Source organism: Bacillus sp. Medicinal_06, assembly GCF_056711665.1.
Window position 1 is genome coordinate 1 of record NZ_JBWYHD010000006.1, and the last position, 56,673, is coordinate 56,673.

At 37.1% G+C, this 56,673-nt stretch carries 63 protein-coding genes, 1 rRNA gene and 2 pseudogenes (1 of these 66 only partly in view); 33 read left to right on the forward strand and 33 right to left on the reverse strand.

The window, feature by feature from the left end; all coding sequences use genetic code 11:
• Positions 1–413: ribosomal RNA gene (locus AC1M36_RS15530) — 16S ribosomal RNA — on the reverse strand; the annotation flags it as partial.
• A gap of 445 nt (positions 414–858) precedes the next feature.
• On the opposite strand from AC1M36_RS15530, the gene AC1M36_RS15535 reads away from it, so the two are divergent.
• Entirely contained in the window at positions 859–1,539 is a 681-nt protein-coding gene (locus tag AC1M36_RS15535; protein ID WP_336453492.1) for an MgtC/SapB family protein, read from the forward strand.
• Positions 1,540–1,621: 82 nt separating this feature from the next.
• Entirely contained in the window at positions 1,622–2,635 is a 1,014-nt protein-coding gene (locus AC1M36_RS15540) for an ion channel (RefSeq protein WP_431612908.1), read from the forward strand.
• Here the strand turns inward: AC1M36_RS15540 and AC1M36_RS15545 are convergent.
• Positions 2,625–3,035, reverse strand: coding sequence for a YugN-like family protein (locus tag AC1M36_RS15545; protein ID WP_336453490.1), 411 nt, complete (start codon positions 3,033–3,035; stop codon positions 2,625–2,627). The genes AC1M36_RS15540 and AC1M36_RS15545 overlap by 11 nt on opposite strands.
• A gap of 444 nt (positions 3,036–3,479) precedes the next feature.
• Positions 3,480–4,832 (reverse strand): glucose-6-phosphate isomerase, encoded by a 1,353-nt coding sequence (locus tag AC1M36_RS15550; protein WP_336453489.1) that lies wholly within the window; start codon positions 4,830–4,832, stop codon positions 3,480–3,482.
• A gap of 346 nt (positions 4,833–5,178) precedes the next feature.
• Between AC1M36_RS15550 and AC1M36_RS15555 the strand changes: the two genes are divergently transcribed.
• Positions 5,179–5,412, forward strand: a complete 234-nt coding sequence (locus AC1M36_RS15555) for a DUF378 domain-containing protein (RefSeq protein ID WP_336453488.1) — start codon at positions 5,179–5,181, stop codon at positions 5,410–5,412.
• Between the two features lie 115 nt (positions 5,413–5,527).
• Here AC1M36_RS15555 and yugI read toward each other — a convergent pair whose 3' ends face one another.
• From yugI to AC1M36_RS15570, 3 genes are all read right to left on the reverse strand, one after another.
• The gene (gene yugI / locus AC1M36_RS15560) at positions 5,528–5,872 is read right to left on the reverse strand and encodes a S1 domain-containing post-transcriptional regulator GSP13 (RefSeq protein ID WP_174103759.1); all 345 of its coding nucleotides are present in this window, start codon (positions 5,870–5,872) and stop codon (positions 5,528–5,530) included.
• Between the two features lie 306 nt (positions 5,873–6,178).
• A complete protein-coding gene (locus AC1M36_RS15565; protein ID WP_336453487.1) occupies positions 6,179–7,369 on the reverse strand; it encodes an aminotransferase in 1,191 nt (396 codons plus the stop codon).
• A complete protein-coding gene (locus AC1M36_RS15570) occupies positions 7,366–7,863 on the reverse strand; it encodes an Lrp/AsnC family transcriptional regulator (RefSeq protein WP_336453486.1) in 498 nt (165 codons plus the stop codon). The genes AC1M36_RS15565 and AC1M36_RS15570 overlap by 4 nt, the downstream gene beginning before the upstream one ends.
• A gap of 113 nt (positions 7,864–7,976) precedes the next feature.
• Here AC1M36_RS15570 and AC1M36_RS15575 point away from each other — a divergent pair, with 113 nt between their 5' ends.
• Both AC1M36_RS15575 and AC1M36_RS15580 read left to right on the forward strand, forming a co-directional pair.
• A complete protein-coding gene (locus tag AC1M36_RS15575; RefSeq protein WP_336453485.1) occupies positions 7,977–8,939 on the forward strand; it encodes a 2-hydroxyacid dehydrogenase in 963 nt (320 codons plus the stop codon).
• Between the two features lie 191 nt (positions 8,940–9,130).
• Positions 9,131–9,970, forward strand: coding sequence for an alpha/beta fold hydrolase (locus AC1M36_RS15580; protein ID WP_336453484.1), 840 nt, complete (start codon positions 9,131–9,133; stop codon positions 9,968–9,970).
• A gap of 66 nt (positions 9,971–10,036) precedes the next feature.
• On the opposite strand, the gene AC1M36_RS15585 is transcribed toward AC1M36_RS15580, so the two are convergent.
• Positions 10,037–10,288, reverse strand: coding sequence for a DUF1871 family protein (locus AC1M36_RS15585; RefSeq protein ID WP_336453483.1), 252 nt, complete (start codon positions 10,286–10,288; stop codon positions 10,037–10,039).
• A gap of 105 nt (positions 10,289–10,393) precedes the next feature.
• Between AC1M36_RS15585 and AC1M36_RS15590 the strand changes: the two genes are divergently transcribed.
• Entirely contained in the window at positions 10,394–11,545 is a 1,152-nt protein-coding gene (locus AC1M36_RS15590; protein ID WP_336453482.1) for a MalY/PatB family protein, read from the forward strand.
• 34 nt (positions 11,546–11,579) lie between these two features.
• On the opposite strand, the gene AC1M36_RS15595 is transcribed toward AC1M36_RS15590, so the two are convergent.
• Together AC1M36_RS15595 and AC1M36_RS15600 are read right to left on the reverse strand one after the other, a co-directional pair.
• Complete coding sequence (locus AC1M36_RS15595) at positions 11,580–12,122, reverse strand: superoxide dismutase family protein (RefSeq protein ID WP_336453481.1); 543 nt, start codon at positions 12,120–12,122, stop codon at positions 11,580–11,582.
• A 69-nt stretch (positions 12,123–12,191) separates the two neighbouring features.
• Positions 12,192–12,368, reverse strand: coding sequence for a hypothetical protein (locus AC1M36_RS15600; RefSeq protein ID WP_174103747.1), 177 nt, complete (start codon positions 12,366–12,368; stop codon positions 12,192–12,194).
• Positions 12,369–12,609: 241 nt separating this feature from the next.
• Here AC1M36_RS15600 and kapB point away from each other — a divergent pair, with 241 nt between their 5' ends.
• Complete coding sequence (kapB, locus tag AC1M36_RS15605; protein ID WP_336453480.1) at positions 12,610–12,993, forward strand: kinase-associated lipoprotein KapB; 384 nt, start codon at positions 12,610–12,612, stop codon at positions 12,991–12,993.
• 39 nt (positions 12,994–13,032) lie between these two features.
• Here kapB and kapD read toward each other — a convergent pair whose 3' ends face one another.
• On the reverse strand, positions 13,033–13,656 hold the full coding sequence (kapD, locus tag AC1M36_RS15610; protein ID WP_336453479.1) for a 3'-5' exonuclease KapD: 624 nt from the start codon (positions 13,654–13,656) through the stop codon (positions 13,033–13,035).
• A gap of 268 nt (positions 13,657–13,924) precedes the next feature.
• Here kapD and AC1M36_RS15615 point away from each other — a divergent pair, with 268 nt between their 5' ends.
• Positions 13,925–15,250 (forward strand): ArsB/NhaD family transporter, encoded by a 1,326-nt coding sequence (locus AC1M36_RS15615; protein WP_336453478.1) that lies wholly within the window; start codon positions 13,925–13,927, stop codon positions 15,248–15,250.
• Between the two features lie 196 nt (positions 15,251–15,446).
• Here the strand turns inward: AC1M36_RS15615 and AC1M36_RS15620 are convergent, their stop codons facing one another.
• Positions 15,447–15,908, reverse strand: coding sequence for a hypothetical protein (locus AC1M36_RS15620; RefSeq protein ID WP_336453477.1), 462 nt, complete (start codon positions 15,906–15,908; stop codon positions 15,447–15,449).
• A 98-nt stretch (positions 15,909–16,006) separates the two neighbouring features.
• Between AC1M36_RS15620 and AC1M36_RS15625 the strand changes: the two are divergent.
• From AC1M36_RS15625 to AC1M36_RS15635, 3 genes and pseudogenes are all read left to right on the forward strand, one after another.
• Positions 16,007–16,731: pseudogene (locus AC1M36_RS15625) on the forward strand (DNA alkylation repair protein).
• Positions 16,732–16,991: 260 nt separating this feature from the next.
• A complete protein-coding gene (locus AC1M36_RS15630) occupies positions 16,992–17,123 on the forward strand; it encodes a hypothetical protein (protein ID WP_431612909.1) in 132 nt (43 codons plus the stop codon).
• A gap of 214 nt (positions 17,124–17,337) precedes the next feature.
• Positions 17,338–18,714: a glycine--tRNA ligase gene (locus AC1M36_RS15635; protein WP_336453476.1), complete on the forward strand. Its 1,377-nt coding sequence runs from the start codon at positions 17,338–17,340 to the stop codon at positions 18,712–18,714.
• Positions 18,715–19,002: 288 nt separating this feature from the next.
• Here the strand turns inward: AC1M36_RS15635 and AC1M36_RS15640 are convergent, their stop codons facing one another.
• Positions 19,003–19,386 (reverse strand): hotdog fold thioesterase, encoded by a 384-nt coding sequence (locus AC1M36_RS15640; protein ID WP_098491833.1) that lies wholly within the window; start codon positions 19,384–19,386, stop codon positions 19,003–19,005.
• Positions 19,387–19,479: 93 nt separating this feature from the next.
• On the opposite strand from AC1M36_RS15640, the gene AC1M36_RS15645 reads away from it, so the two are divergent.
• Together AC1M36_RS15645 and AC1M36_RS15650 are read left to right on the forward strand one after the other, a co-directional pair.
• Positions 19,480–20,223 carry a DUF3298 and DUF4163 domain-containing protein gene (locus tag AC1M36_RS15645; protein WP_336453475.1) on the forward strand — a complete coding sequence of 248 codons (744 nt, stop codon included), beginning with the start codon at positions 19,480–19,482 and terminating at the stop codon, positions 20,221–20,223.
• Positions 20,224–20,273: 50 nt separating this feature from the next.
• Positions 20,274–20,864 carry a biotin transporter BioY gene (locus AC1M36_RS15650; protein ID WP_336453474.1) on the forward strand — a complete coding sequence of 197 codons (591 nt, stop codon included), beginning with the start codon at positions 20,274–20,276 and terminating at the stop codon, positions 20,862–20,864.
• Between the two features lie 47 nt (positions 20,865–20,911).
• Here AC1M36_RS15650 and galU read toward each other — a convergent pair whose 3' ends face one another.
• Both galU and AC1M36_RS15660 read right to left on the reverse strand, forming a co-directional pair.
• A complete protein-coding gene (galU, locus tag AC1M36_RS15655) occupies positions 20,912–21,799 on the reverse strand; it encodes a UTP--glucose-1-phosphate uridylyltransferase GalU (RefSeq protein ID WP_336453473.1) in 888 nt (295 codons plus the stop codon).
• Positions 21,800–22,077: 278 nt separating this feature from the next.
• Positions 22,078–23,802, reverse strand: coding sequence for a phospho-sugar mutase (locus AC1M36_RS15660; RefSeq protein ID WP_336453472.1), 1,725 nt, complete (start codon positions 23,800–23,802; stop codon positions 22,078–22,080).
• A gap of 143 nt (positions 23,803–23,945) precedes the next feature.
• Here AC1M36_RS15660 and cdaS point away from each other — a divergent pair, with 143 nt between their 5' ends.
• Complete coding sequence (gene cdaS / locus AC1M36_RS15665) at positions 23,946–24,551, forward strand: sporulation-specific diadenylate cyclase CdaS (protein ID WP_336453471.1); 606 nt, start codon at positions 23,946–23,948, stop codon at positions 24,549–24,551.
• Positions 24,552–24,589: 38 nt separating this feature from the next.
• On the opposite strand, the gene AC1M36_RS15670 is transcribed toward cdaS, so the two are convergent.
• The 4 genes from AC1M36_RS15670 to AC1M36_RS15685 all read right to left on the reverse strand — a co-directional run bounded on the left by AC1M36_RS15670 (position 24,590) and on the right by AC1M36_RS15685 (position 28,229).
• The gene (locus AC1M36_RS15670; protein ID WP_336453470.1) at positions 24,590–26,074 is read right to left on the reverse strand and encodes a leucyl aminopeptidase; all 1,485 of its coding nucleotides are present in this window, start codon (positions 26,072–26,074) and stop codon (positions 24,590–24,592) included.
• 399 nt (positions 26,075–26,473) lie between these two features.
• Entirely contained in the window at positions 26,474–27,100 is a 627-nt protein-coding gene (locus AC1M36_RS15675) for a 3D domain-containing protein (protein WP_336453469.1), read from the reverse strand.
• An 84-nt stretch (positions 27,101–27,184) separates the two neighbouring features.
• A complete protein-coding gene (locus tag AC1M36_RS15680; protein ID WP_336453468.1) occupies positions 27,185–27,502 on the reverse strand; it encodes a YuiB family protein in 318 nt (105 codons plus the stop codon).
• A 217-nt stretch (positions 27,503–27,719) separates the two neighbouring features.
• Positions 27,720–28,229, reverse strand: a complete 510-nt coding sequence (locus AC1M36_RS15685; RefSeq protein ID WP_336453467.1) for an NUDIX hydrolase — start codon at positions 28,227–28,229, stop codon at positions 27,720–27,722.
• Between the two features lie 253 nt (positions 28,230–28,482).
• On the opposite strand from AC1M36_RS15685, the gene AC1M36_RS15690 reads away from it, so the two are divergent.
• Positions 28,483–28,917: a DUF5391 family protein gene (locus AC1M36_RS15690; RefSeq protein ID WP_336453466.1), complete on the forward strand. Its 435-nt coding sequence runs from the start codon at positions 28,483–28,485 to the stop codon at positions 28,915–28,917.
• 257 nt (positions 28,918–29,174) lie between these two features.
• On the opposite strand, the gene AC1M36_RS15695 is transcribed toward AC1M36_RS15690, so the two are convergent.
• On the reverse strand, positions 29,175–30,383 hold the full coding sequence (locus tag AC1M36_RS15695; protein ID WP_336453465.1) for an NAD(P)/FAD-dependent oxidoreductase: 1,209 nt from the start codon (positions 30,381–30,383) through the stop codon (positions 29,175–29,177).
• 466 nt (positions 30,384–30,849) lie between these two features.
• Between AC1M36_RS15695 and AC1M36_RS15700 the strand changes: the two genes are divergently transcribed.
• The 5 genes from AC1M36_RS15700 (at position 30,850) to AC1M36_RS15720 (ending at position 35,017) form a co-directional block, all read left to right on the forward strand.
• Entirely contained in the window at positions 30,850–31,839 is a 990-nt protein-coding gene (locus AC1M36_RS15700) for an NAD(P)/FAD-dependent oxidoreductase (protein WP_336453464.1), read from the forward strand.
• A 305-nt stretch (positions 31,840–32,144) separates the two neighbouring features.
• The gene (locus tag AC1M36_RS15705; RefSeq protein ID WP_336453502.1) at positions 32,145–32,393 is read left to right on the forward strand and encodes a hypothetical protein; all 249 of its coding nucleotides are present in this window, start codon (positions 32,145–32,147) and stop codon (positions 32,391–32,393) included.
• Positions 32,394–32,496: 103 nt separating this feature from the next.
• Positions 32,497–32,973 (forward strand): GyrI-like domain-containing protein, encoded by a 477-nt coding sequence (locus AC1M36_RS15710; protein ID WP_336453463.1) that lies wholly within the window; start codon positions 32,497–32,499, stop codon positions 32,971–32,973.
• Between the two features lie 251 nt (positions 32,974–33,224).
• A complete protein-coding gene (locus AC1M36_RS15715; protein WP_098492748.1) occupies positions 33,225–33,542 on the forward strand; it encodes a magnetosome magnetite crystal formation protein family in 318 nt (105 codons plus the stop codon).
• Positions 33,543–33,769: 227 nt separating this feature from the next.
• The gene (locus AC1M36_RS15720) at positions 33,770–35,017 is read left to right on the forward strand and encodes an MFS transporter (RefSeq protein ID WP_336453462.1); all 1,248 of its coding nucleotides are present in this window, start codon (positions 33,770–33,772) and stop codon (positions 35,015–35,017) included.
• A 17-nt stretch (positions 35,018–35,034) separates the two neighbouring features.
• Here the strand turns inward: AC1M36_RS15720 and AC1M36_RS15725 are convergent.
• Positions 35,035–35,915 (reverse strand): annotated as a pseudogene (locus AC1M36_RS15725) (helix-turn-helix domain-containing protein).
• A gap of 137 nt (positions 35,916–36,052) precedes the next feature.
• Entirely contained in the window at positions 36,053–36,961 is a 909-nt protein-coding gene (locus tag AC1M36_RS15730) for a PspC-like choline-binding domain-containing protein (RefSeq protein ID WP_420792371.1), read from the reverse strand.
• A gap of 221 nt (positions 36,962–37,182) precedes the next feature.
• On the opposite strand from AC1M36_RS15730, the gene AC1M36_RS15735 reads away from it, so the two are divergent.
• Complete coding sequence (locus tag AC1M36_RS15735) at positions 37,183–37,635, forward strand: 2-thiouracil desulfurase family protein (protein WP_336453461.1); 453 nt, start codon at positions 37,183–37,185, stop codon at positions 37,633–37,635.
• Between the two features lie 33 nt (positions 37,636–37,668).
• On the opposite strand, the gene AC1M36_RS15740 is transcribed toward AC1M36_RS15735, so the two are convergent.
• The 5 genes from AC1M36_RS15740 to AC1M36_RS15760 all read right to left on the reverse strand — a co-directional run bounded on the left by AC1M36_RS15740 (position 37,669) and on the right by AC1M36_RS15760 (position 41,257).
• Positions 37,669–38,022, reverse strand: coding sequence for a YxeA family protein (locus tag AC1M36_RS15740; RefSeq protein WP_336453460.1), 354 nt, complete (start codon positions 38,020–38,022; stop codon positions 37,669–37,671).
• A 143-nt stretch (positions 38,023–38,165) separates the two neighbouring features.
• The gene (locus AC1M36_RS15745; RefSeq protein ID WP_098492694.1) at positions 38,166–38,519 is read right to left on the reverse strand and encodes a HesB/IscA family protein; all 354 of its coding nucleotides are present in this window, start codon (positions 38,517–38,519) and stop codon (positions 38,166–38,168) included.
• Between the two features lie 47 nt (positions 38,520–38,566).
• The gene (dapF, locus tag AC1M36_RS15750) at positions 38,567–39,427 is read right to left on the reverse strand and encodes a diaminopimelate epimerase (RefSeq protein ID WP_479846029.1); all 861 of its coding nucleotides are present in this window, start codon (positions 39,425–39,427) and stop codon (positions 38,567–38,569) included.
• Between the two features lie 257 nt (positions 39,428–39,684).
• Entirely contained in the window at positions 39,685–40,911 is a 1,227-nt protein-coding gene (locus tag AC1M36_RS15755; protein ID WP_336453458.1) for a NupC/NupG family nucleoside CNT transporter, read from the reverse strand.
• A gap of 106 nt (positions 40,912–41,017) precedes the next feature.
• The gene (locus AC1M36_RS15760) at positions 41,018–41,257 is read right to left on the reverse strand and encodes a YuzB family protein (protein WP_017150175.1); all 240 of its coding nucleotides are present in this window, start codon (positions 41,255–41,257) and stop codon (positions 41,018–41,020) included.
• A gap of 484 nt (positions 41,258–41,741) precedes the next feature.
• Here AC1M36_RS15760 and AC1M36_RS15765 point away from each other — a divergent pair, with 484 nt between their 5' ends.
• The 4 genes from AC1M36_RS15765 (at position 41,742) to AC1M36_RS15780 (ending at position 44,571) form a co-directional block, all read left to right on the forward strand.
• Complete coding sequence (locus AC1M36_RS15765) at positions 41,742–42,812, forward strand: NAD(P)/FAD-dependent oxidoreductase (RefSeq protein ID WP_336453457.1); 1,071 nt, start codon at positions 41,742–41,744, stop codon at positions 42,810–42,812.
• An 88-nt stretch (positions 42,813–42,900) separates the two neighbouring features.
• A complete protein-coding gene (locus AC1M36_RS15770; protein ID WP_336453456.1) occupies positions 42,901–43,560 on the forward strand; it encodes an ABC transporter ATP-binding protein in 660 nt (219 codons plus the stop codon).
• Complete coding sequence (locus AC1M36_RS15775) at positions 43,544–44,332, forward strand: ABC transporter permease (protein WP_336453500.1); 789 nt, start codon at positions 43,544–43,546, stop codon at positions 44,330–44,332. The genes AC1M36_RS15770 and AC1M36_RS15775 overlap by 17 nt, the downstream gene beginning before the upstream one ends.
• An 80-nt stretch (positions 44,333–44,412) precedes the next feature.
• On the forward strand, positions 44,413–44,571 hold the full coding sequence (locus AC1M36_RS15780) for a YqbF domain-containing protein (protein ID WP_336453455.1): 159 nt from the start codon (positions 44,413–44,415) through the stop codon (positions 44,569–44,571).
• 350 nt (positions 44,572–44,921) lie between these two features.
• Here AC1M36_RS15780 and AC1M36_RS15785 read toward each other — a convergent pair whose 3' ends face one another.
• Together AC1M36_RS15785 and AC1M36_RS15790 are read right to left on the reverse strand one after the other, a co-directional pair.
• Positions 44,922–45,722, reverse strand: coding sequence for a nucleotidyltransferase domain-containing protein (locus tag AC1M36_RS15785; protein ID WP_336453454.1), 801 nt, complete (start codon positions 45,720–45,722; stop codon positions 44,922–44,924).
• 90 nt (positions 45,723–45,812) lie between these two features.
• Positions 45,813–46,121, reverse strand: a complete 309-nt coding sequence (locus tag AC1M36_RS15790; protein WP_336453453.1) for a YuzD family protein — start codon at positions 46,119–46,121, stop codon at positions 45,813–45,815.
• A 208-nt stretch (positions 46,122–46,329) separates the two neighbouring features.
• On the opposite strand from AC1M36_RS15790, the gene AC1M36_RS15795 reads away from it, so the two are divergent.
• On the forward strand, positions 46,330–46,566 hold the full coding sequence (locus AC1M36_RS15795) for a NifU family protein (protein WP_000431179.1): 237 nt from the start codon (positions 46,330–46,332) through the stop codon (positions 46,564–46,566).
• 212 nt (positions 46,567–46,778) lie between these two features.
• Here AC1M36_RS15795 and yutH read toward each other — a convergent pair whose 3' ends face one another.
• The gene (yutH, locus tag AC1M36_RS15800; RefSeq protein ID WP_336453452.1) at positions 46,779–47,780 is read right to left on the reverse strand and encodes a spore coat putative kinase YutH; all 1,002 of its coding nucleotides are present in this window, start codon (positions 47,778–47,780) and stop codon (positions 46,779–46,781) included.
• 119 nt (positions 47,781–47,899) lie between these two features.
• On the opposite strand from yutH, the gene AC1M36_RS15805 reads away from it, so the two are divergent.
• A complete protein-coding gene (locus tag AC1M36_RS15805; protein ID WP_336453451.1) occupies positions 47,900–48,391 on the forward strand; it encodes a phosphatidylglycerophosphatase A family protein in 492 nt (163 codons plus the stop codon).
• Positions 48,392–48,464: 73 nt separating this feature from the next.
• Here the strand turns inward: AC1M36_RS15805 and AC1M36_RS15810 are convergent, their stop codons facing one another.
• Complete coding sequence (locus tag AC1M36_RS15810; RefSeq protein WP_336453450.1) at positions 48,465–48,938, reverse strand: GNAT family N-acetyltransferase; 474 nt, start codon at positions 48,936–48,938, stop codon at positions 48,465–48,467.
• A 163-nt stretch (positions 48,939–49,101) separates the two neighbouring features.
• Here AC1M36_RS15810 and AC1M36_RS15815 point away from each other — a divergent pair, with 163 nt between their 5' ends.
• The 6 genes from AC1M36_RS15815 (at position 49,102) to AC1M36_RS15840 (ending at position 54,997) form a co-directional block, all read left to right on the forward strand.
• Positions 49,102–50,316: an HpcH/HpaI aldolase/citrate lyase family protein gene (locus tag AC1M36_RS15815; protein WP_336453449.1), complete on the forward strand. Its 1,215-nt coding sequence runs from the start codon at positions 49,102–49,104 to the stop codon at positions 50,314–50,316.
• Positions 50,243–51,631 (forward strand): phosphoribosyltransferase family protein, encoded by a 1,389-nt coding sequence (locus AC1M36_RS15820; protein WP_336453448.1) that lies wholly within the window; start codon positions 50,243–50,245, stop codon positions 51,629–51,631. Before AC1M36_RS15815 ends, AC1M36_RS15820 begins: the two co-directional genes overlap by 74 nt.
• Entirely contained in the window at positions 51,628–52,746 is a 1,119-nt protein-coding gene (locus tag AC1M36_RS15825) for a cysteine protease StiP family protein (protein WP_336453447.1), read from the forward strand. Before AC1M36_RS15820 ends, AC1M36_RS15825 begins: the two co-directional genes overlap by 4 nt.
• The gene (locus AC1M36_RS15830; protein WP_336453446.1) at positions 52,743–53,555 is read left to right on the forward strand and encodes an HAD family hydrolase; all 813 of its coding nucleotides are present in this window, start codon (positions 52,743–52,745) and stop codon (positions 53,553–53,555) included. Before AC1M36_RS15825 ends, AC1M36_RS15830 begins: the two co-directional genes overlap by 4 nt.
• Before the next feature lie 22 nt (positions 53,556–53,577).
• Positions 53,578–54,249 carry a vWA domain-containing protein gene (locus AC1M36_RS15835; protein ID WP_336453445.1) on the forward strand — a complete coding sequence of 224 codons (672 nt, stop codon included), beginning with the start codon at positions 53,578–53,580 and terminating at the stop codon, positions 54,247–54,249.
• Between the two features lie 166 nt (positions 54,250–54,415).
• Positions 54,416–54,997, forward strand: coding sequence for an NAD(P)H-dependent oxidoreductase (locus AC1M36_RS15840; protein WP_336453444.1), 582 nt, complete (start codon positions 54,416–54,418; stop codon positions 54,995–54,997).
• Between the two features lie 35 nt (positions 54,998–55,032).
• Here the strand turns inward: AC1M36_RS15840 and AC1M36_RS15845 are convergent, their stop codons facing one another.
• The 3 genes from AC1M36_RS15845 to AC1M36_RS15855 all read right to left on the reverse strand — a co-directional run.
• Positions 55,033–55,563, reverse strand: coding sequence for an iron ABC transporter substrate-binding protein (locus AC1M36_RS15845; RefSeq protein ID WP_336453443.1), 531 nt, complete (start codon positions 55,561–55,563; stop codon positions 55,033–55,035).
• A 148-nt stretch (positions 55,564–55,711) separates the two neighbouring features.
• Positions 55,712–56,476 carry a TIGR01457 family HAD-type hydrolase gene (locus AC1M36_RS15850; protein WP_336453442.1) on the reverse strand — a complete coding sequence of 255 codons (765 nt, stop codon included), beginning with the start codon at positions 56,474–56,476 and terminating at the stop codon, positions 55,712–55,714.
• A 99-nt stretch (positions 56,477–56,575) separates the two neighbouring features.
• A protein-coding gene (locus tag AC1M36_RS15855) for a helix-turn-helix transcriptional regulator (protein ID WP_336453441.1) crosses the window boundary here: on the reverse strand, positions 56,576–56,673 show its final stretch. Its footprint extends 535 nt past the window's final position; the window shows 98 of its 633 coding nt (coding positions 536–633); its start codon lies off the right edge, out of view; it ends in the stop codon at positions 56,576–56,578.

A 56,673-nucleotide genomic window follows, 5' to 3' on the forward strand; every position in this document is an offset into this window, starting at 1 on the left:
ACGCGGCGTTGCTCCGTCAGACTTTCGTCCATTGCGGAAGATTCCCTACTGCTGCCTCCCGTAGGAGTCTGGGCCGTGTCTCAGTCCCAGTGTGGCCGATCACCCTCTCAGGTCGGCTACGCATCGTCGCCTTGGTGAGCCGTTACCTCACCAACTAGCTAATGCGACGCGGGTCCATCCATAAGTGACAGCCGAAGCCGCCTTTCAATTTCGCACCATGAGGCGCAAAATGTTATCCGGTATTAGCCCCGGTTTCCCGGAGTTATCCCAGTCTTATGGGCAGGTTACCCACGTGTTACTCACCCGTCCGCCGCTAACTTCATAAGAGCAAGCTCTTAATCGGTTCGCTCGACTTGCATGTATTAGGCACGCCGCCAGCGTTCATCCTGAGCCAGGATCAAACTCTCCAATAAAGTTTGTCTAGCATCTAAAATAAAAATTGACGTTTCACGTTGTTTGTTTCGTTCAGTTTTCAAAGAACTCGTTTGTCGCTCATTTGCGACTTCCTTATGTTAACATCTTCGTTTTTCGATGTCAACTAAGTTTTTTAATTTCTTTTTTTCGCTTTCTGCCGTTTCGCATCAGCGACGGTTATTAATATAGCATGTAGAAAAATGAAATGCAATACTCTTTTTAAACTTTTTTATAAAAATAGCCAAGTTTCTTTATTAACCTCATATACTTAAATAAAATAGCCATTTTCACCCTATCCAATTACTACATATATTCTAAAAGCTAACACCTCATTTGGCAGGAAATCATAACCCCGTTGTTAAAAAGCTTAAGTTATAAATGCATATTGTACTCATTTATTATCGCTACATTGCATTGAACAAACTTATAAGGAGGAATATACATATGGACTATACCGATTTACTAATCAAGCTAGGTCTCTCTGCCATTTTAGGATTCGCTATTGGTTTAGAACGTGAGTTAAAGAGAAAACCACTCGGTTTAAAAACTTGCTTAGTCATTTCCATTATTAGTTGCCTCCTTACCATTGTTTCTATTAAATCAGCTTATACTTTACCTCATACAGACCATATAAACATGGATCCACTTCGCCTTGCAGCTCAAATAGTTTCAGGCATCGGCTTTTTAGGTGCTGGCGTTATTTTACGAAGAGGTAATGACAGTATTGCAGGATTAACTACCGCTGCTATGATTTGGGGCGCTTCGGGTATTGGAATTGCTGTTGGGGCTGATTTTTATCTTGAAGCAATTTTCGGCATGTGTTTCCTTATGATTAGTGTCGAACTTATACCATTAACAATGAAATTTTTAGGTCCTAGGTCATTCAGACAGCGAGATATTACCGTCAAACTAGTCGTACGCAATATGGATAACATCCCTATTGTTATTGAAGAAATACAAGAAATGGACATAAAAGTAAAGAACATAAAACTCAAAACACTAGAAAATGGCTCCCACTTTCTACACCTTAAATTATCTGTTGATCAAAAAAAGCATACAGCTGATGTTTATTATACCTTGCAGCATTTCGAAAGCGTTCAGCAAACAGAAGTTGAAAGTATGTAACACTTTCTATATAACGTTAAACGACTCTCTAAAATAGAGAGTTTTTCTTTTTTTCAAAATGGTAACAATGTAGCTATACAAAATGAGGAGGAATATAAATTTGAATTCACGTACCAATATAATAGATGTATTTCGAGACTCCATTATTTTTCGTTTAGTTACCTTCATTATCGTACTTATTACTGTGTTTGGTTTTCTAATATACAAATTAGAACCGAAGTATTTTTCTACATGGTTTGATGGTATATGGTGGGCGATTGTCACCACATTTACTATCGGTTACGGTGATTACGTCCCGCACACACCTGTAGGAAAACTCATCGGCATGCTCCTTATTTTACTAGGAACAGGATTTTGCTCCTATTATATGGTGCTATTCGCTACTGAAATGATCAGTAAACAGTATATGAAAATTAAAGGAGAAGAAGCGGCTTCTTGTCATGGCCATATGATTATTGTGGGGTGGAATGAACGCGCCAAACATGTAGTAAGTCAAATGCATATTTTACAACCAACCCTTGATATCGTGCTCATCGATGAAACACTTTCTTTGCTTCCAAGGCCGTTTCACCATCTGACCTTTATTAAGGGGTGTCCACATCACGATCAAACTTTGTTAAAAGCAAATATCAAGACTGCCCATACCATTTTAATAACAGCAGATAAAGAAAAAAACGAAAGCTTAGCTGATACACAATCGATTTTAAATATTTTAACTGCGAAAGGATTAAATCCAACTATCCATTGCATTGCCGAACTACTTACTTCTGATCAAATTCAAAATGCAACAAGAGCTGGAGCAACAGAAATTATTGAAGGGAATAAGTTAACAAGCTATGTCTTTACTGCGTCCCTTTTATTCCCTTCCATTTCAGGTGTATTATTTACACTTTATAATGAAATCTCAGAAAGCAAATTACAACTAATGCCCGTTCCTGCATCCTATATTGGAAAAACTTTCGAAGTTTGCAGTAACCTGCTTTTAAAACAAGATACTTTACTATTAGGTATACAGCGTGATGAACAATATCACATCAATCCTGTTCATTCTTTTATTACTATTGAAAGTGACGTCTTTATCGTAATTAAGCATTGATAAGATGCTGCTCTAGCTCTTTTACCAATACCTTTCCAATATCAACATATTTTCGTTTTATATCGCCATCTGCATCTTTCGGTTCTGCAAATTGATCTAATCCACTTGTCCCAGCTGCAAGCGTATTTACTTGATCATCAAGTTCGTCTTGATATACATGTGAAAGAAGATACGGTGTTTCAAGACGAACTATTACCCCTGGTACATCAAGTTCTCCTTCCACTGCTGTAAATGGTACTCGTAAAAACTGATAACCATCTTCCTCATCTATTTTATAATCGAAGCATCCTTTGTCATAATCCCAATTGCCACCGATGCTATACCCAAGTGGTTTCAACGTTTCCTCTAGCTTAAAAAGAGCATATGTATGACCTTCTAAATTTGATTGAATCGGAATCAATCTATTCATCCTTTCTAGACTTTTTCCTTAGCATGCCCGTTCCGATATGAATATATCGGCGGAACTAACATATATATCATATCGATTTACCAACAACATCTGACACTTCGCCTTCCACATTTAGACCATAAAAAAACTGTTGGGGGATCTTCCCAACAGTTTTTTTTGCTACATCGGTTCTGAGCAAGCCGCTTCCGCTTTTCTTCTGTCCAGCTTCAATGGCTAGAATGGTCGGTGGCTTCGCTTCTTCCGCCGAGGCAAACTACGCCTCTATGTCTGAAGCTCCATCCCCCTCCCATTCTGAGCAAGCCGCTTCCGCTTTCCTTCTGTCCAGCTACGCCTCCTAGTCCCTTCCGTCTAAGAACCTTCCGCACGAGAAAGTAAAAACACTTTCTGTACGGAAGGTTCTTAGCCATCGGGCCTAAACAGTCGGCTTCGCTTTTCTTATTTCAAACGTTCTTCTAATTCTGCTTTTAGTTCTTCGAATCCTGGTTTACCAAGTAGAGCAAACATGTTTTTCTTGTATGCTTCTACACCTGGTTGGTCAAATGGATTTACGCCTAGTAAGTAGCCGCTCATCGCACATGCTTTTTCGAAGAAGTATACAAGGTAACCGAATGTGTACTCATTTAATTCTGGAATGTTTACGATTAAGTTTGGTACTCCGCCATCGCTATGTGCAAGTAATGTACCTTCGTATGCTTTTGTGTTAACGAAGTCTACTGTTTCACCAGCAAGGTAGTTTAAACCATCTAAATCGTTCTCATCTAATTCGATTTTTAGTTCATGTGTAGCTTTTCCTACTTTAAGAACTGTTTCAAATAAGTCACGACGTCCTTCTTGAATATATTGACCTAATGAATGCAGGTCAGTTGAAAAGTTTGCTGAAGATGGGAAAATACCTTTTTGATCTTTTCCTTCACTTTCGCCAAATAACTGTTTCCACCACTCAGCAAAGTATTGAAGTGCTGGCTCATAGTTAACAAGCATTTCGATTGTTTTTCCTTTGTTATATAGAGCATTACGTACAACTGCATATTGGTAAGCTGGGTTTTCTTCAAGCTCTGATTTTGCAAAGTCATCATGTCCAGCAGCTGCACCTTGCATCATTTCTTCAATATTTAAACCGCTCACTGCAATTGGTAATAAACCAACTGGTGTTAATACAGAGAAACGACCGCCAACATCATCTGGAATTACGAATGTTTCGTATCCTTCTTCGTCAGCTAATGTTTTTAAAGCACCACGCGCTTTATCAGTTGTTGCATAAATACGTTTACGTGCTTCTTCTTTACCATATTTCTCTTCTAATAATTTACGGAACAGGCGGAATGCAATTGCAGGTTCTGTTGTTGTACCTGATTTTGAAATAACGTTAATGGAGAAATCTTTACCTTCTAATACATCCATTAAATCTTTCATGTAAGTGGAGCTAATGTTTTGTCCAACAAATAGCACTTGTGGAGTTTTGCGTTGTTCTTTAGAAAGCGTATTATAGAAAGAATGGTTTAACATTTCGATTGCTGCACGTGCTCCTAAGTAAGAACCACCAATACCTACAACAAGTAAAATGTCAGAGTCATTTTTAATTTTCTCTGCACTCTTTTGAATGCGAGCAAATTCTTCTTTGTCATATTGAAGCGGAAGCTCTACCCATCCAAGGAAATCGTTCCCAGCCCCAGTTTTTTCATGGATTGCATGATGTGATACTTTTACTGCATCACGTAAATACGTTAGTTCGTGTTCACTGATGAACGATAACGCTTTAGAATAATCGAACGTTACATGTGTGCTCATCTTTTTCCCTCCAATTATGTATATGTATTTCTGTATTCACTTTAGCGAAACTGAAGTTGTAAATCAAGCAATTGGAGAATTGTAAACGTCACCAATATATATTTTTTTTTAAAAGTTCATTTTTTGCATAAAAATTCGCACTTTTCGGTATAGATGTATATACATCCTATAATGGATATTTTTTATGTATAAAAACTACACAAGACAACCATTCTATAAAAGAGTTAAGTTGTATAAGGCGCACTTCCATTTTCGGATTTCGCTTTATATCCACCAAGGTGGATTCTTACTACTCACATGCACTAAAAGCTTGCTTATGCTTCAAATTTAAGGAGGACTATTCAAGATGAGTACTTTACAACGTATTGCATTAGTATTCACTGTAATTGGTGCCGTCAACTGGGGACTGATTGGATTCTTTCAATTTGATTTAGTAGCAGCTATCTTTGGCGGACAAAATTCAGCACTTGCACGAATCATTTACGGTATCGTTGGTATTTCCGGGCTTATCAACCTTGGTTTATTATTTAAACCATCTGAAAATCTTGGAACACACCCGGAAACACGTGAAGTTCGATAATAAACAAGTATACTTCGCGTTCCTTATCCGACATACGAATATGATTGCATGCAATCATATTTGCTAATATATATCATAACCAAGTAAAAGAGGATCGCTGTTTAGCGATCCTCTTTTACTTGGTTAACTGTGATTCTTCAATCCACTCTGTTAACTTTTCGCGAAGCGTATTAAACCCTTTATCAGATGGCTTTGGTACGATGATTCTTCCTTGCTTGCGCTTTGCTGCTTTTAACGATAAACTCATTTTTCTGTGTTCTTCATCAATTGAAAGTACCTTTACTTCTACCGTATCTCCGACCTTTAAAAAGTCATGAATATCTTTCACATATCCATTTGTAATTTCAGATATATGCACAAGCCCTTGCGTTTCTTGATCCAGCGCTACAAATGCACCGTAATCTTGAATTCCAGTTACTTTCCCTTTTACAACCACTCCTGTTGTGTATTGTTCTGACATATGAAACACTCCCATACGTTTACCATTTTCTCTGCTCTTTGCAGATTGCAGTAAAAGTACCCACCTCAAAATTCAGACAAATATAGCTACGCGAAGTGAGTAACTGCTCATAAATACGCGATTGGTGAAAGCATACTCTCAAGCAAACAAAATATATCACTCAAGAAAAACTTCACTCTATATTAGTAAATTATACCACCAGCTCCTCTTTCATTCAAAATCCATGAAAAAGTTTCCTTTAGTACGTATAATTTTCAAATATTGGGATAGAATACTAACACATGGCTTTCTAGTATTCCCCCCCTTTTATGGACAAAACGTATTCTGTTTTGTCCTTTTTTTATTTTCAACAAATCGTTGCATGCGCTTCATCGCTTCCATTAACTGCTCAAGCGAAGTTGCGTAGGAACAACGAATAAATCCTTCACCGCTCTCACCAAATACACTTCCAGGTACAACTGCTACTTTTTCTTCTAACAATAATTGTTCTGCAAATTCTGCTGAGGATAACCCTGTTGAAGAAATCGAGGGAAACACATAAAAAGCTCCTCCTGGCACATGGCATGTTAAGCCCATTTCGTTAAACGATGTCGTCATAAAATTACGACGTTTTTTATAACTGTCTCTCATTCGAATGACTTCATCATTCCCAAAGCGAAGCGCTTCCAATGCTGCAAACTGTGACATCGTCGGTGCGCACATCATTGAATATTGATGAATTTTCAGCATTAATTCTGAGAAATGTACAGGAGCCGCAATCATTCCAAGGCGCCATCCCGTCATCGCAAATCCTTTTGAAAATCCTGAAATTAAAATTGTATGGTCACGCATATTTTGAATGCTTGCAAAACTCGTATAGGCCTCGTCATATACAAGCTCTGCATAAATCTCATCCGATAATACAATGAGATTATACTTTTCCACGATTGTCGCTAACTTTTCTAATTCATCTCTGTTTAAAAGTGCTCCCGTTGGATTATTTGGAGAGCAAAGTAAAATAGCTTTTGTTTTTGTTGTAATAGCTGCTTCTATTTGCTCCGGCTGTACTTTAAATGCCGATTCTAAAGAAGTTGCTACTGGAACAGGCACTCCCCCAGCTAATGTAACCAGTGGTGCATATGATACAAAGCTCGGTTCGATGATGATCACTTCATCGCCTGGATTTACAATGGCGCGCATCGCAACATCTAATGCTTGGCTCGCTCCAACCGTAACAATAATTTCTTCATTTGGGTCATACGAAACATAAAATTGCTTTTGAAGATACTTTGCTATTTCTTGACGCAACTCCAATAATCCTGCATTTGCAGTATATGCTGTATATCCTTCCTCTAACGAACGAATACATGCTTGCCTTACATGCCATGGTGTAACAAAATCCGGCTCTCCCACTCCAAGTGAAATAACACCTTTCATACCTGCCGCTAAGTCAAAAAACTTACGGATACCGGATGGTTGTAAAGATTCTGCTGCTCTTGATAGTTCAAACTGCTTCATGGTGCCACCACAATTCGTTTATCATCATCCGTTTTGTCATAAATAAGTCCCTCATGTTTATATTTTTTCAAAATAAAATGAGTTGTTGTTGAAACAACCGATTCAATCGTTGCTAATTTTTCCGAAACAAACGTTGCTACTTCAGCCATACTTTTCCCTTCTAGCGTAATAGAAAGATCATATGTCCCTGACATTAAATAAACCGATTTCACTTCTGAATAACGGTAAATTTGCTCAGCAACTGCATCGAATCCAACTCCATGCTTCGGTGTAACTTTTACATCAATCATCACAGTTAAACCGCTATGTTCTTTTACTTTTGTCCAATCAATATGTGTAACATAATCCACAATGATTTTTTCTCTTTCTAATTTCTCAATCATTTCTTTTACTACTTCTGCTTCTATATTTAACATTTTCGCTAATGTTTTTACGGATAAACGACTATTTTTTTCAAGACAAGCTAACAATTCTAATTCTTTTTCAGTCACCATATTCCTCATCCTTCCTTTTATTTGTTTTTAAATTATACAGATATCCTTTTATGTTTGAAAAGAAGATTTTTTTAGAGAATTATGTAAAAATAAAAAAGAAAGGGGCTGAAACCGTGAAGCCAAAAGTATATATTGCTGATCGCGTTCCAAAATTTGTAGAAACATATATCTCTGAGCATTGTGAATATGAAAAATGGGATAGTAGCGAGAAGATACCTCGTGAAGTTTTATTAGAAAAAGTAAAAGATAAACATGGCTTACTTAACTTTGGTGCAAAAATTGACGAAGAGTTGTTACAAGCAGCTCCTTACTTAAAAGTTGTAAGTAACATTTCTGTTGGCTATGATAATTTTGATTTAGAAGCGATGAAGCGTAAAAATGTAATTGGAACAAATACTCCATATGTATTAGATGACACTGTTGCCGATCTTGTTTTCGCTCTTATGTTATCAGCAGGACGCCGCGTATGCGAACTTGATTCTTATGTGAAACAAGGGAAATGGGACGATGAAATTAAAAAAGAACATTTCGGGTTAGACATCCACCATAGTACAATCGGGATTATTGGAATGGGGCGAATTGGAGAGGCTGTTGCAAAACGAGCAAAATTCGGATTCGATATGAACATTCTTTATTATAACCGTCGCCGTAAAGAAGAGGCTGAACAAAAATTTGATGCCACATATTGTGATTTAAACACGCTATTAGCGCAATCAGATTTTATTGTCCTTCTAACTCCATTAACAGAAGAAACATATCATCTCATTGGAGAAAAGGAATTTTCATTAATGAAAGAAACAGCAATTTTCATTAATGCTTCCCGCGGGAAAACAGTCGATGAGGCTGCATTAATTGAGGCCTTGCAGCAAAAGAAAATCTTTGCAGCAGGTATCGATACATTTACACAAGAACCAATTGAAAAAGATAATCCACTCTTATCTTTAACAAACGTTGTTACTTTGCCCCATATTGGATCTGCGACATTAAAAACAAGACACGAGATGGCAATGACAGCTGCAAAAAATCTAGTGGCTGGGTTAGAAGGGAATACGCCGCCTAATATTGTGCGTGGATAAAGTGAAACTTTAATCGGTCGGGGGTCTTCATCTTCCCACCGATTATTAGCCTTTACCAATTGAACTTTTGAGGAATAAAACTAAATTATAAAAAAGGCAAGATGGATCATCCTCCATCTTGCCTTTTTTTGTTAACATAAATCTTTTTCTACTAGGAGATGATATGAAAAAAAACAATGGAGTGAAAGAAAATGAAACATGAGATAGAGCATCCTTACTTCACTTTTTCCACTCGCGGTACTACTGTTCATTACGAGTTATATGAACACCAAAGTAAAGAGGAAAAACCAACTTTTGTACTCGTTCACGGTTTTCTATCGTCCTCATTTAGTTACCGGCGGCTCATCCCATTGCTTGTCAAAGAAGGAACCGTTGTCGCACTTGATTTACCACCGTTTGGAAAAAGTGATAAATCAAATCAATTTACATATTCCTATCGTAATTTAGCAACTGTAATTATTGATTTAATGGAACATTTAGCATTACAAAACATCGTGCTAGTTGGACATTCAATGGGCGGACAAATCTCACTCTACGTCAATCGCCTACGTCCCGATTTAATTACAAAAACAATCTTACTATGTAGCTCAAGCTATTTAACAAGGGCAAAGTTTCCGCTCATCTACTCTTCCTATTTACCATTCTTTCATTTATACGTAAAAAATTGGATTATAAGAAGGGGCATTGTTCATAATTTAATGAATGTCGTCCATGATCACTCTTTAATTGATGATGAAATGATGGAAGGTTATGCTGCTCCCTTTTACGATAACCGTATTTTTCCTGCTTTAACGCGAATGATTAGAGATCGGGAAGGGGATTTATCGTCAGCAGAATTACGAAAAATCGAAACACCAACTTTACTCATTTGGGGCGAAAAAGACCGTGTGGTTCCTGTTCATGTCGGGCACCGATTACACGGTGACTTACCAAACTCTAAATTTATTTCATATAAAAATACAGGACACTTACTACCAGAAGAAAAACCAGAACATGTATATGAAGAGATCATGGCATTTTCAGCACAGTAATATTCATATATCGATTGCCACGTACAACATGCATTCCTAAAAAAGGCTGTCGAAACACCCGACAGCCTACAATGAACAGCTTCCACCTTCTTTTAGTACAAGTAATTCCTCTGCTAACTTCTCGCATTTTTCGATAGCTGGTACTTCTTCAAACGACATGAAATAAATGTGTTGTATTTTTTTCGCAATATATTTCGGATCATCAAACGCGCTTACCACGTACACAACATCACTTGCTTCTGTTTCATAAAATTCTGGTCCCATTTGAAAGGGATCCCAGTTCTTCACCATTTCCACCATCTTTTCATATACACCCATCTACTTCCCGCCTTTTCCACTTTTTAAATCTTTTCTTTATCGTATCATATCAGCTATGCTAGAAGAAGTAAGGAACTTTCACAAAACCATGAAGGGAGCAAAAATATGCAGCAATTTCATAAAACTGTAAATCGTCGTGGGACCCATAGTGTGAAGTGGGATACATACGAGAATGAAGAACTATTACATGCATGGATTGCCGATATGGATTTTCCGATTCCAGAGCCAATTCAAATTGCACTACAAAAACGTCTTGAACATCCTATTTTCGGCTATACAATACCGCCAGAAGAGATTACCAATACAATTTGTCACTGGACAAAAAGCCAATACAATTGGGAAATAAAAAAAGAGTGGATTGTATTTAGTCCAGGTATCGTTCCGGCTCTTAGTACAAGTGTGCAAGCTTTAACAAATGAAAATGATTCTGTGCTTGTACAACCACCTATCTATCCGCCATTCTTTGATATGGTCATAAAAAATCAGCGTCATCTATGTGAAAACCCGTTACATTTGCAAAATGGTTTCTACACAATGGACTTTGAACATTTAGAAACACAGTTTAAGCAAGGTGTAAAACTCATGCTTCTTTGCAGTCCGCATAATCCTATTGGACGCGTCTGGACAAAGGCTGAACTTACACAACTTGGAGATTTATGTGAACGATACAATGTAACCGTTGTCACGGATGAAATCCATGCCGACATTATTTTCTCAGGTCATACCCACACACCATTCGCTTCTTTATCTAAATCATTAGCGGCGCGTACCATTACTTGTATGGCACCAAGTAAAACATTTAATATTGCGGGGTTACAAGCATCCATCGTTATTATTCCAGATCAAAGGATTCGGGATGCTTTTACATCTGTGCAATACCGCCAAGGTTTTCATGGACTAAATATATTTGCTTATGTGGCAATGCAAAGTGCCTATACAGAGTGTAACGAATGGTTAACAGACATCCGTTTATATATGGAAGAAAATGCTCAGTTTGCTCGTGAATTTATTGAAACGCATATCCCTGCACTTTTTGTCATTCAGTCAGAAGGCACTTTTTTACTATGGGTTGATTGCTCTTGCCTTGGACTCTCTCAAGAAGAACGCACAAAGCAACTTGAAGAAAAGGGCAAAATTATTGTGGAACCAGGTGAAAAATATGGAACAGGTGGAAGGCAGCACATTCGTATTAATATCGGTTGTCCAAGAAAGCAACTTGAAGAAATACTGCGCAGACTGAAGTATACATTTTCATAATCAACTAAAGAAGCTACCTTTTCGAAGATAGCTTCTACTTTTTCTTGGCGGCTGCTGCCTTTTCTACAATGACACCACAAGCAATTCGATTCCCTGCATTTCCAGCAGGCTGCGACATTCCATCATCAGGCTTTTCCGTAATAATGATAGATGCACCATCTTTTCGATGAAGCGTTGTTTTTCCTTCTTCAAGTGATACATTCGGCGCCTCAATTTCCGCTTCAATCGTGCCTTTATCATCTGCAATTACATTCGGCAAATCACCATTCTCTGCACCTTTTGGATTCATAAGTCCGTGTTTCTTTTTCTCATCTAAATTAAAATGATTACCAGCTGATACAAAATGAGGTGCTTTACACTCCCCCATTTCATGAATATGTAATCCATGAGCTCCCGGTTTGAATCCTTCTGCCTTAATAGATATTTTCACACCACTTGTTTCTTGTTTCACTTTCGCTGTACCTACTTTATCACCAGAGGCGTTATGTAATTTCACCTCGATTTCTTTTGGGTTTCCTTTATCGCAACCTGTCATAAGAAACAGCAAACAACACCCAAATAAAAGCTGTTTTTTCATCACAATTCCCTCCAAAATACATTCTGCCCTTAGATTGTCCGAGCATAGAGGGAAACATACCACACGAAATTACTGTTTCTTCTCAGCTAATAACTTCTTTTCTACCTTCTGTAAACGTTCAGCTTCTCTCTTTGATACGCGAATAAACATGCGCCATGTTGCAATTGCACCGATGATAAATAAAACACAAACAATCCCGGGAATAATGTATTCCGTTTTATCTTCTGGAAAATATAATGGCATCATAAAAAAATCACTCCTTTATTTTTTCTATAGCCTGACTATATTCAATAAATCCCACGTCAAAATACATCTATACCTGTGAATTCATCGATGCATATGATGCATACCTTCATCACTTTAACTCATCAGAATTTTCTGTCACATTTCAAATTATAACATTTCTTACACACAAATTCATTCCCCACCAAATGATTTCTTTGACTCTCCCTTGCTCTTTCCTTACTATAAAATTGAGGTGAAAAATATGAGCGAAACATTCCAAATTGGTGATATCGTTACTGGCATTTACAAAACAGGAAAATATATCGGCGAAATTACAAACAGCCGTCCTGGGAGCTACGTTGTCAAAGTATTAGCTGTTTTAAAGCACCCTACGCAAGGCGATTTACATAATGTGAAACAAGCCGATGTACCATTTTTCCATGAACGACGCGCTTTAGCTTTTCGCGAACAAACCAATATTCCGCAACCAATGGTGAGAAAATATGAAGGGGATATCCCTGATTATAAAGAATCTCTGAAGGCGGCATTAGAAGCACAAATGAATATATTTTCGGAAGATGATTCTCCTTTTGCACAGCGTAGTTTGCAAACACTCCAGCAATTAAAACAAGATTACAAACTGTAAAAACAAAACGACCAAATTACACAGTTTGTAATTTGGTCGCTATTGTGTACTCACTTTCTTTAACACTTTCGAAAAGTCGATAAGCTCCCCTAAAGTCGGTGGAGATGGCTTTACTAAATATTCTTTGTCCTTTTCGACCAGCTTAAAAATATTATAAGTCGTCATCGCATCATCAAGCGCACAATGATGCTTTCCTGTTCCTACTTTCCCGTATGCCTCAATCGCTTTCCATAATCCAGTTTGATTCCGTTCTCCAAAGAAACGTTTATACTCGAGAGATAAATCTCGGCATTGTCCTGAAAAAGGGAACGCTACACCTACAGCCTCACAATTATGCTTCAGTACTTTCATATCCATATTGCCCCACGTGACAATCGTTGTTTGACAACGCTTTTCATATTGGACAAGCTTTTCGACAAGTTCCAAAAAAGAAATCCCTCCGTCTACCGCTTCCTGTTTAATCCCTAGAAATTTTTTGCACCGCTCTGTTAAACATGAAAAAGTTTCCGGCCTTACATAAGATGAATACGTATCTTCCACTACACAATCCACAACTGATACGAGTCCTACCTCAATAATCTCCGGAAAAAATCCCTTTGGCTTTTTCCTATTTTGTGGCATCGTGAACTCGAAATCTAAAAATAAAAATTGTTTTTCATCCATACGATCCCTTCCTTATCATTTCGTCTACTTTCTCCTCCTACACGAACATTCTCGAATGCTAATCATTCAGATTGGATGTATCTTATGTATATGTCAAATAACCGCAAATATTTTCAAAAAGGAGAAAAATTCATTTCCATAGAAAATATGACAAAACAAACCCTTTCATTTACATCCGACATTTTTCTACTTTATAATGGCTTTAAGTGTGTTTCTTCCAAAAATTTATGACACACTAAGAAAAGTTACCCGAAAGGAGATGGAATTTTTGCACGAAACAACGCAAGAAATCGCAAACTGGCAATATTACTTTGCAATCGCAGTCTTTCTAATTACATATGCCATTATCATTTCAGAAAAAATTAACCGTGCTGTTATCGCACTTCTTGGTGCAGCACTTATGGTAATAGTAGGTGTTGTTGATTTACACAATGCTTTTACAAAACATATCGAGTGGGGAACAATTACGCTACTGATCGGTATGATGATTTTAGTTAACATCACGAGTAAATCGGGCGTGTTCCAATATGTCGCGATTAAAGCTGCTAAACAAGCACAAGGAAATCCAATTAAAATTTTAATTTCTCTTTCTTTACTTACCGCACTTGGTTCCGCATTTCTAGATAACGTAACAACTGTACTTCTTGTTGTTCCTGTTACTTTATCTATTACGCGCATTTTACAAGTAAATCCTGTTCCATATTTACTTTCTGAGATTATTTTCTCAAATATTGGGGGAACAGCAACATTAATTGGTGACCCACCAAACATCATGATTGGTTCTGCGAATAAGCACTTAGATTTTAATGCTTTCTTATTCAACTTAGCACCAATCGTACTTATCATTATCGCTGTGACAGCAACAATGATTTATTTTATGTACCGCAAGCAGCTCATCGCTGATCCTGTACAAGTTAAAAAATTAATGAGCTTAGATGAAAAACAATACATTAAAGACCCTGTATTAATGAAAAAATCTTTAACAGTACTTGTTCTTACAATTATCGGCTTCATGACTCATTCTATTTTCCACATTGATGCAGCGGTAATCGCATTAACAGGCGCTACTGTACTTATGCTAATCGGTGTAAAAGAACATGAAATCGAAGAAGTATTTGCTCACGTAGAGTGGATTACCATTTTCTTCTTTGCTGGTCTATTCGTACTCGTTGGTGGACTCATTGATATTGGACTCATTAAAATGCTAGCTCAAAAAGTAATTAATTTAACAGGCGGAGATATTTCTTATGCATCTATCCTGATTTTATGGGTATCTGGTATTGCATCAGCAACGATCGATAACATTCCATTCGTTGCAACAATGATCCCTCTTATTAACGATATGGCAGTCGGTCTTGGTCTATCACCTTCTGATGCACAAATCGATGTACTATGGTGGTCATTAGCATTAGGAGCTTGTCTAGGTGGAAACGGAACATTAATCGGTGCTTCCGCTAACGTAATCGTAGCAGGAATCGCAAGCCGTGAAGGACATAAATTTAGCTACATGGAATTCTTAAAATTCGGTTTCCCGATTATGATCGTTTCATTAATTATTTCTCACATTTATATTTATCTGCGTTATTTAATGTAGAAATAAAAAGCGGCAGTGGCTCGCAAACAAAGAAGGGCTATCGTTGCAACGATAGCCTTTCTTTTTCATATATCGGTGATTTTTTCAATATATCGACCGTTTCTTCACATATATCAGCGATTTTTTCAATATATCAACCATTCGACACAACATATCGACTGTTCGACAATGTTCAACAGAACACCTTAATTAAATCCTAATATTTCGTTGGCTCATTTCGAATTAAAAACAAATGAATCGGAAGAAAAATAGAACATGTTATCACATGAATAATCGTAAATAATACCGAGTTCGTACCATACCGGTCCAAAATGGCATATACCAAATAAATTGACAGAACAAGCGAGACTCCTGTTGCTAGCACACTTATAATCGGAACAAAATTTAAAATAAAACATAGAACATATATCCCAAATACTTTCCACCCTGCCTCTTCTTTCAAAAATCCAGGCAACTTCTCCCTTGCCAAATCCCCCCATACTTTACTATTTAAAAAAGGAATAAAAGCAAGAACACCATCATTAGCACCATCATCTTTCGCCATCGTATAAAGTGCAAATGCCGTTAATATATACGCAAGGATACCCCAAATTACAATAATTAAAATAAAAGTAAAACTAAGCGCTAAAAAACCAGCAAATATACCTTGATCTTCCATCGCTCCCTCTCCCTTCTACTCTCATCATATTTTTTATATCCATTTCCAATCACTTCTTTATATAATATGAATAAGAAGCCTGAAAGGAGAACGATTTTATGCATCCATTTGTAAAAGCCTTACAGCAACATTTCATTGCACATCAAAACCCTGAAAAAGCAGAACCAATGGCTCGATATATGAAAAACCATTTTCCATTTCTCGGTATTCAAACACCGGAAAGAAGAAAGCTATTACGTGAAGTCATACAAGTACATACACTTCCAGACAGAGAGGAATTTCAAATCGTCATTCATGAACTTTGGTCTTTACCAGAACGCGAATTTCAAGCCGCCGCTCTCGATTTATTACAGAAATATAAAAAACATCTCGATAAAACTCACATCCCCTTTTTAGAAGAGCTCATTATAACAAAGTCATGGTGGGATTCCGTTGATGGTATCGTCCCTACATTCTCAGGAGACATCTTCCTGAAATATCCAGATGCCATTCCTACCTATATTCCGAAATGGATCGCTTCAGAAAATATATGGTTACAGCGTGCTGCAATCCTATTTCAACTCAAATATAAACAGCAAATGGATGAAGCACTTCTCTTCTCGGTTATCGGACAGCTTAAGTCTTCAAAAGAATTTTTCATTCAAAAAGCAATCGGTTGGGTACTTCGTGAATATGCGAAAACGAGCCCAAATGTTGTATGGGAATACGTCCAAAACAATGAACTCGCTCCTTTAAGCAAACGTGAAGCGATTAAGCATATTCGTGCAAAAATGAGTGTCCCTTCAGAATAAAGAGTAGTAAAATAGGCGAGACTCTATCATAAATACAATCGTTCTTCTATTGTGATTTAAAAAAGAACATGATAGAATATGGTCATTATTATTAAATATAGTAGCGATGACGGACTTATAAGTACTTGCACAAAAAGCGATTCAGGGACAGTGAAAGCCTGAAAAAGCAAGGAAACGGCAGTCTCGAGCAATACGTGATAAAGTGGATGCGTGTTTACACACATCAACTAGGGTGGAACCGCGGGTATATACAAGCTCGTCCCTAGGCATAAATGCCTAGAGACGAGCTTTTTTGTATTTAAAAGCGGAAGCGGCTTGCTCAGAATGTGAGGGGGATGGAGCTTCTGACATAGAGGCGCTCTTTGCCTCGGCGGAAGAAGCGAAGCCACCGAACATTCTAGCCGCTGGAGCTGGATACCCTTAAAAGCGGAGGTGGCTCGTTCAGCTCTGACTGGCTAAGGTTCTTTCACACAGAAAGTGCTTTTTACTTTCTCGTGTGAAAGGTTCTTAGACACGAAGAGCTTGCCACCGGAGCTGGATACCCCTAAAAACGGAAGCGGCTTGCTCAAGAAAGCGCCTGCTCAACAAGTACACTCTGTCATCGCCAATACGTTAACTTTTAAAAGGAGGATTTTAATATGTATTCAATGGAACAAGTTGTAAACTTAGCAAAGCATCGTGGTTTTGTTTTCCCTGGTTCTGAAATTTATGGTGGTCTTGCAAACACTTGGGATTACGGTCCACTTGGTATCGAATTAAAAAATAACGTAAAAAAAGCTTGGTGGAAAAAATTCATTCAAGAATCTCCATACAACGTTGGTTTAGACGCAGCAATTTTAATGAATCCAAAAACTTGGATCGCTTCTGGTCACGTTGGTAACTTTAACGATCCAATGATCGACTGTAAAAAGTGTAAAGCGCGTCATCGTGCTGATAAATTAATCGAAGATGCTTTAGATGCAAAAGGCATCGAAATGATCGTTGATGGTCTTACTTTCGATCAAATGGCTGACTTAATGAAAGAACACGAAGTAAAATGTCCAGACTGTGGTAGCCAAGAGTTCACAGAAATCCGTCAATTCAACCTAATGTTTAAAACATTCCAAGGTGTTACTGAATCTAGCACAAACGAAATCTTCCTTCGTCCTGAAACAGCACAAGGTATTTTCGTAAACTTCAAAAACGTACAACGCTCTATGCGTAAAAAGCTTCCATTTGGTATTGGCCAAATCGGTAAAAGTTTCCGTAACGAAATCACGCCTGGTAACTTTACATTCCGTACACGTGAATTCGAACAAATGGAACTTGAATTCTTCTGTAAACCAGGCGAAGAACTAGAATGGTTCACATTCTGGCGTAACACTTGTAAAAACTGGTTACTATCACTTGGTATGAACGAAGAAAGCATGCGCCTTCGTGACCACGGTGAAGAAGAATTATCTCACTACAGTAACGCAACAACTGATATTGAATTTAAATTCCCATTCGGCTGGGGCGAACTTTGGGGCGTTGCATCTCGTACAGACTTCGACTTAAAACGTCACATGGAACATTCTAACGAAGACTTTAACTATATCGATCCACAAACGAACGAGCGTTACGTACCATTCTGCATCGAGCCATCTCTTGGCGCAGATCGTGTAACATTAGCATTCTTATGTGATGCATATGAAGAGGAGCAATTAGAAAACGACTCTCGTACAGTTCTTCGTTTCCACCCTGCTTTAGCACCATATAAAGCAGCTATCTTACCATTGTCTAAAAAGCTATCGGAAGGCGCTGGGGAAGTATTCGCAGAACTAGCAAAAGACTTCATGGTAGATTATGACGAAACTGGTTCTATCGGTAAACGCTACCGTCGTCAAGACGAAATCGGTACACCATTCTGTATCACATATGACTTCGACTCTGTGGAAGACAAAGCTGTTACAGTACGTGACCGTGACACAATGGAACAAGTTCGTATGCCAATTAGCGAATTAAAAGGCTTCTTAGAGAAGAAAATTCAGTTCTAATTATGGAAAGGCTGCCTCTTGGCAGCCTTTTTTATGTCTCATATTGCCTGAAGGTTGATATATATAAATCCAATTTGATTTTCTAACATATAAATTGTGGCTATGAAGACAGAGACTTTCACTCATTTTCTCCTTCTGTTTTACATGGCATGAGGCTAAAAAAGGCACTAACCGCTTCTGTACATGAGCGGATCCTCTTTCCCACCTAAAAGGAAGGGGGGTATGTTGGGTTTTCAATCCGTATTTATATATTAATAACTACTAAAAAAATAGGCTGCCCCCGGCAGCCTATTTTTCTCTTTTCTCTTTAATTGCGACTGTACATCTTGAAATGCATAGTAAATCATCATTTTCATCAATGATTCGTACATCCCAAACCATTGTGGTTTGTCCTTTATGGATTGGTGTACCGATCGCTGTTACGATTCCATCACGTTTTGAGCGAATATGATTTGCATTGATTTCAAGTCCAAAGCAAATACACTTTTCTTGATCAATTAAATTATAGGAGCCTACGCTCGCTACCGTTTCTGCCAATGCAACTGATGCACCACCATGTAAAAAACCAAACGGTTGGTGTGTACGTCCATCTACTGGCATCGTTGCCACCACTTTCTCCTCTGTCATTTCTAACAGTTCAATCCCAAGTGCATCCATCAATGTTTTTGGCATACTACTTCCCCCTTTTCCTTATTAAAAAATGTATAATTTCCCCTATTTCTTTTCAAACTATCCATAGCGTTTATCTAAGGAGGTTCCATCTATATGAAAAATAAATTCTGTATTCTATTACTCTTAGTCTCCTTGCTCATTATTGTACCAAATTGTACGAATGCAGCCCACCCTTCTGACCTGACAATCGATATTAAGACTGTTACGCAAAAAGGTAAGAAACCTTATTTAGAATATCAAATTAGTAGACCTTACTTTAGTAACTTTTACGATCCGGAATTTCAAAAGAAGTTGAATACATACTACAAGACAACGACAGATCGTTTTAAAACAACATTAACAAAAGAAGCGAAAAAATACTATAAAGAAGCTCAGGAATCAGATGCCCCTTTCCACCCATATGTTGCAAATGTTGATTATAAAGTCACATTACAGCAGTCTCCCTTACTTAGCTTATATGTAAATTATTATCAATATACAGGCGGAGCACACGGCCTCTATACATGGAAAGCAAATACATTTGATTTAAAAGAAAAGAAAATATTACGCTTAGCCGATTTATTTCAAAAGGGCAGCAACTATAAAGATATTATTCGTACAGAAATCGTTAAACAAATTAAACAAGATGAAAGTATTTACTTTCCAGATGCAGCTGAGAAAGTGATGAGTACAAAGAAATTCAATTACTTTTTAGAACCAGATAACCTTGTCATTTATTTCTCTTTATATGAGATCGCTCCTTATGCAAGTGGAATTCCGCAATTTCGGATTCCATACACATTATTTAGGGAATCACTAGAGCCTAACTATCAAAACATTTTAATTGACAATAAATAGATGAATTAGCTACGATAATGTTAACCTAACAACAGCAGGAGGTTAACATTATGAAACAATTACGTGCTTTAGACTTAGCACTAGCTGCCATGTTTGTTGCACTCATGGCAATCGGTGCGAATATCGTATCTTGGGCACCATTTTTACAAGTAGCTGGTGTTCCACTTTCTATGCAACCATTTTTCGCTATTTTAGCGGGACTTCTTCTTGGAAGCAGACTTGGTACCTTATCTATGACTGTTTATATGCTTGTTGGAGTTGCAGGAGCACCGATTTTCGCAAATTTCAAAGCCGGATTTGGAGCACTGTTAGATCCTACTGGCGGTTTTATTATCGCATTTATTATTGTTGCTTACATATCAGGAAAACTAGTAGAACAAAGAGAAAAACCACAGTTCGGTACATTTGCAATTGCTTCTTTTACCGGAATTATTTTAACGTATATCATCGGTACTACTTATATGTATGCAGCTGTAAACTTTTGGATGGGCGGAAATATGAGTTACAAAGCAGCTTGGGCAATTATGATGTGGTTTGCGGTGAAAGATATTCTTTTTACAATTATCGGTGCTGTCATTGCCCCTCGCATATATTATGCAGTTCGTCGTTCTGCTTATCAACATTCTCATTCGACACTATAATAATGAAAAAAAGAGTTACTCCGCTGCGTGGAGTAACTCTTTTTATATTAAGATTCTTGCTTCATTTGCTCTTCTAAAATTTTCTTCATCATAACAAGCATGTCATCTCTTAGCTCTTCATGCTGAAGTGCCATTTCAATTGTCGTTTGAACAAAGCCTACTTTTTCCCCAACATCGTAACGCTTTCCTTCAAAGTCATAAGCAAATACACGTTGAATTTCATTTAAGCTTTGAATCGCATCTGTTAATTGAATTTCGCCACCTGCACCAATATTCTGGTTTTCTAAGAACATAAAGATTTCAGGTGTTAAGATATAACGTCCCATAATCGCTAAGTTTGAAGGTGCTGTACCTTGCGCTGGCTTCTCAACAAACTTTCGAACTTGATAACGACGACCCTCTTGTTCTAATGGATCAATAATTCCATAACGATGTGTTTCTGTTTCTGGAACAGTTTGTACACCGATAACAGATGAAAGTGTTTTATCATATTCATCCATTAATTGGCGTAAACATGGCTTTTCAGCTTGAACAATATCATCACCTAATAAAACAGCGAATGGTTCATCACCAATGAATTTACGCGCGCACCAAACTGCATGCCCTAGTCCTTTTGGTTCTTTTTGTCGGATATAATGAATATCAACCATTTTAGAAGAAGCTTGGACTTTTTCAAGTAACTCATATTTTTTCTTCTCTAATAAGTTTTGTTCTAGTTCGAACGCATTATCGAAATGATCTTCAATTGAACGCTTTCCTTTACCAGTAACAATAATAATATCTTCAATTCCAGATGCCACAGCTTCTTCTACAATATATTGAATTGTTGGCTTATCTACAATTGGAAGCATTTCTTTCGGCATCGCTTTTGTTGCTGGTAAAAAACGCGTTCCTAATCCAGCAGCAGGAATAATCGCTTTTCTCACTGTTTTCATAATAAATACCCTCTCTTCTGTTCTAATCGTCACATACCTTTTCTTATTGTATGGTGTAATGCTCTAAATTCTATTAGGTGAAACTTTAATCGGCCCTTGGTAATCAAAATATTACAGGCAGTATACAACATCAATTCTTTTCTTCTTACAAAGCCTTACATATGAAATATCATTGCTCATTATACATAGAGCAGGTTTCTTCCAGATGCAAGAAAAAAGGAGGCCGTTCTACGTTCTCCTCTTTTCTCTTCCACTAATGGAAATAACACTCTATCTTATTATAAACGATTCATAACATCTTCTTTAATAGCAAGTAACTTTTGTTCACTATTTTGTAAGGAATCATCTTTCACACCAAAATAAAACTTGATTTTTGGCTCTGTTCCAGATGGACGTAAACAGAACCAAGAACCATCTGCTAATTGATATTTTAACACATTTGATTTCGGTAAGTGAATCTCTTCTGTACTTCCATCTTTTAGTGATGTAATGATGCTTGCTTTATAATCCTCTACTGAAGTTACTTTTAAATCAGCTACTTCTTTTGGCGGATTTTCACGGAATGATGCCATCATTTCTTGAATTTTTTCTGCACCATCTTTTCCTTTTAATGTTAGCGATACAAGGTCTTCACGGAAGAAACCGTATTTCACAAACACTTCTAATAAACCATCGTATAACGTTTTTCCTTGTGATTTATAATATGCAGCTACTTCACATGCAAACAATACAGATTGAACTGCATCTTTATCACGGCAAAACGGACGAATTAAGTAGCCATAGCTTTCTTCATAACCAAATTGGAATTCATACTGTCCGCTTTCTTCATACTGCTTAATCTTCTCACCGATAAATTTAAATCCAGTTAATGTATCTACTGTATCTAAACCGTACGCTTTTGCAATTGTGCGACCAATTTCAGAAGTTACGATTGTTTTTAATACAACACCGTTTTCTGGAAGTGTGCCGTTTTGTTTCTTTTGTGATAATAAATAGTCAAGCATTAACGCACCTGTTTGGTTTCCTGTTAATACTTGATACTGACCAGCGTGATTACGAACAGCTACGCCAAGACGGTCTGCATCCGGATCTGTTGCGATTAACACGTCTGCTCCTACTTTTTCACCGTCGCGAATCGCAAGTTCAAACGCTGCGTGCTCTTCTGGGTTTGGTGATTTTACTGTTGAGAAGTTTGGATCTGGTAACTCTTGTTCTTTTACAACCGTTACGTCTGTAAATCCAACTGCTTCTAAGCCGCGACGCGTTGGAATATTCGATGTTCCATGCAGCGGTGTAAAGACAATCTTTAAATCTTTTCCAACTTTTTGTACCATTTCTTTATTGATAATGACTGTTTTTAACTCTGCCAAGTATGCGTCATCTACTTCTTTTCCAATGATATGTAATAAGCCTTCTGCTTTCAATTGCTCCACATCAGCAACTTCTACTGTTAATTCATCTTCTACTTCATTTACATAGCTAATTAACTCGTCTGCTTCTTTTGGTGGTAATTGCCCACCATCTTCTCCATACACTTTATAGCCGTTATATTCAGGCGGATTATGACTCGCCGTAAGAACGATTCCACTTACTGTATGTAAATAACGAACTGCAAAAGAAAGTACTGGTGTTGGACGTAAACTTTCAAATACATATGTCGTAATACCATGTGCGCCGAGAGTTGCCGCTACTTCCATTGCAAATTCAGGTGATTTATGACGTGAATCATATGCTACAACAACGCCGCGCTTCTTCGCTTCTGCACCTAATTTTTCAATAAAGTGTGCTAGTCCCTTTGTTGCTTTTCGAACAGTATATACGTTCAAACGGTTCGTACCAGCACCCAGCTCCCCGCGCATACCACCTGTACCGAATTCTAAGTTTTTATAGAAGCTATCTTCTATTTTCTTTTCATCTTGCTGCATATTTTCTAGCTGTTCTTTTAATTCTGCATCTAAGCTTGCATAGGATAGCCAGCGACTATGTTCTTGTTTCCAATCCATTTTCTAATCTCCTCTCGCATGTCATAACTACATTATATGAAAAAAACGACAGGTATCTCAATATATTTTAAAATCTAACAGGATTTTACTGTAAGCATTTGTATACACTAACCCTATATACTTTAAACAAAAAGGTGAGAAAAATGGAAGAATGGGGATTATCTGAAGAGTTAAAAATAAAAACGAAACAAATGATCGAAGTTGTAGAGGGCGAATTACGTGATATGAAGCAAACTGTTGAAAAAGACGGTGAGTGTATTTTATGTAAAATGGAAGAAATTCATCATTTACTAAGTAATGTTCAAACACTAGCAGCTTCTTATTATTTAAAGGCATATTTATCACCCTATACATCAGGCTATGCTCCCATTACAACAGCAATTCAACATTTAGGTGATAGAAAACATGGTGCGTTAATTGTTGTCGAAAGAAATGATTCACTTAATTCCCTTATTCAAACTGGAACAAAACTTGAAGCTTATTTAACTGTTCCACTGCTGGAATCCATCTTTTATCCAGGCAATCCGCTTCATGACGGAGCTGTTCTCATTAAAGGAAACCATATTGTTTCAGCTGCGAACATTCTTCCTTTAACAAAAAGCATAGAAATCGATTCAAAACTAGGAACACGACATCGGGCTGCAATTGGTTTATCAGAAAAAAGCGATGCACTCATATTAGTTGTCTCTGAAGAAACGGGTCGCAGATCCTTTGCTTTAAATGGAACGTTATATACAATTTCTTTATAAAAAAGGCAGCGTAGTCCGCTGCCTTTTCTATCCCTATCTTATTCTTCTCCAAAGCGTTCAACCAGTGTCGCAAGTGTACGAACCATTGCACCTGTCGCTCCAGCTGGGCCTAAATCATGTGCACTCGTTGTATCAGATGTTCCAGCAATATCTAAATGTACCCATGGCGTTTCTTCTGCAAATTCGCCAAGGAATGTTCCGGCCATTACCGCATGACCTTCGCGGCCTGGTGAGTTATTTAAATCAGCAAATTTGCTGCCTCGAACGCGTTCTTTATCACGCTCGAAAATCGGTAATTGCCAAATTGGCTCATCTGTTTCCATGGATGCTTCTAATACTTGTTCAAATAATGCTTCATTATTTGTCATTGCACCTGTTGTGTGATTTCCAAGCGCAACGATAACACCGCCTGTTAATGTTGCAATATCAACAAGGTAGTTTGCACCAAGTTTTTTTGCATACGTAATACCATCAGCTAATGCCAAGCGGCCTTCTGCATCTGTATTTAATACTTCAATTGTTTTACCACTCATAGATGTAATGACATCATCCGGTTTAAATGCAGTACCACTCACAACGTTATCAGTTGATGGGATAACAGCAACTACGTTTTGCTCTGGGCGAAGTTCACCGATAATCTCCATTGCGCCAAGAACTGCTGCGGCGCCGCCCATATCACCTTTCATTCCTACCATGCCTTCGCGTGGTTTTAAAGAGTAACCGCCTGTATCATATGTGATCCCTTTTCCAACGAATCCGATCACATCCGTCCACTCTTCTTTTCCTTTATAAATAAGAGCAATCATTTTTGGTGGCTCTGTAGAACCTTGGTTTACAGCAAGTAACGCACCCATACCAAGCTCTTCCATTTCTTCTTTCTCAAGCACTTTATAATCCATATCATATTTCTCAGCTAATTCAACTGCATACTCTGCAAGTGTTGTTGCTGTTAATACATTAGGCGGCATATTTACAAGTGTACGAGCTGAATTTGTAGCACGTCCATGCACATATCCTACTGTTAATGCAGCTTCAATTTCTTTTGCATCCTCCGCTGTAATAACCGCAAAGTTTTCTAACTCTACACTTTCTTTTTTGTCCGTTTTATATGTTTGTAAATCATATGTACCAAGACAAGATACTTCAGCTGCAATATGCGCAACATCAATTGCATCTAATTTATCTGTTACGAAAGAATCAAGTAAAATTGCAGCTTCTTGCACTTTTTCAGCTTTTAATGTTTTAAATGCTTTACTAAGTGAAGCACGTAACGTTTCTGTTGAGTATGATTCCTTTTTGCCAAGACCGACAAAATAATAACGTTTTACATTTGTTTTTCCTAAACTATGTACTTTGGAAATAGCTTTTTTCTTTGCACTCAGCTCTTTCTCTTCTAATAAAACTTGTAATTGTCCATCAAATGCTTTATCTAATTCCTGTACAAAACTACTCACTTTTTCTTCTTCAAATAAAGCAACGATAACTGCTTCATGACTCGCTAATTCTTTTTGTACTTGAAACATGTTCAAACCCCCTAGATTTCTCTACTTTCATTATAACTGTATTTTTCCAGAAATGCGATAATTCTAACTTTTCTTTCACTTCATATATAGAATCAGCTCCGGTAATGACGGCAAATGATGTAATGGATAGTCTTCCACTTCCCCGCCCCTTTTTCTTATATAAATCCAACTTGATTTTCTAACATATAAATTGTGACTATGAAGAACAAAAAGAGACTTTCACTCATTTTTTCCTTCTGTTTTTATATGGCATGGGACTAAAAAAGACACTGACCGCTTCTATGCATGGCCGGATGCTCTCGCCAATCTAAAAAGAATGGTTTGCTATTCGTTTTTTAATTTGGATTTATATATTGTGAACCAAGACAAAGAAAAAAGTCTAGTGTTAACCTCACTAGACTATCTCTGTTTCAAATATTGACCGCGAAACACTTGCAATGTTTCATCTTGGTTCAACATCGTTAACTGCTCTTCTGTCAACTTACCGTTCCCCATTTTCACTACGTATACATTTACTTTTTTCTTACCCCACTCACTATATACATCTTGAACCGTTTCATAATATAAATCGAGTCTATTTCCTTTTATAGCTCCCCCTTTATCTGCTACCACACCATATCCATAGCCTGGTACAAAAAGGATGGTCCCAATCGGAAACACACTTAAATCAGCTGCGATTGTAGAATATATGTCACGTTTTGCCTTTACACCTGAATATGTAATGCCATACTCTGGGTGCCCGGGCCTTTTACCAGTTGATTCTATCCCTGACGTATAACCAGTTGCTGTCATTTCCATTACACGATATTTAGACCAGTCTTTTCCCTGTTCTAAAGCATTTATCACTTCTTTACTCGGAACAACTTGTTGTGCTCTTTCTGCTGCATGTACTTCCTTTACATTGCTTTCTTGATATGTTTTTATAAGCTCTGTTAAAGACACTCCAGTGAATGCTTGCCATGTCACACATAATGCTGCTACAAGTAAACAAGTCATCATAATGCGAATACCATAACGTTTTAACATTTTTATATTCCACACTCCTTCATCGTTCATCATTCCCTATACGATAAAAAAATATGCAGAAAAAAATCCCCAGTAAACTGGAGACTAGAACATTTGATATCCACTTTTCCGAAGCTTCTTTATAACAACTCCTGCTAGAATTGCCCCGAGTAACCCTGTTGATAAAATAAAAAGATCGGCTTGTCCAAGACGTAAAACGCTTGTACCAAATAAAGAAAATGTTTCCTTAGGTTTTGAAAAATAATCCCAGACACTTGCTTTACTAATAATCAACATACAAACAATCGGATAAATGATAACCATCACCCAAGTAGCACGTAAAATCATGTTGAGTAAAAATCCAATTCCAAAGAAAAGTATAAAAAACAACATCATTGAAATCAGTAATACTGGAATACTCACTTTTCCCCACTCCTTCCATATATATTCAATCTAATTTCCCAACATATATTCATTTTAATTTTCAAGCATCTAAGTCGCGGCTATGAAAACAAAAGAAGATCTCCACTCGCTTTCTACTTTTGTTCTCACTTGGCATGGGACGAAAAAAGGCACTGACCGCTTCTATGCATGGCCGGATGCTCTCTCCCATTTAAAAAAATGCCTTGATGTTAGTTTTTTAATTTGGATTTATATACTTCTTATCCCCTGCCGTAAATACATGATACGATGTATATCCAAATTGATCTCCTGGATTTAATGTTGTATCCATCTTAAGAACCGGTCCTGTATTCCCTTCTAATAAATAACGAATTAATATGGAAGTATTTTGATCATATGCAATATCTTTCGGATATAAAAATGCGACTTCTGACAATTCCTCCTCTTGAACAGTAACCTCTTCTCCTTCTGGTTCCAATAGAAAAATAATCATGTTATCACTAATTTCATCACGAATAACACCAGAGCGAATACCAATCACTCCTTTTACATGTGTAGTAACGCCTGTCTCTTCCAAAACTTCACGTTTTACAGCTTCATCAATGGTTTCACCTTCATTGACAAAGCCCGCTGGTAATGACCATTTCCCTTTTAATCCGCTATATTTTTTCTTAACGAAGAGCCATCTCCCATCTTTTGTCGCTACTAGTCCGCTTACAGCTAGCCAAACTTTCCCACGCTTCCCCATGATGCAAAACCCCTTCCGATTAAACGAACAGAATATTCATTCTTTTCTATGTATTATACTATATTTTTCAGTGAGAATAATATAATCTTCCTTGTTCTTCAGTTACTACGTTTCTTTCTACCCTTCTATAACTTCCGTATATTTGATATAATGTTAATATATGTAATTTTATCACTTGTAAAAAGGTCTCGAATCACTTCAAAATTCTTCCTTGACATCACACCTATTCATTGCGAAAGGAGTTAAAAGTAAAATGAGAAATCCATCAAAAAAATCCAATATTGTATTTGTAACATTAATTTCTGCATTACTCTTCTGCGCTGTCTTAATTGTTTCTTCACTTTCACCACTTGCTAATTTAGGACCTAATGCAAATAAATTTAACTCTTTAGGCATGTGGAAATCAATCGGCACGATTTTACTATTTTATATCGTACCTCTATTTCTTTATATCGTAGGGGTGAAGACAATGCGATTCATTATGGCTTTTCTTTGCGGTATGGGGCTATTCATACATCTCGTGATACTTACAGTCGTATGTATTGTAATACGCGTAAGTGACTATAACGCCTCCTCTTTCTTAGGAGTCATCATTGTTTGCACAGCGGTAATAATCACAAACATCATTTGGTTTTTTGTTGCTTTTCGCCCAAAAAGAAATTCTACTTATACACTGAATGTACGATGAAATAGAAGTTTAAGAAAAGCTTGTATTACACAAAAAGCAGAAACGACTCATAGCCGTTTCTGCTTTTTTCTACTATATCCCTCTTTTGATTTTCCAACATATAAAACACGGCTGTGAAAACAAAAGTGGATCTCCACTCGTTTACTTCCCTTGTTTTAATATGGCATGGGGTAGGAAAAGGCCCTGACCGTTTCTACGCATGGCCGGTTGCTCTCTTCCATCAAAAAAGAAAGTTTTTTTTCATTTATATTTATATATTAAAAGAACTTCAATTTACCTTTTTTCAGAACTAATAAAGGTCCGCCAAGTAAGAATAAGTAACGGTTATCGATTACTTTCTTCATGAACGAAGCTTTCCAACCTGTTAATTTTTTACCCATAACAACGCCCATTGCATCGTCATGTCCTAATGAACATACAGATCCTTTATTATCGAACACGAATTTTTTCATTTCGCCTTTACCACGAACTAACACAGCTAAGTTGTGTGCAATGTTGTAACCTTGTTGAATCGCAATTTGCGCTGTTGGTGGGTATGGACGGTTAATCTCTTCATTAATGATTAACGCTGCGTCACCAACCATAAATACATCTTCATGACCTGGAGCATGCATATACTCATCAACTTTTACACGTCCACGCATTGCTTCAAAGCCAGACTCTTCCACAATACCATTACCGCGAACACCAGCAGCCCAAACAACAGTTTCAGATTTAAGTAATTCTACATCGTCACCGTTCGCAACAAGAATACCTTCTTCAGTTGCTTCTTTAATTGCTGTACCAATGCGGAATTCTACACCTTTTTTCTCTAACTGTTTTACAGCGTACTCCACTAATTCCGGATCGAAACCAGGAAGCGCTGTTGGAGCAGCCTCCACACAGATGATACGTGCTTTTTCACGTGGAACATCATACTCTTTGCAAAGTTCAGGAATTCGGTTTGCAAGCTCACCTACATACTCGATACCTGTAAATCCTGCACCACCAACAACGATTGTTACTAACTCATCACGCTTTTCAGTCGCATATTGAGAGAACTTGTATTCCATATGCTCACGAATTTGACGAGTTGCATTAATGTTAGTAATCGAGAATGCATGCTCTTTCAACCCTTTAATGCCAAATGTTTCAGACTCAAAGCCAAGACCGATTACTAAGTAATCATACTCTAACTCAGCATTTTTTAAAATAACGCGTTTTTCAGCTGCTTTAATTTCTACAACTGTATCTTGTACAAAGTTTACTTTATTTGTATCAATAACGTCTTGAATGTCGAGACGGATTTTATCATGATGTAATGTGCCAGCTGCACTTTCATGTAACCAAGTTGCTTGGTAGTGATAGCTGTTGTTGTTTACTAACGTAATTTCAGCTTCACTTACAGATAATGCTTTTTGCAGACGAACAGTCGTAATCATCCCGCCATAACCTGCACCTAAAACTACGATTTTTGGAGTTTTCACTCAATCACAACCCTTTTCTTTATATAATAGTAATGAAAAATAAGACCAAAGTGTTAAACACTTACTTTGTCAAGAATGTGGAATTCCTCACATTCTCAAGCATAACAAAACTTATTCAAAAAATCTTACGAAATTTGTCATAAAAAATTAACATAATACTTTCCTATATTAGTCGGTTTCATTTCATAATTCAAGCACCTAGCGAATTATCAATATTTTAAAATAACATAGCGTTTTCAAGGGTTTTCCAACCTTTTTTACATGTATTTTCCTAGTTGGTATATTTTATACATTTTTAACTTAACTATGCACAAGCTTACATATAATTCAGTCATTTCTTGCAGTATTCTAAACCTAAATATGTTATCATTTATTGTAAAGTGTAATCTTATTTGCAGGATTTCCGTATACATATGAACAATATATGGAATCAATATCAAAATTCCATCTATAGGGGGAATAAATAGTGACAGAAAATCAAAAAGTTTACGACATAACGATTATCGGTGGAGGTCCAACAGGATTATTCACAGCGTTTTATGGCGGCATGAGACAGGCCAGTGTAAAAATTATTGAAAGCTTACCGCAACTTGGAGGACAATTATCCGCACTATACCCTGAAAAATATATTTACGACGTAGCCGGATTCCCGAAAGTACGCGCGCAAGAACTTGTTGATAATTTAAAGGAACAAATGAAAAAGTTTGACCCAACTGTTTGCTTAGAAGAAGCAGTTGATACCCTTGAAAAGCAAGCCGATGGCGTATTTAAGCTTGTAACAAATAAGGAAACGCACTATTCTAAATCTGTCATTATTACAGCTGGTAATGGAGCTTTCCAACCACGCCGTTTAGAATTGGAGGGTGTGGAAAAATTCGAGAAGAAAAATCTACACTATTTCGTTGATGATATGAATAAATTCGCTGGGAAACGCGTCGTTGTATTTGGTGGCGGCGACTCTGCAGTGGACTGGACAATGATGTTAGAACCAATCGCTGAACAAGTAACAATCGTTCATCGCCGTGATAAATTCCGCGCTCATGAGCACAGCGTAGAAAACTTAATGAACTCTCGCGCAGATGTAAAAACACCTTACGTTCCAGTCGAATTAATTGGCGAAGACAAGATCGAACAAGTTGTATTACAGCATGTAAAAACGGAAGAAAAAGTTGTGATTGACGTTGATGATGTCATCATAAACTATGGCTTCGTTTCTTCTCTTGGTCCAATTAAAAACTGGGGCCTAGACATTCAAAAAAACAGCATCGTTGTAAACTCTAAAATGGAAACAAACATCCCTGGTATTTACGCAGCTGGTGATATTTGTACATATGAAGGAAAAGTAAAACTGATTGCATGTGGATTTGGTGAAGCTCCAACAGCAGTAAACAATGCAAAAGCTTACATCGATCCAAATGCAAAACTGCAACCAATGCATAGTTCTAGTATGTTTTAATTTATAGATGAAACGGACTCCTTTCGTACGAAGGGGGTCTTTTTTTATAATCCTCTCCTCCTCTTTAAGACAAACTACAACACAAATATATAAATCCAATAAAAAAAACGAACATCAAACCATTCTTTTCAGATTGGCGAGAGCATCCGGCCATGCATAGAAGCGGTCAGTGCCTTTTTTCGCCCCATGCCATGTGAAAACAGAAGGAAAAAATGAGTGAAAGTCTCTGTCTGTTCTCCATAGCCATAATTTATCTGTTAGAAAATCAAATTAGATTTATATAGAAAGGTGGTTTTGATATGGATATTAGATGGAAAAGTGAAGATGTTATTTTTGACACACTAAGGGAAGCTGAAGTATGGGCTGACTCGATCGCAAACGAAATATACGGAAGAACGATTGACGGGTATATAACACCTGACTATAAGATTGCTTACGCTCTGTCATTTTTCTTAGCTTCTGTTCCTACCTTCATCGTTCACACAGAAGAAGCGGTAATTACAGATTCATTTATTTATAAAGTCTGGGTAACCACTTTAACCAATGCTGGGTAAAAAAACATTCAAAGGATACCTCTCAATCCTCCCCTTCTCTGTATAATTATGGTACAATCAAAAGGAACGTTTGTTCTCATAAAAAAAAGGGGGATTATAAAACATGATTCAACCAAAGATTATTAAAAAAGAAGCTTTCCAAGCCATCGGTATTTCTATCACAACAAATAATGAAATGGAAACATCAGCTGAAGGACAGATTCCTCACCTATGGAACCACTACTATCAAGATCAAGTCATGAATCAAATTCCTAATAAAAACGCTCAAACAACACTAGCATTGTATTCAGATTACGAGTCCGATGAAACCGGAACATATACATACACAATTGGTATGCCGGTCTCTTCACTAGACACAATCCCTGGAAATATGAAATTTCTTACAATACCTACTCAGACATATGCAGTATTTACAACACGTAAGGGTCCTGTATCAGAAATCGTATACGAAACATGGCAAGATATTTGGAACTGGTCAAAAGAAAATAAACGCGCTTTTACAATTGACTTTGAGCTCTATGATGAAAGAGCTATTGATCCAAATGATGCACAGGTTGATATTTATATCGCACTCGCTTAATCCATTTCATACATTAATATTATTCTGCACTCTTTACCTCAAAAGACACAGCGAATCTTCGCTGTGTCTTTTTTGTTACTACACTACATTTTATAATGCAATCCATATTTATCAGTTCATTACATATACATTCAATTTCTCCAAACCTTACAAAACTGTGAGTTTTTTGTAAGATGAATCGATAGTACTTTACTGCATTCTACCGCATACTAAAAGTACAACAACAAACAATATTTCATGAGGTGATATATATGAACGGAAATAAATTATTATCTGCTTTTTCATACTGGAGTGTTTTCTTTGCTCCTATTTTATTCCCAATTATTGTTTGGATTATAGGTGAAAATGAAACGAAATCCCATGCAAAACGAGCGCTATGGACACATATTATTCCAAGTATCGCAGCCTTTGTAGGAATGATTGTAGTAGGAATTATGGGACTTGGTTCCAATCAACCTGATGTGACACTTGGCATCGGTGCGATTATTACTTTATGCATTTGTAGTATTATTAGCCTATACTTCTTTATTTGGAATATCGTAAAAGGAATTCAAGTCATGAAATCCTAACATGAAAAGCCATCAAACACTCCAAGCGGAGAGAACGTCTGATGGTTTTTTTATGTTTTCTACTGTAAGATGCCCCCCTCTTTTTTTGTCTTTAAAAATCCACTGGGCAAATCTTCTATTATTGTCTACAATGAAAAAGTACAGTATAGAAATATTAAAAACTGTATAAAACGATTGTTAACAGGATTTTATATTCATTTAAAATTGGTACATAGAAAGGAAGCAATATGGAGGAACTACAACAAAACAAATCTGCTCCAGTAGAAAGTGGAACACCTTTGCTAAAAAATACAAATTTCCTATTTCTCTGGGCAGCTACATTATTCTCAAGCTTTGCTTTAGCCTTTTTTACATTTTCCCAAACTTGGTACATAGCCAAAACATTAAATCTTGAAGCCTCACTAGGCGTTGTCTTTGTTGCGCTTAGCGTCCCAAGACTTATCTTTATGATTGTTGGAGGAGCTGTGGCAGATAAGTTTCCGAAAAAAAATATTATGTTTTACTCAAATATCATTCGTGCGCTTCTTGTCGCAACAATTTTAACTTGGTTTATCGTTGGTCATGTAACATTATATACGTTTGCTTTGTTTGCCTTGTTTTTTGGATTAGCGGATGCCTTCTTTTGGTCAGCGGACGGTTCCATTCTCCCTGAGCTTGTAGAAAAACACCGTTTAACACAGGCAAATTCACTTACACAAATGACAAACCAAGCGTCAGTCATTTTAGGACCTGTATTTGGTGGAATCCTCATTAAATTTAGTAATTATGAGACCATCTTTACCATTACCATTCTATTGCTCATTGTTGCTGCTATACTCGTCCAAAAAATTCAATATACCGTGCAAGTAGAACAGGATGCAGACAAAGGAATGTTTACATCTATTAAAGAAGGCATTTTGTACGTAAAGGAATCACCTTTTCTTTCAACATTCCTTATCTGTAGTGCCTTTCTAAATTTATTTTTAATCGGTCCAATGCAAGTTGGTTTCCCATTATTTATCAAAAACGTTCTTCATGGTGACTCGCTTCAATTTAGTTACTTAGAAGCCGCTGTTGGAGGCGGAATGGCAATTGGTGCTGTCATTGTTGGACTTAAAAATATTAATCGCAGACGCGGACTATTTTGCATCATTATGATGCTATTATCTGGCGTTTTCTTCTTATCCATTAACTTCAGTACAGCACTTTGGCAAGCACTACTCGCAGGCGCATTTTACGGTATTACCATTGCCATGGCCATCGTTCCATTAATGGCAATGATTCAATCTACTGTCAAAGAAGAAATGATGGGGCGTGTCATGAGCTTACTGATGCTGTCATCTATGGGCTTCATCCCGCTTTCCTATGCATTTACATCGCTCGCGCTTGCAGCTGGTATTCCGATTGTGACGATTATGAAAAGCGGTGCTATCGCTGTTATTGTCTTTGTACTATTTGTGGCGATTCGCGTTCCTGTTGTACGAAAATTCGATTGATCGAAAAGAGTCATGTATTATACGCATGACTCTTTTTTAAACGGATCGAATAAATCTACCTTTCTACTCCTTCTTATAGCCGCTCCCCACTCTAACCCAATATCTAAAAATAAATCGCGCATCGTACTATACAAAAGAGCCTTAACATCTTTACGAATTTCTCCTAACTTATACGCCCTGACAACACTTTTCACCCGCCATATAAGCTTCGCTCGCATATCTTCATCGACCATAAGTTGTTCCAAAAATACGCCTTGCTCTAATAATCCGCTCTTTTTATAAGCCAGTTCTACCTTACTCCAAAGTATATTAATCGTTTGCGGATTTCGTGACATCGGTACAATCGCATGTACAAACTGAACTGGAATATCATGACGACAATATGTTTCATCAAGCACATACGTTGTTTTTTCTTTTGTACTTCTTTAGAAAGGTTTTTAAAAAGAACCGTTTCCCTTTCTTCCCGTACCCCTTCCTCCTTACATCCATCTACACTTTCTCTCTTTTCACATGCGGACATTTCCATACGGTCATCCATGCGGTCAAGTGCAGTTTTACGAAACACATATAAGTTTGCACTATATCCCCCTCGCTTATATCTTTCTTTCGTAGGGATCTGCTCAATAATCCCAAGTTCCTCTAGTTTTGCAACAGAGCGACGCACCGTACGAATGCTTTTCTCTATCTTAGTCGCAATCGTCGCCATTAACGGACAAGCAACTCCAACTGTTTTTTGCTTTTCATTTACTGCATATCTTCCTAAAAACTGAATCACTAAAAAATCTGTTTTATTTATATTCTCTTTATAACGCACTAAAATTTGCTTTTGGTATGTATTAAATTCTTCTCTACTTTGAAATTCGCTATATGTTTTCATTAAATAATAGAAAGTTCCCATTTTTATCACCCCATATATAAATAGGTGCGATAAAGCAAAAGGGGTAATTGAATAATTTAAAAAGCGTAAAACATAAAAACAGGTCGCACTACAACATGCGACCTGTTTTACTTATCAATAAAAGCTATTGCTTACAATTAACCAACCCAAACACCATCATTATTAAATTTGTAATATTTACCATCAATCCATTTTGTTCCTGTTACCATCGTACCGAAAGAATCAAGGTAGTACCAGCTTCCACCAAGCTTTAACCACCCTTTATATTCAGATCCATCGCTCTTAAAGTAGTGCCAGTAATTACCGATTTTTTGCCAACCTGTTTGCATTACCCCGCCGTTATCAAAGTAGTAATATGTATTATTGATATAACGTTTTCCTGTTTCCATAATTCCGTATGATCCAAGATAATACCATTTTCCTCCATTAGATAACCAGCCTGTTTGTTTTGCTCCACTACTATTTAAGAAATACCAAGATCCTTTAATTTGAACCCAACCTGTTTGCATTGCTCCCGTGTTTTCATTTAGATAATAATATGTATATTTCCCTGTTTTTTTATCTTGAATGGAAACCCATCCTTTTTCCATTATTCCATATGATCCAAGGTAATACCATTTTCCTCCAGTTGCTAACCAGCCTGTTTGTTTTGCTCCACTACTATTTAAGAAATACCAAGATCCTTTAATTTGAATCCATCCCGTATGCATTGCTCCAGTGCTTTCATTCAGGTAGTAATATGCATATTTCCCTGTTTTTTTATCTTGAATTGACGTCCACCCTTTATGCATATATCCAAAAGAAGGATCAAGGTAATACCATTTCCCTCCAGTGGATAACCAGCCTTTTAGCTTATTACCATTTTGACCATAGTAATACCAATATCCATTTTGTTGAACCCAGCCCCTAGCCGCCTTAGCATAACTTACATTTGTAACTTTAGAAACTGTGTTATTCTGTTGAATAGCTTTGTTTCCATCTGCATAAGCTGCTGTTGGAATTAATAATGCAGCAGAAAGTAAAGATGTCATAATTACCTTTTTCATAAATTTTCCCCTTTTCAGAATATATATTTTCTATGCTATTTTACCAATTATCTGTAATACATTAAATGTTTTTTTACGATATTTATACAAATAAATTATAAGATAGTTATAAAATATAGATGATGTGTCTTTACTCTGCAATTTACTATATACTTTCATTAAATTATATAAAGATTAATGAACGATGATTTGATGATTCCTAATGACATGAGGTGAAAAACATGATTGTAATTAGTGCTTGTTTAGCTGGTATTGCTTGTCGCTATGATGGAAATGACAATCTAATCTCAAAAATAGAAGAGCTATTACAGAAAGAGGAAACCGTCCTTGTTTGTCCAGAAGTATTGGGAGGTTTGCCTACACCACGCCCCTCCGCAGAAATCATCGGTGGAAACGGTGACGATGTACTAGATGGAAAAGCAAAGGTAATAGATAAAGACGGAAACGATGTAACAGAAGCTTTTGTACAAGGAGCTTATAAAGCGTTGAAAGAAATAAAAGATTTAAATCCCGAATACATCATTTTGAAAGAAAAAAGTCCGTCTTGTGGTAGTTCTACTATTTATACAGGAGAATTTAATGGAAACAAACAAGAAGGTTACGGTGTGACAACAGCTTTATTTCGAAGACATGGCTTTACAGTAATTTCAGAAGAAGATTTTGAAAACAAATAAAGGAGTTGACCTACAAGGTCAACTCCTTCTTCATTATTTCACACCTAATTTTTCTTTCACTTTCGCAGGAAGCTCGTCTTTTTTCACTTCTTCCCAAGCTGTTACACCTTTTTCATCAGAGTGGAATACACGTAGGAACGCTTCTTTACGAAGGTTTTTCACAGCTGTAAATTCCATTTCTTTTTCTTTACCATCTTTATCAAATGCAGGTAACTTGTACTCAAATGATTTGTGCTTCTGACCACCATCTGCTTGTTCAATTTTTTCTTTTCCATCAACTGTAATTTGAACATAGTACTCATCTTTTCCCATACGGTTTAAATCGCAACCAACTAACATTGTCGCAAATACAACTAAAATACTAAAAAGTGCAATATATCTTTTCACGTCATTCACCTCATGTGTTTTTTTATTATGTTGTTATCATAGTCCTTTTTCATTTGAGGAGAAATTCAAAAACGTGACATGAACATTACACTTTTGTAAGATAACAAAAATAACCTCCTCACTTATATGTGAGAAGGTTAAGATTAACACTCTTCCGGCTTACCAGCATTCGTCGCTGTACGGAAAGATGATCCACATCCACATGATGCGATTGCGTTTGGATTATCAATTGTAAACCCACCGCCAAGCATCGATTGCTTGTAATCAATTTTTACTCCTTTTACAATCGGAGCACTTTCTTTATCAATAACAAATTCAACACCAAAAAACTCAAGAACTGTGTCGTCTTCATTTGGTTCTCTTTCAAATCCTAAACCGTAAGAAAGACCGCTACATCCACCGCCATGTACAGCAAGGCGAACGTATTTCTCTCCATCTTCAGCATCTTTCAACATATCCTTAATTTGAAATGCTGCTTGTTCTGTTACATCAATCATGAAATCCACCTTCCTTTCTTCTCTCGTTCTATTATACATCTTTACGCTTATATCTTGTACTCATACACTCCGCGGCAAATTACTTCTGCTGGACCTTTCATCAAAACGTTCCCTTCTTCTGTCCAGGCAATCATTAAATCGCCGCCTGCTAGATGAACCGTAATTTCTTCGCCGCGCTTCATTTTTTCATTTAACACTGCTGCCACAACTGCTGCACATGCCCCTGTTCCACATGCCTGCGTCACGCCTGACCCGCGTTCCCAAACACGGAAATTCATTTCATTGTCATTTACAATTTCAATGAATTCAACATTCACTCGTTCTGGGAACATTTCATGTGTCTCAAGCACCGGTCCTAATGTTGTAAGCGGCGCTTCTTCCACATCATCAACAAAAATAACCGCATGCGGATTTCCCATTGAAACACCTGTAAAGACATAGCGGTGATTATTATATAAGAAATCTTCACGAATGAATGGTGTTTCCCCTTCACCAAGCATCGGCAACTCTGCACGAGTTAAACGAGGCGCTCCCATATCAATTTTCACTAATGTAACAATATCACCTTCTACTGTTACTTCCGCTGTTACAATTCCAGCTAATGTTTCAATTGTAAAAACAGTTTCTTCTACTAGTTTATGCTCATACGCATATTTCGCTACGCAGCGCAGTCCGTTCCCGCAACTTTTCCCTTCTGAACCATCGTTATTAAACATACGCATTTTTACTGGCGCTATTTCCGATGGACAAATTAAAATCATGCCATCTGCTCCAATGCCAGTATTGATATTCGAAACCTTTTCCGCCACAAGAGCTAGCTCTTCCTCTGGAATTTGTTCTTCAAACATATTTACATATATATAACTATTTCCAAGACCATGCATTTTTGTAAAAGAAAATTGTTTCATCCTCATTCACTCCAAAAAAAATTTGTTGTTTTAAGTATAAAATGCATGCTTTTGGAACACAATAAGAACGTCCCCCGTTTCTCATATTTGACAACATTTTGATGGCTTTTATATAAGAGCCGTTCTTACACAAATCGTGTAAGAAAAAAGCCCTTCTCGGAAAGGGCCTTTTTTTATTTTATCGCGCTATTCACGGGCAGACCAATTAGTGAGAACTAATAATCAGTGCACTGAAGCCCACTGGTTAAAATTCTACTTTATACAAACATCCCTGCTATCGCAGCACTTAATAAATTGGCGAGTGTCCCTGCTACAATCGACTTTAATCCAAATTTAGCAATATCACTACGACGCGTCGGTGCCATTCCTCCAAGTCCACCAAGTAAAATAGCCACCGAAGATAAATTAGCAAATCCACAAAGAGCAAATGTAATCATTGCCGTCGTTTTTTCTGAAAGATTCCCCATTTGAGGAGCAAAATCAGTAAACGCTACAAACTCATTTAAAATTAACTTTTCTCCAATAAAACTTCCTGCTGTAATCGCTTCTGTCCACGGTACACCAATAACAAAAGCAAGCGGTGAAAAAATATAACCTAGTATGAGTTGTAGTGACAAATTGGGATAACCGAAAAGACCACCGATTCCACCAACAATTCCATTTAACAGTGCAATGATTGCAATAAATGCAATTAACATTGCCCCAACATTTAAAGCAAGTGATAATCCATCTGCAGCCCCACGTGCAGCTGCATCAATAACATTAGCTGGCTTTTGGTCATCATCTTTTGTGTCTTCCTCATGTGCCTTATGTACTTCTGGCTTTTCTGTTTCCGGAAATAATAGTTTCGCCATAATAAGTCCTGCTGGTGCCGCCATAACACTCGCAGCTAACAAATATTGAAGCGGTACGCCAAGCGCAGCATATCCAAAAAGAGTTGATCCAGATACAGACGCTAAGCCTCCGACCATAACTGCAAATAGCTCTGATTTCGTCAGACGCGGCATGTATGGACGAATTACAAGGGGTGCTTCTGTCTGTCCTAAAAAGATGTTTGCTGTAGCAGATAGCGATTCAGATTGACTTGTACCTAACAACTTTGCTAGTGCCCCACCGATAATTCGAACGACCCATTGCATAATTCCTAAATAATATAAAACAGCAATAACTGATGATAAAAAAATTAAAATTGGCAGTACACGAAACGCAAATACAAATCCAGCCATCTTCGTCGGATCCCCTAAGCTGCCAAATAAAAATAAAATACCGGCATTCGCAAAATCCATAATTCTTTGGACGAACTGTGTCACCTTCTCTAAAACCATTCGTCCTACATTCCACTCTAGCACGATAAAGCCAAATAATAATTGAATGGCAAGTCCGCCAAATATAGTACGTGCCGAGATCGCTCTTCTATTATTTGAAAGTAAATATCCAATCAGAAGAATAACGATAATTCCAGCGAGTCCCCAAATAATATTCATTTTGTCACCTCAAAGATTCAAATTCTTTGTTAGCATTTCCTTCGAAAGAATTTTTACTCTAATAGAATAGATGGCATAAAAAAAGACGTTGCTCATTTGCAACGCCTTAAAACATTGGATTTTCATCTAAGTAATCATATACATTTTTCACAAGTTCTTCTACTGTTGCCCCCTGCACAACTTCTCCGTTTACAAGTGCAAAAGGTCCTTCAAAACAAATACCACAATACCCTAAGCAGCCATACTCCATAACATCTAAATTCGGATCTTTTTCTAATTTCTCTAGTGCTGCTTGTGAGCCACTTGCAAGATTACCTACACAAAATTCGATTAATGGTTTAATCAAAATGCTCCCCCCTGTATCTCTAAAAATGAATCTATAATAAGAAAACTAAGCTGTTTCTTGTTGTTTTCATTACACTTGCTAAAATATTTAGTTGCTTCACTGTTTCATTTCAAACTAAAAGATCTTCGTTATATCAATTCACTTCGATTTCTCAGCATACAAATCACTGCTATGAAAACAGAAAAAGACCTCTACTTATTTCCTCCTTCTGCTTTCATGTGGCATGGGGACAAAAAAAGGCACTAACGACCGCTTCTATCCATCAGCGGACGCTCTCCACCCCAAAAGAAGAAGTTTATGTCAACTACATAACTTAATTGAAACAGTTTGCTCACTTTTCTTCTTATTGTACAACAGAGTACACATTCATGCATTGTTATTTGTTCACAAATTCGATATAATTTGAGTGAGTAAAGTCAAAATATTTTTTCAATATATAATTGTATGATTAGGGGATATTTCAACAGAAAAGGGGTAATCCATCATGAAACACCTCGTATTACTAGGTGGTGGCTACGGTGGGATGAGAATTCTGCAACGGCTTCTGCCAAACAATCAACTTCCAGATGATGTCCAAGTGACATTAATCGACAAAGTACCATACCACTGTTTTAAAACAGAATATTATGCATTAGTAGCGGGCACAATTTCAGAAACGCATATTCGCATTCCGTTTCCAGAGCACCCGCGTCTCAACATTCAATACGGTACCGTAACAAATGTTGATCTTGAAAACAAAGTCGTCCATCTCGATGGCGGTGAAGAAATTCAATATGATGATTTAATTATCGGACTTGGCTGTGAAGACAAATATCACGATGTTCCAGGTGCAAAAGAATATACACATAGCCTGCAATCTATTGAGCAAACACGTAAAACATACGAACAATTAAACAGTTTAGAACCTAACGCAACAGTTGCAGTTGTCGGTGCTGGATTAAGTGGCGTTGAAGTGGCAAGTGAACTTCGGGAAAGTCGTTCTGATTTGAAAATTTACTTATTTGATCGAAAGGATCGCATTTTATTCCCTTTCCCAGAAAAATTAAGTAGATACGTAGAAGAATGGTTCGTAAAGCATAATGTTACAATTATACGAAACTCTAACATTACAAAAGTAGAGCCAAACATTGTGTACAACCATGATGAACCGCTTGAATGTGATGCAATCGTATGGACAGCTGGTATTCAAGCAAATGAAGTTGTTCGAAACCTTCCAGTTGAACAAGATAGTAGTGGACGGGTTGTATTAACAAAATATCATAATATTCCGAATAATGAGCATGTTTATGTTGTAGGTGATTGCGCATCCTTACCGCACGCACCATCTGCACAACTTGCCGAAGGACAAGGTGAACAAATTGTCCAAATATTATTAAAACGTTGGAACAATGAAACACTTCCTGATGAACTACCTGTTATTAAATTAAAAGGTGTTCTCGGTTCTCTCGGTAAGAAACACGGATTCGGACTATTAGCAAATCAACCATTAATGGGACGTGTACCTAGACTTTTAAAGTCCGGTATTCTTTGGATGTATAAATATCATAATGGTTAAGAAAAAAAACAAGGGCAGGTTGCTCTTGTTTTTTTCTATTTTTCTCCTTTTTTGATACGATATGAATAGAATCAGAAAGGAGAAAATTATGTTTCTATTAAAAAATGTAATATATAAAGATATCCTGCACGTTCCTTACTTAGAGATTCACAAAGAAAAAATCACCTGCATTATCGGTGAAAGTGGCAGCGGAAAAAGTACATTACTTCGCATGCTTAATGATTTACAATCACCAACAGCCGGTGAAATTGAATATAATGGGACTTCTATTTCGTCTTATCCACCTATTCAATTACGCCGTGAAATTGTTATGCTAGGTCAAACACCACCTATCTTTGATGGAACAATAAAAGATAATTTGTTAATGGGACTTCGCTTTTCAGAGAAACCTTTTCCACCTAATAAAGCACTTCAAAAAGCACTAACAATTGTAAACTTAGAAAAAGATGTAACAAGTACCGCCTCTTCACTATCTGGTGGTGAAAAACAAAGACTCTCCTTAGCTCGTGTTTTACTTATGGACCCACCTGTTTATTTATTAGATGAGCCAACTTCTGCATTAGATGCTGATACAGAGAGGCGCGTCATGAAACAGTTTTCTGCCATTGCGAAACAAAAAAAGAAAACCGTTATCTTTATTACCCATTCACAAAGTCTCCCAGAAGAAATCGCAGATGACATTATTGAAATTAGTAAAGCTAAAGGTGCTATTAGAAAGGAAGTGCACGCACTTGAAGGGCGTTATTGAACTACAAATTTGGCAACTTGCTGCAGCATATATTTTCATTATCATTTTAATCGGACTTGTAAAACTAAAAGGAATACCTCGTGAAAAACAAATTACGATTGCTACATTACGCATGACTATTCAACTTGTACTTGTTGCATACGTACTTACATACATATTTGAAAATAGCAATCCATTTTATACAATTGCTATCATTACTTCTATTACGACATTTGCTATTTTTAACATTTATAAACGAGTAAACATCCCTATGTCAAAAGAATTGAAACGTGTGGCCGCACTCTCAATGATTGCGGGATCAATTGGGCCTCTTTTATTATTTATCTTTGTCATTATTGGACACGACCCTTGGTATGCTCCGCAATATATCGTTCCAATCGCCGGAATGCTTATCGGGAATGCGATGACCGGTATATCCCTCGGTGCGAATACATTCTTAAACAACATGAAATCAAGGCGCGAGCAGATTGAAGGAGCACTTATGCTTGGGGCCACTCCAAAACAAGCAGCTGCCCCCCTTGTAAGAGATGCTTTCGATTCAGCTATTTTGCCAACAATTAATTCCATGGTCGGAATGGGAATCATTAGCCTCCCAGGTATGATGACAGGGCAAATTTTATCAGGTGTTTCACCGTTTACCGCTATTCAATATCAAATTGCAATTATACTTGGTATTTCTGGAAGTACAGCTTTTTCTGTCATTATCTTTTTACAACTTGGGTATAAAACATTCTTTAATAAACGGTGTCAATTGAAAGAGATGGAAAAATAGTTAAGTATTTCAATCCAAATTATGGATATCATAGTAATAAATCTTTAAATTTGTATCGTTCAATAACGGAGGTATGCATAATGTATTATGTTAAATTAGTTAAAGGACAATCCTTCTATGCTTTTGATCATCGCTTCTTATTAGATCAAGAAGAACAAGTTACACAAAGGATTTTTAAATACCTATGCAAAAATGAGTTTTTCGAAGTACGTAAAGATGAGGATACTTCCACCGCGTAATAGTGAGTAGCTAAGTAGTGTGTAGGTTTAGGATCAATAAATTACTTTCTCTACAAACAGACCTCTATAGTAACTACTGCAGAGGTCTTAATATTTCATCCCTTATAATTTTTATATTATGTTTTTCTATTAAATATATTAAAATACTTATAGTTTCATCATGTTTTACACTAAGTTAAAATTTTACTTCATTTAAAATAAATCAATTTGTATTTCCCCCGCATTCACAGGCAGTAAAACCACCACTGATGGAAGTTTCACTTTATAAAGGTTTCGTTCTGCTCATTTTATACCAAAAGTAGAATCCAATAAAAAAAGCGTCGATACTATTTCTAGTATTGACGCTTTTTTTATCCTTCCCACTTCCTCCGGCACTCCTCTATCCCACTAAGCAGATACTTCTTCGTCATATCTGCCCGTTTCCAAATGGAAATCGTTCGTTTCTTTCCTTGATTATGACGTATCCGTTCTACCTCTTGTAACAAAGGCATCCATTTCCCAGAGGACGATTCCATCATATATTGTAATCCCTCATCTTTTGAAACAATTGTTTTATGCTCTAATGTATATAAAATACGCCCCATTGTGACAACAGCTGATTCTACCCATTCTTCAATTAGAAACAAGTATGGTTTTGACGCCTTTTCACTCCAGTACTGCTCTACGTTATATTTCATCGTTTCTACAACCTTACTCCATGGGGCCTCAAACAGAAGTTCACTTGCTTCTTCTCCAGTCACAGTAATTCCACGGTTCTTCAGTGTCCACCATGTCACAGCATTCACATCCCAGTGACCTACGTTAACTTTCCCGTCAGCACAATAGACATACTGCGGCATCTCTTGGTTTTGCTTCCCTAAATCAGCAAGTGGGATATACATACCGTCCATCCGTCCTCCGAGCTTACTTTCACTCAATTTTTTATGTAAATCACCTATTTGCAACTTCTCAAATTCACTGACTGTCTCTCTCGTTACCGTTACAAAATCAACATCACTCGTACCCAAATGAAATGCCCCTAGAGCAATTGAACCGTATACATATACCCCTACTAATTGTTCATTTAAAAAAATGTCTTGTAGTCCATTCACATATTGCTCCATTAGGTCCTTTACTTCTTCTGGTAACTCCTGTTTCACTACACCCTCCACATACATCCCCCTTAATAAAATTACCTTTAATAACTATTTTTTCCATATGAATTTGTAAGAAAAGCCTTTGCAATCACAAAGGCTTTTGTATTATAAATATTTCTCAATTTCCTCGTATACGTCCTTCAAACGAGGATTTCCTTCTCCAACGATTTCACCGTTTACAAGAACAACAGGATAAAATAAATCTTCTTCAATTACACGCTCTGCAAAAGCTTGCTTCTCAGCATCTTCTTGCTCTTCTTGAATATCAATGTATTCAAACTTGAATTTATCATCTTGTCCTTCATATTTGCGACCAATTGCCGCTTGTAGCCATTCAAATGTTTCGGCCGAAGACGGCATTCCAACGCAGCTCGCACAAATTACTTTCGCCCCATATACTTGAACATTTACCATCGTTTCTCCCCCATTTCCCTGTTCTAACAGTACCCTCTGGGGACTTCCCTCATAAGCACATCTCTTTACAAGTTCAATTCTTGTCCCCTATACTGAAAAAACACGTTGTAAACATGATACAATATTTTGACAATAAAACAAGAACAGAAAAAATAGATTTTCCCCTGTATCTTGATTATAATAAAATGGATGAAAGGAGTCGATAAAAATGGAAAACCCAAATATGCAAGAACAAGTACTAGAAGTATTAGATAAATTACGCCCGTTCTTACTTCGTGATGGCGGTGACGTTGAGTTAGTAGATATTGAAGAAGGTATTGTAAAACTACGCCTTATGGGAGCATGCGGTAGCTGCCCAAGTTCTACAATTACACTAAAAGCTGGTATCGAACGCGCACTACTTGAAGAAGTACCAGGCGTTATCGAAGTAGAACAAGTATTTTAATCTAAAAGCGGAAGCGGCTCGCTTAGAATGTGAGGGGGATGGAGTTTCTGACATAGAGGCGTTTTTTGCCTCGGCGGAAGAAGCGAAGCCACCGAACATTCTAGCCGCTGGAGCTAGATATCTCTAAAAGCGGAAGCGGCTCGCTTAGAACCACTTTCACTAAATATTTATAAAAAAGAGACCACAATTGGTCTCTTTTTTATAAATTTCTATTAAGATAACCAATCCAATTTTCGAATTCCTAGCTTGTCGATAGGTAAACGAAGGAATTCATAAAAATTCTTCATAAATTGCTCTGAACGGTTCACATCGTGTAAAATGTCTTCTAAGTGATCTCGATACATGCTTTTTTGTTCTTCATCTGCGGTCAGATAGTACTGTTCTACCGTTTCAAAGTAGCGAAGCGGAAAGAGAAGACGCGCAAAGAGAAGACGCCACCCAAAAGAAGAAAGTGGATAATTTTTCTGATAATCCGTTACAAACTGAAAAATTGTTTGTTCCCAGCCTTTCTTCTTTTCCATCGATACATAGCGAATCCATTCTGCCAAATCTCTACTTGGATGATCATATACCCAATCGATGGGAATTTTTAATTTATTCGTTTGCTGCCATAATAAAGGAGTGAAGCGTTCTTGGCAAATTGTTGCCGCATCAGCAAGCTGAGGTGTATCATCTATTTCTGTATCCACAACATATTGAATTGCATTTTCAGCAATGCCTAAATAATACGGAAAAGACTCCATAAATAGTTGATCGAATACATCTGACGGCTGATTCATAAGTTGTGATTGCCAAAACTTCTCTAATTGATCCAGCCTTTTTTCCCATAATGACTTCCATTCACCAATGCGACTTAATTGTTCTATTTCTTCAGGAAAAAAGGCGCCTCGTTTATGGAATAAAGAAAGCTCGCTACCTAACGAAGTAGCATGTCGATCGAGCAAACGCATACCTTTTAATAAACAGTAATTTTTTTCTTCTAGCTCACTTACATAGTAACCGTGCACTGTCGGAACAAAAGTCGCAACAGTAATATCCCCTTGCTGGTTCATATAATCGCTTAATTTTTTCATTTCAACAAGTACATCTTCCTCCATATTCCCAATTGGAAGAAGTACATAAATTTTATTGCGAATCCAAAAGCTTTTATAGGGGCCAAGGGGGATTAATTCTTTGACATGCATTTGATAATGCTCATAAATATGCTGAATCATCATAGTCGCCACCTATGGTTTTTCTATATATATATGAGCTTGTGCTCGCCTTTCATTCCTATGCACATGATAAAGCAACAAAACGTATACAAATAATAAAAAGAAAAAAAGGTGATAACATGAAAGAATCAAATCAACTACAAGAAAGAGCATTACAACTACTACAAGAGCGTGGTGTAACAATCGATGATATTGCGGAGCTTGTTCATTTTCTTCAAAAAAAATACCATCCAAAATTAGAGATGTCCGAATGTCGTTACAATGTAGAACGTGTACTATCCAAACGGGAAGTACAAAATGCACTCATTACAGGAATCGAATTAGACGTCCTTGCTGAAAAAGGACTGTTAAGCAAACCATTACAAGATATCGTAAAACGTGATGAAGGTTTATATGGAGTCGATGAAGTAATCGCACTTTCAATTGTAAACGTGTATGGATCTATCGGTTTCACAAACTTTGGATACATCGATAAATTAAAGCCAGGTATTTTAGAATACTTAAATGATAAATCATCTGGAAAAGTTCATACATTCCTTGATGATATTGTGGGCGCAATTGCTGCCGCTGCATCTAGTCGCTTGGCTCATCGCGCTGAGCATGCGGAATAAGATCGCATATGCAGGCTGTCAGTTTCATGCTGACAGCCTTTTTTATGTTATATTTCACCGAAGGCCGATATACTTACTCCAAATCATATTCCATCAGTACAAACTCTCTTCCTCTGCTCATGAAAGTTGGACCTGCTTGAAAACCAATATTTCTATATAACTTAATTGCACGTTTATTAAAAGTTGCTACACTTAAACGTATCTTTTTAGCCTGAAATTTACTTACGGAAAACGCTAGTCCTGTTTGAAAGAAAGACTTCCCCATCCCTTTCCCTGTTAGCCCTGGCTTCATACCAAGCCCAATATCCACGGTATCTTTTCCTACGTATAACTTCGCAGCCCTTCCTCCTGGAACTTGTGCATTTTCTCCAAAACAAAAGTAGCCAATTAGTTCTCCATGTTCATTACAGCAGCCATAGTATGTTCCATCTAATAGTTCCTCTATTACCTCTTTACTTCCCGAAAAGCTGTATAACGAATATGGTTCTTCATACTGCCATGTATTGATTTCTTTTGCTTCTGCCCCTGTTAGTTTGTGTATATCCATCTCTCTTCTTCCTTTCTAAAACTACTTACTAACAAAGTTCTACATGAATCCCGAAATTCACCTTCCATTTTTGAAAAGTTTGCAAATTTTTAAAATACAAAATTGTAAATTTTTTCTATCGTGTTACGATTAAATTAACCATTCAAAATAAGGTGGTGGCAACATGCAGTATTTTTCCTATCTATCCCTTGAAGAAAAACAAAAACTTTTCTACCAAGAACCAATTATCTTTTCAAAGGATATCGCAAAAGACCAATTAGCTTACGCATTAGGAGCTACCCTATATACACCTGGAACAAAAAGGACCATTGCAGAGGACATCGTTAGAAAAAAGCATGAAGATACAATGTCGATTGTAATTTGTTTAGAAGACTCCATTAGTGATGGAGAAGTGAAACTTGCTGAGGAAAACGTCGTCATACAAATGCAACTACTGGCTTATATGATTCATGCGGGAAAGCTTCATCCATCAAATATACCACTTCTCTTTATCCGGATTCGTGAACCAAAACAAATGCACTCACTCGTTCACGAACTAGGCAATGCCATTCATTGTATAAGCGGTTTTGTCTTTCCAAAGTTCACGCCTTCTAACGGAATATCTTATATCGATGTACTAAGACATATAAACGAACAACATTCGCTTTCACTGTATGGGATGCCTATTTTAGAATCTCCTGAAATTATTTATAAAGAAAGTCGTATCAAGGCATTGTTATCAATTAAATCCATCCTAGATTCATACCGTGATTTCATTTTGAATGTCCGAATCGGCGCCACCGACTTTTCTGGCATATTCGGCATTCGCCGTAACAAGGATACGACGATTTATGACATTTCAATTATTCGTGATTGTATTTCTGATATTATCAATATTTTTTCTAGGTCAGCAGATGAATATGTTATATCTGGACCGGTGTGGGAGTACTTCGGAAATAATCAGCGCGTACTCAAACCACAGCTCCGGCAAACACCGTTTCGTGAATCATTCGGAAGCGCTGGGCTTACAATGCGTGAGGACATGCTTCATCGCTATGAAGATGGCTTAATTCACGAAGTTTTACTCGATCAGGCAAATGGATTAATTGGAAAAACGGTCATTCATCCTTCTCACATTAAACTCATACAAGCTATGCATGTTGTAACATTAGAGGACTATTTAGATGCAAAAGCTATTTTCGAATCTGCAAAGACGTATAACGGCGTAATGAAAAGCAACTTTTCTAACAAAATGAATGAAGTGAAGCCACATTATAATTGGGCGCGTAAAACACTTCTGAAATCTAATATTTACGGGGTGCTACATGAAGAACAAACTTTCATCGATCTCCTTACCGAAAAATCAAAGCAAAACGTACACGTACCACATTTTAAATAAAATAACAGTTCATATCGATGTACGAGATAATCCATATTTATTATCACTAGATCAGCTATTTCAAATGGCTGCAAGAATCAATAAGAAGCGTGGTTTTTTATTTGTGAGCACCATTTTAGGGAAACATCTTCCCATTCCACCTGCAATCTCTTTAACTGGAGGCTGCACTCTTGCTGCAAGATATATGGAGGTGCTACATCGTACAAATCATCCGTATCAAAAAGAAATTCTCAATCTGATTTCTTCTAAAGATAGCACCGGTAATGAACTAGAGGCGATTCTTCAATATCAATTTCCTTTAGAAAAAGAAGTTTTATTTATCGGATTCGCTGAAACAGCTACAGCATTAGGACACGCTATGTTTCAATGTTTTCAAAATGCAAAATACGTTCATACAACAAGGGAGACGATCTCACAAATCGATTCCGTCATTACATTTGAAGAAGAACATTCTCACGCAACATCTCATCGTTGTTATGTGGACAAAAGCTATTTCCTAAATGAACAGCCTATCGTCCTTGTGGATGACGAAATGACAACAGGAAAAACCGCGCTAAATATCATCAGATCCATTCAAGAAAAGTTCCCAAGAAAAGAATATATTGTTGCTTCTTTATTAGATTGGCGCTCAGATGCACATCGAAAACAATTCACAGAGCTCGAGCAAGATCTTGATATTACGATTCATGTGATTTCTCTATTAAGCGGTTCCATTGACGTAATCGGTAGTCCGATTGTTACTTCCTCTTCACATGGTGAAATGGTTGATAAATCAATAGAATCTAAGATAGAAAAACATATACTGCCATGCCCTACTTTACCGTATACCTCTCTCTGGCATGATATCAGCTACATACACTACACAGGGCGCTTTGGCATTTCATCTGATGATCAAAAGCATATCCACTCTTTTGCTAAACAGAATGGCCATGCTTTAAAGAAAAAACGAAAAGGTCAACAGACACTCTGCTTAGGAACCGGTGAATTTATGTATCTTCCAATGCGTATTGCTGCTGAAATGGGAGAAAACATTTCCTATCAATCAACAACACGGAGTCCGATTCATCCTTACGTAGGTGATACACGTTATGCTATTCATAGTCGTTTTTCCTATGAAAGCCCTGAAGACAAAGCAGTTACAAATTATTTTTATAACATCCAGCCTGGAGACTACGATGAAGTCTTTCTTTTTATAGAGCGTGATTTACAAGAAGATGCGTTCCAGCCTCTTCTTACACAATTACAAACTGTTATTCCGCTCGTTCATATCGTCTCATTTAGCAGCTTAGTAGAAAGCGATGGTGAAAAAATATGACCAAAGTCAAAACATTACAGCTTATCGGTAGTTATGCGAAAGAAGATGCTATTTTTCTATTAAAAGATATTAGTGATGTTATAGAAGAAAGTACAACAGAAGACAGAGAACAAGCCATTCAATCGGGCACACACTACTCTGAAATGCTTCCGATTGAATATAAGCCATCTAAAGCTTATATGGATTTATTTTTTGCTTCCCTCGAGCAATACAAGCGTAAGCTAGCTGTTGCTATCGGCGTAGTAGCTGAGCAAATTATAAAGACGAAAGGAAAGAATCTTGTACTCGTCTCACTCGCAAGAGCCGGTACACCAATTGGCGTTTTAATAAAACGATATATTCGTTACCAATATCATCTCGATTTGCCGCATTATTGCGTTTCTATTATTCGAGGGCGCGGCATTGATGAGAATGCACTTCACTATATTTTACAGCAGCATCCAAATCAAACGATTCAGTTCATTGATGGCTGGACTGGGAAAGGTGCCATAAAGAAAGAACTGCGCCAAGCTGTACATACATTTAACGAAAAGAATCATGAATATATTTCAGACTGTATGGCAGTGCTTGCTGATCCAGGTCATTGTACTTCCATATATGGAACGCGAGAAGATTTCCTCATTCCAAGCGCTTGTTTAAACGCAACCGTATCAGGATTAATTAGTCGTACAGTTTTAAATGAAGCTTATATTGATTCAAATGATTTTCACGGCGCCAAATATTATAAAGAACTCGAAACAGAAGATTTATCTCATTTCTTTATTGAAGAAATCGCAGCGTTATTCCCTTCTATTAGCGCTGACGTAACAAAGCAACTAGAGCATGTTATCGCTACCTATACCGAGCCTTCTTGGCAAGGTATGCAAGACATCACCTCTATTCAAAAGCATTTTGGAATAGAAAATATAAATCTAATTAAACCAGGCGTTGGAGAAACAACGCGTGGTTTACTAAGGCGAATGCCTTGGAAAATTCTAATTCGTGACAAAAACAATCCAGACCTACAACACATTTTACTTCTTGCAAAAGAAAAAAACGTACCAGTAAAACTCTATAAGGATATGACATACTCGTGCTGCGGACTAATTAAACCTCTCGGGAGGAAAACCTCATGATTTTTGCAAGTGACCTTGATCAAACACTTATTTATTCACGTAAAGCATTTCGTACTTCTATAGAAGATGAACACATTCAACTTATCGAAACGTTAGACGGGAAAGAGATCTCTTTTATTACACACAAAACCATCTCTTTATTAAAAGAACTACAATTACAAGCACAATTCATCCCAGTTACAACACGAACAATTGAACAGTTTCAGCGCATCACACTATTTCAAACAGAGGTCATTCCGGAATATGCGATTACAAGCAACGGAGGCAATATCCTTCATAACGGTAAATTAGATGCTACTTGGAAAAACATACAAACGGAGCGATTAGCAGCATGCATGGAAAAAGAAGATGTTCTAACAGAATTTCAAAATATCGCTCATGAAGAATGGGTCATTTCACAAAAAACAGCTGATGATTTATTTCACTACTGCATCATTAAGCGTGACAATATTCCATACGACGAATTACATTCATTCACCACTTGGCTCAATAAACAAGGATGGGCTCATTCTTTGCAAGGCAGAAAATTATATTTTGTGCCAAAACCTGTGAACAAATGGGATGCCGTTCAGTATATACAAGAAAAACTGCAAGTAAAAACCGTAATTACTGCTGGAGATTCCTTACTTGATTTATGTATGTTAGAAAGGGCGAATCATGCAATTGCCCCTCTTCACGGTGAACTCGAAACAAATCAAAGAAGTTTATTACCTCACATCGAAAGAACAAATGAAATTGGTATATATGCAGCGGAGGAAATTGTGGATAAAGCACTCCAAATGATTCATCATTCTCTTCCTACTACCTAAATTGATAAAAGGAGCGATTAGAATGGGAACTATTACTTTAAGAAAAGAAGCAGTACGCGTTGTATTAGAGAAAAAGAAATTAACAGGTGTTGTCGCAAAAGTTGCGTTCGTATTAGACATTTCCGGGTCAATGCGAACACTATACAAAAACGGTACTGTCCAAGAAGTTGTCGAACGTGTTCTTGCTGTAGCAAGCCAATTTGATGATGATGGTTCATTAGATATTTGGGTATATGATAATGAATTTTCAAGGTTACCATCTGTTACCGAGAAAGACTTTGCTAATTACGTAGAAAATCATATTTTAAATAATAACTCCATTCATAAATTTGGCCGAAATGATGAGCCACAAGTAATGGAAGATATCATAAAAAAATATACGATTGAAGAAAAAAGCGAAGAGCCTGCCTTTGTTATTTTCATTAACGATGGGGGCTGTAAAAAAGGAATTCAAAAACCGGTTGTATTCTCTTCTAACCAACCGATTTTTTGGCAGTTTGTCGGGATTGGAAATGGCAAATTCGACGTTCTTAGAAAGCTAGATGAAATGGAAGGTCGATTCATTGATAACGCAAACTTTTTCTATATTCGCGATATCGAAAAAACAACAGATGAAACATTGTATAACAACTTGTTGAATGAACTTCCGACGTGGATAAAAGAAGCGAAGGAGAAACGGATTTTATCACAGTAAACCAAGATTTTGTTAGCCACTGTGGAATGTTACACGATTTTTTCATGTTCCTGTTGATAGAATCACAATATTTGACTAAGCACTCATCCGGTAACTAAAATGGTTACATTAAATTCTTTATTATTTGAACAAACTATCAACATATCCACAAATAGGAGGAACAAACATGAAACATCTAGTTGTTTATGCACACCCTAATCCACAAAGTTTTAACCATGCAATTTTAGAAACTGTAAAAGGTGAATTGGAAGAAAACGGTCAAGAAGTACGCGTTCGCGATTTATATGAATTAAACTTTAATCCGATATTAGGGGCCTCTGATTTCGTCTCATTTTCTCAAGGCAATATACCAGAGGATATTAAAGAAGAACAAGAACACATCACTTGGGCTGACAGCATCATATTTATTTATCCAGTTTGGTGGGCTGGCCTTCCAGCAATCTTAAAAGGATATGTTGACCGTGTATTTAGTCATGGCTTTGCCTATGCTTACGGTGAAAATGGTATCGAAAAATTATTGAGTGGTAAAAAAGGATTATTATTATCCACAATGGGGAATTCAAAAGAAGCTTATACAGCAAGCGGTATGTTTGATGCGATGAAGAAAACGACTGATGCTGGAATCTTTGACTTTACAGGAATTGAAACGTTGGAGCACACATTCTATACGAGTGTCCCTTCTGTTGATGATGGTGCACGAAAACAATATCTTGAAGAAGTAAAAGAGGTTGTGAATCGCGTATTTTAATGAAAACACTCCACCTTATGCCAAGGTGGAGTGTTTCATTTTATGGTGAGCTTAGGAAGATATCTTTGCAAAATATTTTCTAACTCTCTCATATCTTCTTGTCTAATTAGTAAGTTTACATTGTCATGCCACTTTTCTCGCCCACGATATAAGAAGATATTTTCTTGCGGATTTTCCCATGTGGATATTTTATAACCTTTTAATTCTGCATAAGAATAGTAATTCATCCCATCAATAACTCCTTTTTCATACACCTTGACATCTTTAATTAGATGAATCACGAAAAGGATCGTAAAACAAATTGTTACCATGTAAGCTCCTATTTTAAGTAAAAATAGTTCGAAACTATCAATTTCTCCATCTATATAACGAACGTATGTAAGTATAAGTTGTACAAAGAAATAAGCTGGACCAAGCAAAGTAAACCATCGGATTTTTTTGCGTGGATAAGTGGCAATAAGGTCCCCTATATCCTCTTGTACACCCCTGACTTTATTCATTTTCCATATAGCAAATCCTAAAATACATAGTGTAAAAATAAGAATACTAATAGACATGATATGCATTTCTATCCCTCCAATCTCTATGTCATATCCCCATCAAGAATATAGTCTCTTTATATACTAACAAAACAATTTTACCATTTATATCCATTATATAAATATGCAATTATGCATAAAAAAACAGGCAATCCAAACGATTGCCTGTCCACTATTACATTTTCTCAATCCACTCCGTTAAGTTATGCACAACATGCGTTGGCTGCACATCGTATTCTGTTAACTTCTCCACAGATGTGACTCCAGTGTGGACAAGAAGTGTATGCATACCAGCATTTATCCCCGCTAAAATGTCAGTATCGTAGTTATCCCCAACCATTAATGCTTCTTCCTTTGCCATACCAAGTACTTTTAGTGCTTGCTCCATAATAATAGATTCTGGTTTTCCGATGAAGATTGGCTCTACACCTGTGGATACTGTAACGACAGATGTTAGTGAACCGTTCCCAGGTAGTAAACCACGCTCAGTTGGAATCGCAATATCTCCATTTGTTGAAATAAATGTCGCACCATTACGTACCGCAAGACATGCTTTTGCTAGCTTTTCATATGTAATTTCGCGATCTAATCCAACAACGACAAAGTCAGGATTTTCATCCACAAGCTTAAGCCCTTTTTCCACAAGTGCAGCGTGCAATCCTTCTTCACCAATCATATAAACAGATGCATCTTGTTTACGCTCATAAATAAAGTTCGCTGTTGCCATGCTCGTTGTGAAGACTTGCTCTGGCTTAGCTGGAATATCGAAACGAACAAGTTTTTCTGCTACTTGTTCTGGTTTACGAGTTGAATTATTTGTTACAAATAAATATGGGAGATCGCGCTCCTGCAAGGCTTTTACAAAGTCACTCGCTTCTTCAATTTGTTCTTCACCGCGATACATTGTACCGTCTAAGTCGATTAAATAGCCTTTATACATCTATGTCTCTCTCCTTTTTGTCCTAGCGTTCATACCCTTCTTATATTACCCGCTTTTTCCAAAGAAAAAAACGCTTCGTCTAAAAGCGTCCCATAACGTTCATTTTTTTTCTTGTATGTGATACGAACAATGACAGTCACCATCACACATATTTGATAATACCTTCACATTTTCATCCGAAAACAACCGCTTATACA

What these genes read in the sequence shown, in the direction of transcription:
- yutH (WP_336453452.1), bottom strand. Translation starts at nt 47,780, where the DNA reads ATGATTCAGCATATTTATGAGCATTATCAAATGCATGTCAAAGAATTA.
- AC1M36_RS15815 (WP_336453449.1), top strand. Translation starts at nt 49,102, where the DNA reads ATGCAGTATTTTTCCTATCTATCCCTTGAAGAAAAACAAAAACTTTTC.
- AC1M36_RS15620 (WP_336453477.1), bottom strand. Translation starts at nt 15,908, where the DNA reads ATGGAAGATCAAGGTATATTTGCTGGTTTTTTAGCGCTTAGTTTTACT.
- AC1M36_RS15770 (WP_336453456.1), top strand. Translation starts at nt 42,901, where the DNA reads ATGTTTCTATTAAAAAATGTAATATATAAAGATATCCTGCACGTTCCT.
- kapB (WP_336453480.1), top strand. Translation starts at nt 12,610, where the DNA reads ATGAGCGAAACATTCCAAATTGGTGATATCGTTACTGGCATTTACAAA.
- AC1M36_RS15780 (WP_336453455.1), top strand. Translation starts at nt 44,413, where the DNA reads ATGTATTATGTTAAATTAGTTAAAGGACAATCCTTCTATGCTTTTGAT.
- AC1M36_RS15570 (WP_336453486.1), bottom strand. Translation starts at nt 7,863, where the DNA reads ATGGTGACTGAAAAAGAATTAGAATTGTTAGCTTGTCTTGAAAAAAAT.
- dapF (WP_479846029.1), bottom strand. Translation starts at nt 39,427, where the DNA reads ATGAAACAATTTTCTTTTACAAAAATGCATGGTCTTGGAAATAGTTAT.
- AC1M36_RS15850 (WP_336453442.1), bottom strand. Translation starts at nt 56,476, where the DNA reads ATGTATAAAGGCTATTTAATCGACTTAGACGGTACAATGTATCGCGGT.
- AC1M36_RS15555 (WP_336453488.1), top strand. Translation starts at nt 5,179, where the DNA reads ATGAGTACTTTACAACGTATTGCATTAGTATTCACTGTAATTGGTGCC.
- AC1M36_RS15600 (WP_174103747.1), bottom strand. Translation starts at nt 12,368, where the DNA reads ATGATGCCATTATATTTTCCAGAAGATAAAACGGAATACATTATTCCC.
- AC1M36_RS15535 (WP_336453492.1), top strand. Translation starts at nt 859, where the DNA reads ATGGACTATACCGATTTACTAATCAAGCTAGGTCTCTCTGCCATTTTA.
- kapD (WP_336453479.1), bottom strand. Translation starts at nt 13,656, where the DNA reads ATGGATGAAAAACAATTTTTATTTTTAGATTTCGAGTTCACGATGCCA.
- AC1M36_RS15840 (WP_336453444.1), top strand. Translation starts at nt 54,416, where the DNA reads ATGAAACATCTAGTTGTTTATGCACACCCTAATCCACAAAGTTTTAAC.
- AC1M36_RS15830 (WP_336453446.1), top strand. Translation starts at nt 52,743, where the DNA reads ATGATTTTTGCAAGTGACCTTGATCAAACACTTATTTATTCACGTAAA.
- AC1M36_RS15640 (WP_098491833.1), bottom strand. Translation starts at nt 19,386, where the DNA reads ATGCCAAAAACATTGATGGATGCACTTGGGATTGAACTGTTAGAAATG.
- AC1M36_RS15755 (WP_336453458.1), bottom strand. Translation starts at nt 40,911, where the DNA reads ATGAATATTATTTGGGGACTCGCTGGAATTATCGTTATTCTTCTGATT.
- AC1M36_RS15650 (WP_336453474.1), top strand. Translation starts at nt 20,274, where the DNA reads ATGAAACAATTACGTGCTTTAGACTTAGCACTAGCTGCCATGTTTGTT.
- AC1M36_RS15765 (WP_336453457.1), top strand. Translation starts at nt 41,742, where the DNA reads ATGAAACACCTCGTATTACTAGGTGGTGGCTACGGTGGGATGAGAATT.
- AC1M36_RS15720 (WP_336453462.1), top strand. Translation starts at nt 33,770, where the DNA reads ATGGAGGAACTACAACAAAACAAATCTGCTCCAGTAGAAAGTGGAACA.
- AC1M36_RS15585 (WP_336453483.1), bottom strand. Translation starts at nt 10,288, where the DNA reads ATGGGTGTATATGAAAAGATGGTGGAAATGGTGAAGAACTGGGATCCC.
- AC1M36_RS15795 (WP_000431179.1), top strand. Translation starts at nt 46,330, where the DNA reads ATGGAAAACCCAAATATGCAAGAACAAGTACTAGAAGTATTAGATAAA.
- AC1M36_RS15790 (WP_336453453.1), bottom strand. Translation starts at nt 46,121, where the DNA reads ATGGTAAATGTTCAAGTATATGGGGCGAAAGTAATTTGTGCGAGCTGC.
- AC1M36_RS15590 (WP_336453482.1), top strand. Translation starts at nt 10,394, where the DNA reads ATGCAGCAATTTCATAAAACTGTAAATCGTCGTGGGACCCATAGTGTG.
- AC1M36_RS15835 (WP_336453445.1), top strand. Translation starts at nt 53,578, where the DNA reads ATGGGAACTATTACTTTAAGAAAAGAAGCAGTACGCGTTGTATTAGAG.
- AC1M36_RS15810 (WP_336453450.1), bottom strand. Translation starts at nt 48,938, where the DNA reads ATGGATATACACAAACTAACAGGGGCAGAAGCAAAAGAAATCAATACA.
- AC1M36_RS15735 (WP_336453461.1), top strand. Translation starts at nt 37,183, where the DNA reads ATGATTGTAATTAGTGCTTGTTTAGCTGGTATTGCTTGTCGCTATGAT.
- AC1M36_RS15715 (WP_098492748.1), top strand. Translation starts at nt 33,225, where the DNA reads ATGAACGGAAATAAATTATTATCTGCTTTTTCATACTGGAGTGTTTTC.
- AC1M36_RS15685 (WP_336453467.1), bottom strand. Translation starts at nt 28,229, where the DNA reads ATGGGGAAGCGTGGGAAAGTTTGGCTAGCTGTAAGCGGACTAGTAGCG.
- AC1M36_RS15820 (WP_336453448.1), top strand. Translation starts at nt 50,243, where the DNA reads ATGAAGAACAAACTTTCATCGATCTCCTTACCGAAAAATCAAAGCAAA.
- AC1M36_RS15580 (WP_336453484.1), top strand. Translation starts at nt 9,131, where the DNA reads ATGAAACATGAGATAGAGCATCCTTACTTCACTTTTTCCACTCGCGGT.
- AC1M36_RS15540 (WP_431612908.1), top strand. Translation starts at nt 1,622, where the DNA reads ATGAGGAGGAATATAAATTTGAATTCACGTACCAATATAATAGATGTA.
- AC1M36_RS15690 (WP_336453466.1), top strand. Translation starts at nt 28,483, where the DNA reads ATGAGAAATCCATCAAAAAAATCCAATATTGTATTTGTAACATTAATT.
- AC1M36_RS15670 (WP_336453470.1), bottom strand. Translation starts at nt 26,074, where the DNA reads ATGTTTCAAGTACAAAAAGAATTAGCGAGTCATGAAGCAGTTATCGTT.
- AC1M36_RS15745 (WP_098492694.1), bottom strand. Translation starts at nt 38,519, where the DNA reads ATGATTGATGTAACAGAACAAGCAGCATTTCAAATTAAGGATATGTTG.
- AC1M36_RS15660 (WP_336453472.1), bottom strand. Translation starts at nt 23,802, where the DNA reads ATGGATTGGAAACAAGAACATAGTCGCTGGCTATCCTATGCAAGCTTA.
- AC1M36_RS15595 (WP_336453481.1), bottom strand. Translation starts at nt 12,122, where the DNA reads ATGAAAAAACAGCTTTTATTTGGGTGTTGTTTGCTGTTTCTTATGACA.
- AC1M36_RS15710 (WP_336453463.1), top strand. Translation starts at nt 32,497, where the DNA reads ATGATTCAACCAAAGATTATTAAAAAAGAAGCTTTCCAAGCCATCGGT.
- AC1M36_RS15805 (WP_336453451.1), top strand. Translation starts at nt 47,900, where the DNA reads ATGAAAGAATCAAATCAACTACAAGAAAGAGCATTACAACTACTACAA.
- AC1M36_RS15675 (WP_336453469.1), bottom strand. Translation starts at nt 27,100, where the DNA reads ATGTTAAAACGTTATGGTATTCGCATTATGATGACTTGTTTACTTGTA.
- cdaS (WP_336453471.1), top strand. Translation starts at nt 23,946, where the DNA reads ATGGAAGAATGGGGATTATCTGAAGAGTTAAAAATAAAAACGAAACAA.
- AC1M36_RS15635 (WP_336453476.1), top strand. Translation starts at nt 17,338, where the DNA reads ATGTATTCAATGGAACAAGTTGTAAACTTAGCAAAGCATCGTGGTTTT.
- AC1M36_RS15550 (WP_336453489.1), bottom strand. Translation starts at nt 4,832, where the DNA reads ATGAGCACACATGTAACGTTCGATTATTCTAAAGCGTTATCGTTCATC.
- galU (WP_336453473.1), bottom strand. Translation starts at nt 21,799, where the DNA reads ATGAAAACAGTGAGAAAAGCGATTATTCCTGCTGCTGGATTAGGAACG.
- AC1M36_RS15730 (WP_420792371.1), bottom strand. Translation starts at nt 36,961, where the DNA reads ATGAAAAAGGTAATTATGACATCTTTACTTTCTGCTGCATTATTAATT.
- yugI (WP_174103759.1), bottom strand. Translation starts at nt 5,872, where the DNA reads ATGTCAGAACAATACACAACAGGAGTGGTTGTAAAAGGGAAAGTAACT.
- AC1M36_RS15825 (WP_336453447.1), top strand. Translation starts at nt 51,628, where the DNA reads ATGACCAAAGTCAAAACATTACAGCTTATCGGTAGTTATGCGAAAGAA.
- AC1M36_RS15845 (WP_336453443.1), bottom strand. Translation starts at nt 55,563, where the DNA reads ATGCATATCATGTCTATTAGTATTCTTATTTTTACACTATGTATTTTA.
- AC1M36_RS15645 (WP_336453475.1), top strand. Translation starts at nt 19,480, where the DNA reads ATGAAAAATAAATTCTGTATTCTATTACTCTTAGTCTCCTTGCTCATT.
- AC1M36_RS15565 (WP_336453487.1), bottom strand. Translation starts at nt 7,369, where the DNA reads ATGAAGCAGTTTGAACTATCAAGAGCAGCAGAATCTTTACAACCATCC.